This is a genomic window from Methanoculleus nereidis, assembly GCF_032944295.1.
Classification (GTDB): domain Archaea; phylum Halobacteriota; class Methanomicrobia; order Methanomicrobiales; family Methanoculleaceae; genus Methanoculleus; species Methanoculleus nereidis.
The window spans coordinates 1-55520 of sequence record NZ_JABFFQ010000012.1 but is presented as its reverse complement, the minus strand read 5'-3'; the positions used below and the strand labels follow the sequence as shown (position 1 = coordinate 55520).

General features: G+C 63.6%; 60 protein-coding genes and 1 tRNA gene. 26 read left to right on the top strand and 35 right to left on the bottom strand.

Annotated features, from left to right (window positions below):
• Nucleotides 1–190: 190 nt before the first annotated feature.
• The 3 genes from HL657_RS12245 to iorA form a co-directional block, all read right to left on the bottom strand.
• Nucleotides 191–1531 carry a small ribosomal subunit Rsm22 family protein gene (locus HL657_RS12245; RefSeq protein ID WP_317297097.1) on the bottom strand — a complete coding sequence of 447 codons (1341 nt, stop codon included), beginning with the start codon at nt 1529–1531 and terminating at the stop codon, nt 191–193.
• A 92-nt stretch (nt 1532–1623) separates the two neighbouring features.
• A complete protein-coding gene (locus HL657_RS12240) occupies nt 1624–2211 on the bottom strand; it encodes an indolepyruvate oxidoreductase subunit beta (protein WP_317297096.1) in 588 nt (195 codons plus the stop codon).
• Entirely contained in the window at nt 2208–3977 is a 1770-nt protein-coding gene (gene iorA / locus HL657_RS12235) for an indolepyruvate ferredoxin oxidoreductase subunit alpha (RefSeq protein WP_317297095.1), read from the bottom strand. Before iorA ends, HL657_RS12240 begins: the two co-directional genes overlap by 4 nt.
• Before the next feature lie 439 nt (nt 3978–4416).
• Between iorA and HL657_RS12230 the strand changes: the two genes are divergently transcribed.
• Nucleotides 4417–4489: transfer RNA gene (locus HL657_RS12230), tRNA-Ile, on the top strand.
• Between the two features lie 170 nt (nt 4490–4659).
• Entirely contained in the window at nt 4660–5844 is a 1185-nt protein-coding gene (locus tag HL657_RS12225; RefSeq protein WP_317297094.1) for an RNA-guided endonuclease InsQ/TnpB family protein, read from the top strand.
• Between the two features lie 129 nt (nt 5845–5973).
• Here the strand turns inward: HL657_RS12225 and HL657_RS12220 are convergent, their stop codons facing one another.
• Nucleotides 5974–7260: a uracil-xanthine permease family protein gene (locus HL657_RS12220; RefSeq protein WP_317297093.1), complete on the bottom strand. Its 1287-nt coding sequence runs from the start codon at nt 7258–7260 to the stop codon at nt 5974–5976.
• Between the two features lie 252 nt (nt 7261–7512).
• On the opposite strand from HL657_RS12220, the gene HL657_RS12215 reads away from it, so the two are divergent.
• The 3 genes from HL657_RS12215 (at nt 7513) to HL657_RS12205 (ending at nt 10730) form a co-directional block, all read left to right on the top strand.
• Complete coding sequence (locus HL657_RS12215) at nt 7513–8439, top strand: ABC transporter ATP-binding protein (protein ID WP_317297092.1); 927 nt, start codon at nt 7513–7515, stop codon at nt 8437–8439.
• Nucleotides 8436–9137 carry an ABC transporter permease gene (locus HL657_RS12210; protein ID WP_301676820.1) on the top strand — a complete coding sequence of 234 codons (702 nt, stop codon included), beginning with the start codon at nt 8436–8438 and terminating at the stop codon, nt 9135–9137. The genes HL657_RS12215 and HL657_RS12210 overlap by 4 nt, the downstream gene beginning before the upstream one ends.
• Nucleotides 9138–9203: 66 nt before the next feature.
• The gene (locus HL657_RS12205; protein ID WP_317297091.1) at nt 9204–10730 is read left to right on the top strand and encodes a PAS domain S-box protein; all 1527 of its coding nucleotides are present in this window, start codon (nt 9204–9206) and stop codon (nt 10728–10730) included.
• Nucleotides 10731–10795: 65 nt separating this feature from the next.
• On the opposite strand, the gene serS is transcribed toward HL657_RS12205, so the two are convergent.
• Nucleotides 10796–12073 (bottom strand): serine--tRNA ligase, encoded by a 1278-nt coding sequence (gene serS, locus HL657_RS12200; RefSeq protein ID WP_317297090.1) that lies wholly within the window; start codon nt 12071–12073, stop codon nt 10796–10798.
• A gap of 152 nt (nt 12074–12225) precedes the next feature.
• Here serS and HL657_RS12195 point away from each other — a divergent pair, with 152 nt between their 5' ends.
• The gene (locus HL657_RS12195; RefSeq protein ID WP_317297089.1) at nt 12226–12678 is read left to right on the top strand and encodes a hypothetical protein; all 453 of its coding nucleotides are present in this window, start codon (nt 12226–12228) and stop codon (nt 12676–12678) included.
• Nucleotides 12679–12830: 152 nt separating this feature from the next.
• Here the strand turns inward: HL657_RS12195 and HL657_RS12190 are convergent, their stop codons facing one another.
• The 6 genes from HL657_RS12190 to HL657_RS12165 form a co-directional block, all read right to left on the bottom strand.
• Complete coding sequence (locus tag HL657_RS12190) at nt 12831–13358, bottom strand: hypothetical protein (protein WP_317297088.1); 528 nt, start codon at nt 13356–13358, stop codon at nt 12831–12833.
• A gap of 50 nt (nt 13359–13408) precedes the next feature.
• Nucleotides 13409–14218 (bottom strand): metal ABC transporter permease, encoded by an 810-nt coding sequence (locus HL657_RS12185; protein WP_317297087.1) that lies wholly within the window; start codon nt 14216–14218, stop codon nt 13409–13411.
• A gap of 2 nt (nt 14219–14220) precedes the next feature.
• Nucleotides 14221–14988, bottom strand: coding sequence for a metal ABC transporter ATP-binding protein (locus HL657_RS12180; RefSeq protein ID WP_317297086.1), 768 nt, complete (start codon nt 14986–14988; stop codon nt 14221–14223).
• Complete coding sequence (locus HL657_RS12175; protein WP_317297085.1) at nt 14985–15818, bottom strand: metal ABC transporter solute-binding protein, Zn/Mn family; 834 nt, start codon at nt 15816–15818, stop codon at nt 14985–14987. Before HL657_RS12175 ends, HL657_RS12180 begins: the two co-directional genes overlap by 4 nt.
• 136 nt (nt 15819–15954) lie before the next feature.
• The gene (locus HL657_RS12170) at nt 15955–16395 is read right to left on the bottom strand and encodes a metal-dependent transcriptional regulator (RefSeq protein WP_317297084.1); all 441 of its coding nucleotides are present in this window, start codon (nt 16393–16395) and stop codon (nt 15955–15957) included.
• 43 nt (nt 16396–16438) lie between these two features.
• Nucleotides 16439–17641 (bottom strand): MiaB/RimO family radical SAM methylthiotransferase, encoded by a 1203-nt coding sequence (locus HL657_RS12165; RefSeq protein ID WP_394804661.1) that lies wholly within the window; start codon nt 17639–17641, stop codon nt 16439–16441.
• Nucleotides 17642–17822: 181 nt separating this feature from the next.
• On the opposite strand from HL657_RS12165, the gene nadX reads away from it, so the two are divergent.
• Genes nadX through nadC form a run of 3 tightly spaced genes read left to right on the top strand, consistent with a single transcriptional unit; the run spans nt 17823 to nt 20338 of the window.
• A complete protein-coding gene (nadX, locus tag HL657_RS12160) occupies nt 17823–18581 on the top strand; it encodes an aspartate dehydrogenase (protein ID WP_317297083.1) in 759 nt (252 codons plus the stop codon).
• 2 nt (nt 18582–18583) lie between these two features.
• Entirely contained in the window at nt 18584–19477 is an 894-nt protein-coding gene (gene nadA, locus HL657_RS12155) for a quinolinate synthase NadA (protein WP_317297082.1), read from the top strand.
• 6 nt (nt 19478–19483) lie between these two features.
• A complete protein-coding gene (gene nadC / locus HL657_RS12150) occupies nt 19484–20338 on the top strand; it encodes a carboxylating nicotinate-nucleotide diphosphorylase (RefSeq protein WP_317297081.1) in 855 nt (284 codons plus the stop codon).
• Here the strand turns inward: nadC and HL657_RS12145 are convergent.
• Nucleotides 20277–21206: an MEDS domain-containing protein gene (locus tag HL657_RS12145; protein WP_317297080.1), complete on the bottom strand. Its 930-nt coding sequence runs from the start codon at nt 21204–21206 to the stop codon at nt 20277–20279. The genes nadC and HL657_RS12145 overlap by 62 nt on opposite strands.
• A gap of 252 nt (nt 21207–21458) precedes the next feature.
• Nucleotides 21459–21884, bottom strand: a complete 426-nt coding sequence (locus HL657_RS12140) for a hypothetical protein (RefSeq protein WP_317297079.1) — start codon at nt 21882–21884, stop codon at nt 21459–21461.
• A gap of 103 nt (nt 21885–21987) precedes the next feature.
• On the opposite strand from HL657_RS12140, the gene HL657_RS12135 reads away from it, so the two are divergent.
• From HL657_RS12135 to budA, 3 genes are all read left to right on the top strand, one after another.
• Nucleotides 21988–22530, top strand: a complete 543-nt coding sequence (locus HL657_RS12135; protein WP_317297078.1) for a HEAT repeat domain-containing protein — start codon at nt 21988–21990, stop codon at nt 22528–22530.
• Between the two features lie 197 nt (nt 22531–22727).
• The gene (locus HL657_RS12130) at nt 22728–23162 is read left to right on the top strand and encodes a nucleoside deaminase (protein ID WP_317297077.1); all 435 of its coding nucleotides are present in this window, start codon (nt 22728–22730) and stop codon (nt 23160–23162) included.
• Nucleotides 23163–23172: 10 nt separating this feature from the next.
• A complete protein-coding gene (budA, locus tag HL657_RS12125) occupies nt 23173–24000 on the top strand; it encodes an acetolactate decarboxylase (RefSeq protein ID WP_317297076.1) in 828 nt (275 codons plus the stop codon).
• A gap of 53 nt (nt 24001–24053) precedes the next feature.
• On the opposite strand, the gene HL657_RS12120 is transcribed toward budA, so the two are convergent.
• Both HL657_RS12120 and HL657_RS12115 read right to left on the bottom strand, forming a co-directional pair.
• Nucleotides 24054–24230, bottom strand: a complete 177-nt coding sequence (locus HL657_RS12120; RefSeq protein WP_317297075.1) for a hypothetical protein — start codon at nt 24228–24230, stop codon at nt 24054–24056.
• A 27-nt stretch (nt 24231–24257) separates the two neighbouring features.
• Complete coding sequence (locus HL657_RS12115; RefSeq protein WP_317297074.1) at nt 24258–24797, bottom strand: archaemetzincin family Zn-dependent metalloprotease; 540 nt, start codon at nt 24795–24797, stop codon at nt 24258–24260.
• Nucleotides 24798–24814: 17 nt separating this feature from the next.
• Between HL657_RS12115 and HL657_RS12110 the strand changes: the two genes are divergently transcribed.
• Nucleotides 24815–25222, top strand: a complete 408-nt coding sequence (locus HL657_RS12110) for a UPF0146 family protein (protein ID WP_317297073.1) — start codon at nt 24815–24817, stop codon at nt 25220–25222.
• Here HL657_RS12110 and HL657_RS12105 read toward each other — a convergent pair.
• Nucleotides 25219–26577, bottom strand: a complete 1359-nt coding sequence (locus HL657_RS12105) for a replication factor C large subunit (RefSeq protein WP_317297072.1) — start codon at nt 26575–26577, stop codon at nt 25219–25221. The two genes, HL657_RS12110 and HL657_RS12105, sit on opposite strands and share 4 nt — an antisense overlap.
• A gap of 253 nt (nt 26578–26830) precedes the next feature.
• On the opposite strand from HL657_RS12105, the gene HL657_RS12100 reads away from it, so the two are divergent.
• From HL657_RS12100 to HL657_RS12090, 3 genes are all read left to right on the top strand, one after another.
• A complete protein-coding gene (locus HL657_RS12100; RefSeq protein WP_317297071.1) occupies nt 26831–27841 on the top strand; it encodes a methanogenesis marker 2 protein in 1011 nt (336 codons plus the stop codon).
• A complete protein-coding gene (gene mtxX / locus HL657_RS12095; RefSeq protein ID WP_317297070.1) occupies nt 27832–28593 on the top strand; it encodes a methanogenesis marker protein Mmp4/MtxX in 762 nt (253 codons plus the stop codon). Before HL657_RS12100 ends, mtxX begins: the two co-directional genes overlap by 10 nt.
• Nucleotides 28594–28779: 186 nt before the next feature.
• A complete protein-coding gene (locus tag HL657_RS12090) occupies nt 28780–28986 on the top strand; it encodes a histone family protein (RefSeq protein WP_011843678.1) in 207 nt (68 codons plus the stop codon).
• Between the two features lie 448 nt (nt 28987–29434).
• Here the strand turns inward: HL657_RS12090 and hisB are convergent, their stop codons facing one another.
• From hisB to HL657_RS12005, 17 genes are all read right to left on the bottom strand, one after another.
• The gene (gene hisB / locus HL657_RS12085) at nt 29435–30016 is read right to left on the bottom strand and encodes an imidazoleglycerol-phosphate dehydratase HisB (RefSeq protein WP_317297069.1); all 582 of its coding nucleotides are present in this window, start codon (nt 30014–30016) and stop codon (nt 29435–29437) included.
• Nucleotides 30003–30722 carry a 1-(5-phosphoribosyl)-5-[(5-phosphoribosylamino)methylideneamino]imidazole-4-carboxamide isomerase gene (hisA, locus tag HL657_RS12080; RefSeq protein ID WP_317297068.1) on the bottom strand — a complete coding sequence of 240 codons (720 nt, stop codon included), beginning with the start codon at nt 30720–30722 and terminating at the stop codon, nt 30003–30005. The genes hisB and hisA overlap by 14 nt, the downstream gene beginning before the upstream one ends.
• Nucleotides 30723–30726: 4 nt before the next feature.
• Complete coding sequence (hisG, locus tag HL657_RS12075) at nt 30727–31626, bottom strand: ATP phosphoribosyltransferase (protein WP_317297067.1); 900 nt, start codon at nt 31624–31626, stop codon at nt 30727–30729.
• Nucleotides 31627–31657: 31 nt separating this feature from the next.
• The gene (locus HL657_RS12070) at nt 31658–32860 is read right to left on the bottom strand and encodes a methionine adenosyltransferase (protein ID WP_317297066.1); all 1203 of its coding nucleotides are present in this window, start codon (nt 32858–32860) and stop codon (nt 31658–31660) included.
• Between the two features lie 60 nt (nt 32861–32920).
• Nucleotides 32921–33733, bottom strand: coding sequence for a DNA integrity scanning protein DisA nucleotide-binding domain protein (locus HL657_RS12065; RefSeq protein ID WP_317297065.1), 813 nt, complete (start codon nt 33731–33733; stop codon nt 32921–32923).
• Nucleotides 33730–34596 carry a succinate--CoA ligase subunit alpha gene (gene sucD, locus HL657_RS12060; RefSeq protein WP_317297064.1) on the bottom strand — a complete coding sequence of 289 codons (867 nt, stop codon included), beginning with the start codon at nt 34594–34596 and terminating at the stop codon, nt 33730–33732. The genes HL657_RS12065 and sucD overlap by 4 nt, the downstream gene beginning before the upstream one ends.
• Nucleotides 34593–35678, bottom strand: a complete 1086-nt coding sequence (locus tag HL657_RS12055; RefSeq protein ID WP_317297063.1) for a succinate--CoA ligase subunit beta — start codon at nt 35676–35678, stop codon at nt 34593–34595. The genes sucD and HL657_RS12055 overlap by 4 nt, the downstream gene beginning before the upstream one ends.
• 4 nt (nt 35679–35682) lie before the next feature.
• On the bottom strand, nt 35683–36213 hold the full coding sequence (locus HL657_RS12050; RefSeq protein ID WP_317297062.1) for a 2-oxoacid:ferredoxin oxidoreductase subunit gamma: 531 nt from the start codon (nt 36211–36213) through the stop codon (nt 35683–35685).
• Nucleotides 36210–36998 (bottom strand): thiamine pyrophosphate-dependent enzyme, encoded by a 789-nt coding sequence (locus HL657_RS12045; protein ID WP_317297061.1) that lies wholly within the window; start codon nt 36996–36998, stop codon nt 36210–36212. The genes HL657_RS12050 and HL657_RS12045 overlap by 4 nt, the downstream gene beginning before the upstream one ends.
• A complete protein-coding gene (locus HL657_RS12040) occupies nt 36995–38095 on the bottom strand; it encodes a 2-oxoacid:acceptor oxidoreductase subunit alpha (RefSeq protein WP_317297060.1) in 1101 nt (366 codons plus the stop codon). The genes HL657_RS12045 and HL657_RS12040 overlap by 4 nt, the downstream gene beginning before the upstream one ends.
• Nucleotides 38092–38364, bottom strand: coding sequence for a 4Fe-4S dicluster domain-containing protein (locus HL657_RS12035; protein WP_317297059.1), 273 nt, complete (start codon nt 38362–38364; stop codon nt 38092–38094). The genes HL657_RS12040 and HL657_RS12035 overlap by 4 nt, the downstream gene beginning before the upstream one ends.
• Nucleotides 38361–38918 carry a FumA C-terminus/TtdB family hydratase beta subunit gene (locus HL657_RS12030; RefSeq protein WP_317297058.1) on the bottom strand — a complete coding sequence of 186 codons (558 nt, stop codon included), beginning with the start codon at nt 38916–38918 and terminating at the stop codon, nt 38361–38363. Before HL657_RS12030 ends, HL657_RS12035 begins: the two co-directional genes overlap by 4 nt.
• Nucleotides 38915–39754 carry a fumarate hydratase gene (locus HL657_RS12025; RefSeq protein WP_317297057.1) on the bottom strand — a complete coding sequence of 280 codons (840 nt, stop codon included), beginning with the start codon at nt 39752–39754 and terminating at the stop codon, nt 38915–38917. Before HL657_RS12025 ends, HL657_RS12030 begins: the two co-directional genes overlap by 4 nt.
• 102 nt (nt 39755–39856) lie before the next feature.
• Nucleotides 39857–40369 carry a 50S ribosomal protein L16 gene (locus tag HL657_RS12020; RefSeq protein WP_317297056.1) on the bottom strand — a complete coding sequence of 171 codons (513 nt, stop codon included), beginning with the start codon at nt 40367–40369 and terminating at the stop codon, nt 39857–39859.
• A gap of 61 nt (nt 40370–40430) precedes the next feature.
• Nucleotides 40431–41192 carry an ABC transporter ATP-binding protein gene (locus HL657_RS12015; RefSeq protein ID WP_317297055.1) on the bottom strand — a complete coding sequence of 254 codons (762 nt, stop codon included), beginning with the start codon at nt 41190–41192 and terminating at the stop codon, nt 40431–40433.
• Between the two features lies 1 nt (nt 41193).
• Nucleotides 41194–41970, bottom strand: coding sequence for an ABC transporter permease (locus HL657_RS12010; protein ID WP_317297054.1), 777 nt, complete (start codon nt 41968–41970; stop codon nt 41194–41196).
• A gap of 131 nt (nt 41971–42101) precedes the next feature.
• Nucleotides 42102–43082 (bottom strand): ABC transporter substrate-binding protein, encoded by a 981-nt coding sequence (locus tag HL657_RS12005; protein ID WP_317297053.1) that lies wholly within the window; start codon nt 43080–43082, stop codon nt 42102–42104.
• A 781-nt stretch (nt 43083–43863) separates the two neighbouring features.
• Between HL657_RS12005 and argH the strand changes: the two genes are divergently transcribed.
• The 10 genes from argH to HL657_RS11955 all read left to right on the top strand — a co-directional run bounded on the left by argH (nt 43864) and on the right by HL657_RS11955 (nt 54032).
• Entirely contained in the window at nt 43864–45342 is a 1479-nt protein-coding gene (argH, locus tag HL657_RS12000; RefSeq protein ID WP_317297052.1) for an argininosuccinate lyase, read from the top strand.
• Nucleotides 45342–46574, top strand: coding sequence for a Glu-tRNA(Gln) amidotransferase subunit GatD (gene gatD / locus HL657_RS11995; protein ID WP_317297051.1), 1233 nt, complete (start codon nt 45342–45344; stop codon nt 46572–46574). Before argH ends, gatD begins: the two co-directional genes overlap by 1 nt.
• A complete protein-coding gene (gene gatE, locus HL657_RS11990) occupies nt 46574–48430 on the top strand; it encodes a Glu-tRNA(Gln) amidotransferase subunit GatE (protein ID WP_317297098.1) in 1857 nt (618 codons plus the stop codon). The genes gatD and gatE overlap by 1 nt, the downstream gene beginning before the upstream one ends.
• Before the next feature lie 86 nt (nt 48431–48516).
• Complete coding sequence (locus tag HL657_RS11985) at nt 48517–48819, top strand: DUF5350 domain-containing protein (protein ID WP_317297050.1); 303 nt, start codon at nt 48517–48519, stop codon at nt 48817–48819.
• Between the two features lie 55 nt (nt 48820–48874).
• Nucleotides 48875–49231, top strand: a complete 357-nt coding sequence (locus tag HL657_RS11980) for a hypothetical protein (RefSeq protein WP_317297049.1) — start codon at nt 48875–48877, stop codon at nt 49229–49231.
• A complete protein-coding gene (locus HL657_RS11975; protein WP_317297048.1) occupies nt 49218–49745 on the top strand; it encodes a nitroreductase family protein in 528 nt (175 codons plus the stop codon). The genes HL657_RS11980 and HL657_RS11975 overlap by 14 nt, the downstream gene beginning before the upstream one ends.
• Nucleotides 49746–49760: 15 nt before the next feature.
• Complete coding sequence (locus tag HL657_RS11970; RefSeq protein WP_317297047.1) at nt 49761–50099, top strand: DUF555 domain-containing protein; 339 nt, start codon at nt 49761–49763, stop codon at nt 50097–50099.
• A complete protein-coding gene (locus tag HL657_RS11965) occupies nt 50096–50986 on the top strand; it encodes a carbohydrate kinase family protein (protein WP_317297046.1) in 891 nt (296 codons plus the stop codon). The genes HL657_RS11970 and HL657_RS11965 overlap by 4 nt, the downstream gene beginning before the upstream one ends.
• 83 nt (nt 50987–51069) lie before the next feature.
• Complete coding sequence (locus tag HL657_RS11960; protein WP_317297045.1) at nt 51070–52809, top strand: DUF2070 family protein; 1740 nt, start codon at nt 51070–51072, stop codon at nt 52807–52809.
• A gap of 44 nt (nt 52810–52853) precedes the next feature.
• Nucleotides 52854–54032 (top strand): aminotransferase-like domain-containing protein, encoded by a 1179-nt coding sequence (locus tag HL657_RS11955; RefSeq protein ID WP_317297044.1) that lies wholly within the window; start codon nt 52854–52856, stop codon nt 54030–54032.
• A 6-nt stretch (nt 54033–54038) separates the two neighbouring features.
• Here HL657_RS11955 and HL657_RS11950 read toward each other — a convergent pair whose 3' ends face one another.
• Nucleotides 54039–54668: a hypothetical protein gene (locus tag HL657_RS11950; protein ID WP_317297043.1), complete on the bottom strand. Its 630-nt coding sequence runs from the start codon at nt 54666–54668 to the stop codon at nt 54039–54041.
• Between the two features lie 30 nt (nt 54669–54698).
• A complete protein-coding gene (locus tag HL657_RS11945) occupies nt 54699–55175 on the bottom strand; it encodes a cupin domain-containing protein (RefSeq protein ID WP_317297042.1) in 477 nt (158 codons plus the stop codon).
• Nucleotides 55176–55520: the final 345 nt, after the last annotated feature.

Below are 55520 nucleotides of genomic sequence, written 5' to 3'. Positions count from 1 at the left end.
CCCTCCCCTGAAACCCCTCCCCCAGTCGCGATAGCCACCACGGTCCAGTAGATCGGGTTTTCCCAAGTTTTTACTGTTCTGAGGTGCTATCGAAGAGCCCGATCTGCAATCTGCTCCCGTTTTTCCCTCTCATATATGGTAAGATGACGGGAACTATACCTGAATGCCGGCAGGAGGAACAACTCCAGCCTTACACCCTCTCCGTCCCGCTCCCTTCTCCCCCCGAACACCCAACCGGCTCGATCCGGGTCCCCGGGAGGATGACCAGATTGTACGCACCATGGTCGCGGTTGAAGCGGACGAGAACCCCGTAGAGCCGGACGATGTCGCTGTAGGGGAGACCTTCGAGCGCGTCGCGGTTCGTGCCGCGGAGGGTCGCCGGGACGACGGCGTAGGTGGGGTCCGTGGGCGTCCCGTCGCAGACCTTGTAGACCTTCGTCCGGTTATCCCCGAGGTTCCTGGACATCAGCGCGGCGACGACATTGATCTTTTTGTCGCGGTGACGGCGGAGGTGGGAGAGGGGAGCGAACTTCGCCCCCGGCGGGACGCGGTAGGCGTGCTGTGTCTTTGTGTCTTTGCGCAGGAGCGCTGACGAGTATTTGATATCGACGTTCATGAACCGGTAGCCGTCTTTCCCCGCCGCGAGACGCTCCATCAGCCGGGTCGGGCGGATGTCGCCTTTCTGCTCGAACGTCCAGCACCGGGCGGGGTTGCAGGCGGTTCCCCGGATGAACGAGCAGGGGCTGTAGACGGTAAGGCCCCGGTCCGCGATCGCCCGCACGGTCTGCCGCATGGCGGTGGAGTTCGCGAGGTCGGCGGGCTCCACGACGATTATCGTCCCGTCGGGCGCGAGCCGTTCGGCGAGAGAGGCGACGAGGTCGGCCCGCCGGTCGATATCGAGGTGGCGGAGTTCGTTCAAGACGTTCGAGAAGACCATGAGGTCTATCCGGTCGGGCAGGTCCCCGGCCTCGAGCGCCCCGATGTCGGCGCGGATGGGTTTATGCACCCGCACGGCGTTTCCTCGCGCCGCGGCGGCGGCCGGGACGAGGGCGTTGTAGGCCTCGAGGTGCTCCTCTGATCGTTCGACGGCGTAGACCTCCGCGGAGCCGCTCCCTATCCGCCCGAGGAGATCGATGACGGCGAGCGGCACGACTCCCGGCCCGGTGCCGAGATCGAGGATGCGCATCCGGGGTTTTGCGAGCCTCTGGTGGATGACCTGCCAGAGGATGTGCTCGAACTGCACCAGATAGACCGGCGCATGGTAGGCCAGGTAGCCAAGAACCTGGTAGGCCTTCCGGTAACTCACCCGTTTCTCTTTCCAGTAGCGGCTCTTCTGGGCGAGGATGGCGTTACGCATCCGGTCGAGCACGACCGGATCGTCCCGGGACTTGGCGGTCTTCTTCTCGATGTAGGACTCGACGATTTGCTGGATATAGTCCGGAACCTCCGGCTTCTCGAAGAACGCGAGCTGCCGCTCGCGTCCGGCATCGTCGACTGTTAACGGCCCTTCAACGCTACCCCGCTCACTCATGGCATACCAGCTCGGCAGGATGGGTAATACAGGTTGCGGGCGCCCCGTTCTGCGGTAAAATAAGGATGTATGGGGAGGCCGGCGGATCTCGCTCAGGGCGTGCCGGCGCCCTTCTCCCGGCCGAGCCGGAAGGCCGCGGTGTTGACCTCGACGGTCTTTGGCGGCACGCACCGCCGCACCGCCTCTTCGAGGGTCTCGGGCCGGAGCGAGATATCGCCCGACGCCGCGCCGAGCATCACGATGTTCTGCGAGAGGATGCTCCCCGCCTCCTCTGCGAGGGCCGCGGCGTCGATGCAGGTGACGTCGAGGTCGGCGAGCGCGGCGAGGATGCTCTCCTCGTCGGGGACGTCCAGATCCTGCTGGTAAACCGACGTCGGGACGACCAGGTGCCGGTTCACGACAAGCCTCCCTCCTGCCGGGAGGTAGTGCCGGTAGCGAAGGGCCTCGAGGAGGTCGAAGGCGACGAGGAGATCGGCCGTCCCCGGCACGATCAGGGAGCCGTGCTTTCCGTCAATGCGGATGTGGCTCTCCACCGACCCGCCGCGCTGCGCCATCCCGTGGGTCTCGGCGCTCCGGACGGTGCGGTTCTCGATGATGCAGGCCTCGCCGAGGACGTTCGAGGCGAGAACGGTTCCCTGGCCGCCGATACCGACGATCAGGATATCGAACGAGGGTCTCATCGCCGTCCCTCCATGACGATCGCGCCCGACGGACAGATGTCCGCGCAGACGCCGCAACCGGCGCAGAGTTCGGTTATCGTTGCGTTCTTATCGACGAACGCGATCGCCGGGCAGCCGAACGACCGGCAGGCGCCGCAGCCCGTGCACCGTTCGGGGTCGACCGTGTAGGGTTTGCGTTTGATCCCGCTCCGGCGGGCGGTGATGACGCAGGGCTGCTTCGCGATGATCACGCGGACGCCCTTGCGCTCCTTTGCCCTCCGGAAGGTGTCGAGGAGCACCGGCAGATCGTAGGGGTCGACTGTCTCGACCCAGGAGACCCCGCACGACCGGCAGATCGCGTCGAGCGATATCGGGGTGCTCTCCTCGCCCGTGGCCGTCACTCCCGTATTGGGGTTTGGCTGGTGCCCGGTCATGGCTGTGATCCGGTTGTCCAGGATGACGACGACCATGTCCGCGCCGTTGTAGACGGCGTTTAAGAGCCCCGGTATTCCCGTATGCAGGAACGTCGAGTCGCCGATGGTCGAGATCACGGGCCGTTCCTCCCCCGACCGGGCGATCCCGCTCCCGACGGTGATCGAGGCGCCCATGCAGATGGTGGTGTCCACCGCCCCGAGCTGGAGACCGAGGGTGTAGCACCCGATGTCGCTCGGGAAGATGCCGTCGCGGAAGACCTTCCGCATCGCGTAAAACGTCGGCCGGTGCATGCACCCTGCGCAGAGGATCGGCGGACGGGGCGGCACACCCTGGGCCGGGGCGGCCGCCGGGAAGGTCGTCGTGGGACTCATACCCGCCTTCTGGAGCGCGGCGGCGACTGTCGCCGGGGTGAACTCTCCTTCGTAAGGAACCGTGCCGGTCATCTTACCGACGACCTCGGTCTTCGTCGCCGCCTGACGCACCGCCTCCTCGACGACCGGGTCGAGTTCTTCGACGACGAGAACCTTCTCGTGCCGGTCGACGAAGTCTGCCAGCCACTCCTCGTCGATCGGGTAGGCGCCGACGATCGCGAGCGAGACGTCGTCGGGGAGCACTTCCTGGACGTAGGCGGCCGAGACGCCGCTCGCGACGACGGCGGTCCTGCCCCGGACGGTGTGACGGTTGTAGCCGAGTTCGACCAGCCGCTTTTTCAACGTCGGCTGCTTCTCGTTCAGTTTTTTGTGCAGCACCCGGGTATGCGCGGGGATGACCACGTACTGTTTCGGGTCGCGCCGGAACTCGGCGGTCCGGTATTCGGTGCCGATCTTCCCGAGGTCGACGTCACCCTTCGAGTGGCAGATCCGGGTGGTGGGGCGGAAGATGACCGGCAGACCGAACTCCTCGGAGAGGGCAAAGGCGTCCCGCATCATATCGTGCGCCTCCTGGACCGACGCCGGGTCGAGGCAGGGGAGCCGGGCGAAGTGCGCGTAGCGCCGGGTGTCCTGCTCGTTCTGGGAGCTGTGCGCGAAGGGGTCGTCGGCGGAGAGGACGACGAACCCGCCGGTCACCCCGGTGTATGCGCTCGTCATCAGGGGATCGGCCGCCACGTTCAGCCCGACGTGCTTCATGGTGCAGAGTGCGCGGACCCCGCACCAGGCGGCGGCAAGCGCGTTCTCGAAGGCGACTTTCTCGTTCGTGGACCATTCCACGGTGAAGGGCCGCTCCTTCTGCACCCGGAGGATATCGATCACTTCGGATGACGGCGTTCCCGGGTAGCCGCTGGCAAAATCGATGTTTGCCTCCAGGCATGCGTGAGCGATGCCCTCGTTTCCGAGTAGGTATCGTATTGCCATTGTTCCACTCAACTATACTTCTATCATCAGTTTTCAACATAGCGCTTTGGATGCCCTGTCCGGAACGGTCCGGTGCTGAAATGCCAGGTATTGCAGGGTAGTCCTGACGGCCCGTACCCTTTGCGTATCATTGTTCTCCGGTGAGCCTTGCGTACCAGCAGGGTGCAGGTGCGTCTTCGGCACCGCGGGGGATGCCGCACGCCTCTCTCCCCATTGATAAGCCGGGGGGTTGACGATCGCGAAACCGATGCTTGCCTCGATGCGGCCCTGCGCGTCGGTTCCGTTTCCGGGAGGGTACCTATCTGCGGGGTTCGTCCCATGCTGTCGTCCTGGTCTGTTCTTCGCTGGTGTCATTTTCCGACGATTCAGGAGTAGAGTCCTTGCAAAACCTTTAAATTGAAGATTGTACAATATTTGTAGGCACTAATACAGGTGTATCGGGCCCGTAGCATAGCTGGTGGTGCACCCGGCTGATAACCGGGAGGTCGTGCGTTCGAATCGCATCGGGCCCATCGTTCCTCATTTTATGTAATTTCCAGGGGTTTTTGAACAGGTGGTGCACCCGGCAGATTACAGATCCGGGGTTCAAGGGGTGCAAGAAAGCCCCCGGCTTTAGCCGTGGGGATGAATTGCCCCCCTTGGTCCGTTCACTTTCACCCCGCCCGGGACAGATTATAGCCTGATGAGCGCCAATGGCTCCCTGGAGTTCGCAATGCGCTACGTCACCCGGTACCGGATCTACCCTTCGCAGAAGGTAGAGGGGCGGCTGTTCACCAGCTTTGTGAGGTGTGCCTTTGTCCGGAACTGGTGCCTTGAGAACAAAGTGTATCAGGACTCCTGTCTCCCGAAGTTGAAAGCCGAGTATCCCGAGCTGAAGGAAGTCCACAGCAAGGTTCTACAGAACGTCGTCCAGCAGATCGTCCACAACCTCCGTGCTCTCAGAAAGCTGAAGGAACAGGGGAGAAAGGTCGGCAAGCTGCGGAAGAAGTGGGTCCACTCGATGATCTACGAGCAGACGGGGTTCAAGCTCACGGGCAACCGCCTCTGGCTGAGCAAGATCGGGGAGATGCGAATCGAGCTCAGCCGCCCGGTACCGGGAAGGATCAAGCAGATCGTGATCAAGCACACCAAGGCTCACAAGTGGTTCGTGGCGATCATCTCCGAGACCCCAGATACCCCTGAGCCGACGACCGGCACCCGGGCGGTCGGGATCGACCTGAACCTGGAGAACTTCTCCACCGACACCGATGGCACGGTCTTCCCGCACCCCTATAACGTCAGGAAGGCCGCAAAACGGCTCGGCCGAGCTCAGAGAAGACTCTCCCGGGCCGTGGACGGGAGCCGGAACCGCCGGAAGCAGCGGGTCCGGGTTGCCCGGATCCACGAGCAGGTGGAGAACCGGAGAAACGATTTCCTGCACAAGTGGAGCCGGTACTATGTTGACCACTACGATCTCATCGCTCTGGAACACCTGAACATCAAACCGATGGTCGAATCGCTGGATGCAAAACTTCGCGGCAGATCCCAGTCTATTCTCGATGCCGCGTGGTACAAAGCAAGAGAGTTCATACGCTACAAAGCTGCGAATGCTGGTAAGTATGTGCATCTGATCGATCCGGCCTATACGACGCAGGACTGTTTCCTCTGCGGGCACCGGGAAAAGAAGGATCTCTGGCAGCGAACCCATTTCTGTCCGGTCTGCGGCTACACCGTCCCCCGGGATCTGAACGCTGCACAAAATATCCTGAAACGAGCATCCGTAGGGTGGGGCACACCCGAATCTACGCTTGTGGAGATCAGGACCTCTACACCGCCAAGCCCGGCGGTGCACGTCCCGGTCAACGAAACAAGAATCTCCCGGCTTTAGCCGTGGAGAGTGTCAAACTATGCCTTTCTCCAGGTCGTCTGTTCTAAATTCATGCCGCATTTGCGGTTACCCGGCAACTCTCTCGTTTCGGATTGCGGGAAACGGGAGGCGATCCAAGAGCGCACCCGTTCAGCTCCGATCCTGCGGTCGCCGCCGGTAAACGATGTGCTCAAGCCCGAGGACCGTGACGATGCCCACCACAAAGCCGTTTGCGATCAGGGGACGGATCACCGCCGGGAGTCCTGCGGCGACCTCCGGGGGCAGGAACGCCACCAGTGTCCCGAGGAGAAGAGGGATGCCGACGATCAGCCCTCCGTCGAACGTTTCTACCGCCTTGCTCTCCTGCCCGAGCATAAGCCCCGCTGCGATCTGGGCAGCCATGACGTAGGTGAGGACGACGCCGATGACGGGGCCCGGGATGCTACTCAGGTAACCGATGGCAAGCGGCGATGCAGCCATAAGCCCGATCGCTACGGCGGCCGGGACCAGGGCGAACCGGGACGCGCACCCGGTGGCGGCGATGACGCCCGGGGAGAGCGAGAAGTTCACCGGGCCGATCACCCCCGTAAGGCCCGCGAGAGCGTTCCCGAGGCCGGTGACGATCACCCCCCGGTTCACCCGCTCGCCCATTCCGTCGGCCTTGAGAAGACCGCCCACCGACTGGATCGACCCGAGGTCGTTCGTGGCGAGTGCGAGGTAGCAGATCAGGAACGCTGCGAGCACCCCGACGTCGGGCACGGCGAGCGGTGCGAGCAGGTTTCCAGGCAGCGCGACGAGGGCGGTATCCGCGGGAGGAGGGGCGACTGCGCCGAAAAGAGCGATGTAGGCCGGCGTGCCGAGGAGGATCGCCCAGAGCGCCAGGGTTGACTTCCAGATCCCTTGCAGGAACCCGCCGGCGATGAAGAGGGCAAGCGCAAACACGACGGCAAAGAGGAAGGTCCGGGTCGCCGAGACTATGCCGCCCCCATCCGTAGCCAGGTTGAGGATGGTGGGTGCGAGGGTGAATGCGATGAGCATGAGGACGACCACGATCACCCGGGGTGTGAAGAGGCGTTTGAGGTATCCGATGAGCCCGGTCGCCGCGAGTCCGGTGAGGAAGAGCCCGCCGATCACCAGCGACGCATTGATGGCCGGAAATCCCGCATCGAGGCTTGCCAGGATCCCGACCAGGAGCACAGTCGCCGGGCCGAGCACCAGGGGGAGCCTGTGCCCGAGGTATACCTGCAGGAGCAGCATCAGGGCGACGAGGAGGAAGAGTCTCTGGAGGTACGGGATGGCCGACCCGTCCGTCTGGAGGTCGGCAACCACCCTGCCGATGATGAGGACGAGGGGGACACTCACCGCCAGCCACTGCAGGCCGAAGATGAGCAGCGATGCCAGCCCCGGCCGGTCGTCGATGCCGTAAGAGAACTCCATCGTAGTGGCTCCAGGTTGATGTGCCGGACCGGACAGCGGGTCTTGCGGCGCACAGGGAAGAGTTTCGTTCCCTGTATGATAGGCTTTCTCTTTCCCGCCCTTCACGCAAAAGTCACTCTTTTTACGTCGTGCGAGGAGATCTATCCCTATGTTCTTCACCGTATATGCGGCAAAAACCTCCCGCATAACCCCCGATACCCATCACGCACTCTCCCGGCCCTGCACCACCCGGTGCGGGAGGAGGAGGCAGGCGTGAACGCCGTCGAGGTCAGCGCCCTCTCGAGGTCGTTCGACGGCCGCGAAATCCTCCGCGACGTCTCGTTCACCGTCGGGCACGGCGAGATATTCGGCTACCTCGGGCCGAACGGCGCCGGGAAGACCACGACCATCCGGATCCTGCTCGGCCTGCTCGCCCCCGGCGAGGGCGAGGTCCGGGTCCTCGGGAGGGACCTCGCCGCCGACGACGAAGCACGCGCGAGAGTCGGAGTGCTCTTCGAGAACAATGGTCTTGCCGACCGGATGAGTGCCGCGGACAACCTGGCCTACTACGCCGGGCTCTATGGCGTCGAAGACCCTGTAGTGAGGATCGACGAACTCCTCGCGCTCGTCGATCTCGCCGACCGGCGGGACGACCCGGTCGGGACGTTCTCGACCGGCATGAAGCGGAAACTCGGGATCGCCCGGGCGATCCTCCACCGGCCCGAGGTGGTCTTCCTCGATGAACCCTCTTCCGGCCTCGACCCCGGCGCGCAGAGGATGGTCCGCGACCTCATCATCGAACTCTCCCGCCGGGAGGAGATGACCGTGTTCTTAAACTCCCACCACCTCGACGAGGTTCAGCGGATCTGCTCCACGGTCGCGATCCTTGCGGGAGGGAGGATCCGGGCCTTCGATTCGGTAGAAAACCTCACCACGGCCTCCGGCCGCCCCTCCGTGACGGTCACCCTCGCCGGTGCCGGCGAGGGCGCGTGCGAGGTCGTGGGGAACCTGCCGTATGTCACGGAATGCGACGTGGACGGCGACGCCCTCCACTGCACCCTCGCCGACCCGACCGCGACCCCCGACCTCATCACGGTCCTCGTCGGGGCAGGGTTCCGTATCGAGGAGGTTCGCCGGTCGTCGCGGTCGCTTGAGGAGATCTATCTCGAGCACGTCGGCCGAGCGGAGGATGAGGCATGAACACGTTTCGCGTCATCGCCGGCCGCGAGATGCGGCTCGCCCTCCGGAACCGGAGCGTCCTCATCTCGGCGCTCATCTTTGCAGTATGGTTCCCGGTCATGTCGGCTCTCAGTATCGCTGTGGGTGCCGAGGGAGATGCTGCCGCCGTCGCCGGCGGGATCGCTGGGATCACCCTCCCGGTCGGGGTCTTCATGGGCTACATCTTCTGCGCCGACGCTTTCCTCCGCGAGAAGCGGGACGGCACCATCGAGACACTCCTCTGCGCCCCGGTCTCGCTCCGCCGCCTCTGGGAGGGGAAGGCTATCGGGGTCACCGTCCCGGCTTATGTGATGATGCTTCTCTCGGCCGCAGTAAGCGTCGCGGCGATCACCGCCCTCACCGGCGTCTCCATCGCCGCTGAACCCCTGCTCATCCTTCACTTCGTAGCCGTCGTCCCGGTCTGGATCGCCGCCTCGGCCGGTCTCATCGGCGCGGCCCAACTCGCGCTCGGGATGCGGGAGAACCAGATCCTCGGTTTCGTCTTCATCTTCGGGTTCATCTTCCTCATCGTCGTGCTCCAGGGCGTCGCACCGGGTGGCGGGGGCCTCTCGGTGACGACGGAGGGTATCTTCGCGGCAGCAGGGCTCGCGCTCCTCGCTCTCGCCCGATTCATTGCCGGGAAGGTGACGAAGGAGCGGATCGTCCGGACGATCCCGTGACATCCTGACCCCCCACCTTCCCCGAGCCAAGGTATGATATACCGGTGCAGCAAGGATGCACCTGTTATGCAGGAGGAGCACGATCTCCCGAACCGCATCCTTCGTGCTCTCCGGTTCCGGCCGAAGGGCATGACTATCACCGAGGTGGCAAAGCAGCTCGGCGTCACCCGGAATTCGGTCTCGAAACACCTCGAGATCCTCCAGATCGCCGGTAAAGTCGACATCCGCAACATCGGCAACGCAAAACTCTTCTCTCTCGCCCAGCGCGTCCCGATCTCAGCCTTCCTCTGCTTCACGAAGAACCTGATCCTCATCCTCGATGCCGACCAGCGGATCGTCCAGGTCAACGACCAGTGCCTGAAGCACCTCCGGCAGTCGAAGGACGACCTTCTCGGCCGCACCATCCGCGAGGCCGCCCTCCCTGTCGTCTCCACCCCCGAGGCGCTTGCGGTGATCGATGAGCTTGAGCGGGAGCAGGTGATCGCCGATATCCGCTACGCGCGGGAGGACGGGGAGTTCTTCTACCAGATGCAGGCAATCCCGACGACGTTCGAGGATGGGGAGAAGGGGTGCACCCTCGTCCTTGAGGAGATCACCGAGCGGAAACGCTACGTTCGGAACATGGAATTTCTCGCCCGGACCGCGATGGAACTCGTTGACCTGCAACCAGTGGAGGACATCTACCGGTATGTCGTCGACGGGCTCATGGAACTCGTGCCGGGAGCGTATGCCTACATCTTCTCCTACGATGAGGCCGACCGGCAGTTCGTCATCCGGGCGGTCGCGGGCGAGGGGTTCCGGGAGGAACTCACGGAACTCCTGGGACGGGACCCTGTCGGCCTGGAACTCCCGATCGCCCGGGCCTTCGACGCCCCATATCACCAGACCCCGCTCTCGCTGCGCGGCCTCCAGGAGTTCGTCCTTCGTCCCGAACCATCTTCGTTGTCGTTCTATGGCCTCTGTTTTGAGGCGATCCCGGAGGAGGTCTGCGAGGCAATCCTCTCCCGCTTCGATATCGCAAAGATATGCATCATGGGGCTGGTCTGGCGGGAGGAGATCTTCGGCCTCACAGGCATCTTCCTCCCTCCGGGAAGGGAACTTGAGAACCGGGAGACAATTGAGTCGTTCGTCCGCCAGGCCTCGATCGCGCTTGCCCGGCGCGAGACCGCCGAGCGGCTTCGCCGCAGCGAATCCCGTTTCCGGGACCTGGTCGACTCCTCCCCCGTCGCGGCCGCCGTCATCGAGAGCGACGGCCGCTACGCCTACCTCAACCGGGCGTTCATCGACCTCTTCGGGTACACGCTTGCGGATATCCCCACCGGGAAGGACTGGTTCCGGCTGGCGTTCCCCGATCCCGTCCGCCGCCGTAAGGCGATCGCCGCCTGGCAGGCGGATCGGGAAGAGGCCGGCCCATGCCACTCCCGGCCGCGAACGTTCTCCGTCAGGTGCAAGGATGGGAAGGAAAAGACAATTCGCTTCTCGCCGGTCGAGCTCTCCGACGGGACACAGTACATTACCTACGAGGACGTCACCGAGGAGCGCCGGGTCTACGGGATGCTGGTAGGCGAGATTGCAGGGCTGCGACGGAAGTAACCCTGTTCCCGGCGTCCTACGGATAGGAAAAAAGGTATTGTCGGCCTCGTGCAGGCCCGGTGCGCCTACAGCGTCTCCTCGCCGTAGAGGTAGGGCCTGAGGGCCCCGGGAATCGTGACCGAGCCGTCCTCGTTCTGGTTGTTCTCGAGGATCGCCCGGATCGCGCGCGAGGTCGCGATCGCGGTGCTGTTTAAGGTATGCACATAGCGCTTCTCGGTGAACTCGGTCGGGTCGCGCACCTTGATGTTCAGCCGAACCGCCTGGTAGGCCGTGCAGTTCGAGCAGGATACCGCTTCGCGGTAGCGCTCCTCGCGCGGCATCCAGACCTCGAGGTCATACTTCTTTGCGGCGACCGTCCCGATGTCCCCCGTGCAGATCGAGACGACCCGGTAGGGAAGTTCGAGTTGCTGGAATACCTCCTCGGCGTTCGCCATCAGCTCCTCGTGGAGGTCCCAGGACTGCTCGGGGGTGGCGTAGATAAACTGCTCCACCTTGTGGAACTGGTGGACGCGGAAGAGCCCCTTCGTATCGAGCCCGTGCGCCCCAATCTCGCGCCGGAAACACGGGCTCAGCCCCGCAAGCCGGAGCGGCAGATCCTTCTCCTCGAAGATCTCGTCGCTGTACATCGCGGCCATCGGGTGCTCGCTCGTCGCGATGAGGTACTCGTCCTCGCCGTCGAGCTTGTACATGACGTTCTCGAAGTCGGCGAGGTCGGTCACGCCCTCGTATGCAGCCCGGTTCATCATGTAGGGAGGGATGATCGGGGTGTATCCGCGCTCAACAAGGATATCCATCGCAAACCGCTGGAGCGCCATATCGAGCAGGGCGAGCCTCCCCTTCAAGAAGTAAAACCCGGATCCGGCAATCTTCGCTGCGCGTTCGAAGTCCGCCCAGTCGTGCTCGACGGCGAGCGCGCCGTGGTTCTTCAGGTCGAACGCGGGAAGTTTCGGTTCACCCCACCGCCGGATCTCGACGTTTTCGGAGTCGTCCTTGCCGACGGGCACGCTCTCGTGGAGGATGTTCGGGAGCCGCATCAGGCGGTACCGTACCGCTTCGGTGAGCGTCTCACGCTCTGCCTCCGCCTCCTTGACCCGCGCGGGGAGGTCCGCCGCCTCGGCAAGAAGTCTCGTGATATCATTTCCTGCCTTTCTCGCCTGGCTGATCTCGCGGGATATGACGTTTCTTCGGTTGCGCAGGTTTCCGATCTCCACGGTGAGTTCCCGTGCTCTCCGGTCCATCTCCAGCACCTCGTCGACCCAGGCCAGTTTCTCGGTGTCTCCTCTCTTCGTGAGGTCTGCCCGGACGATCTCGGGGTGTGCACGAACGAACTTCAACTCAAGCATACTGTCTCGTATGTACTTCGCCATGACGGTATATGGTCATGTTGCCCTTCTGCGGGGTGAGTACAGGCGATCCCCTGGCTGTGCCCGGATCACACCCTGCCTTCGCCACCCGAAGCCTATCCTTATAATTTCCGACGAACCAACTCATCTACATGGAAAAGAACCAGAAGATCGTCCTGGTGACGGGCACCCTCATCACGCTCGCGCTGCTCTTCATCGAGCCCTTCTTCGCCCTCATCGCGCTGGTCTTCATGCTCGCTATCCTGATGAGTTTCAGTATCATGAGAGATACGGAGAACTACCCGCTGATCACCGCGGATCTCTCGGAAGATGCACGGGAGGTCATCCTCACCAACACGGGCACCGCGAGGGCGCAGAAGATTCGGGTTGCCCTCGTCCCGCTCAACATCGATTTCGAGGTCGCCTCACTCGACCCTGACGAGGAATCCGGATTCAGCCTGGCATCGATGATCTCGGAGGCAAAAGCGGTCGTCACGTACGAGAATGCCGAAGGCCGGCAATTTCAGCGCTCGTATCCGCTCTCGGCGCTCGGTGCCGGGCGCGATCCCACCGAACCGATGTTCCCTATCTTCGGGAGCCGGTGAGGGAGGCAGGCCGGAGGCCGGCGTGTTGACCACGGTGTCCTGGCCCTGCCGGTCGCTCTACCATGTCCTGCGAATGCCGAAGCCTGGCGGCTTCTCGTGCTCCGTTCCTCGCACCTACCGGTGCTCAAACTCCCGCCCTCCGGAAAAAACGTTTATCTGGACCCAAGATACTCGAGCGTCCGCGCGAGCGCGGCCATCAGTTCTTCTTCCTTCTGTGCGTACTCGTAGAGCGCCCGGTAGAGCATGAAGACGAGGTCGTAGCCGTAGACGTTGAACGCTTCCTCCGGTGTCAGGGGAGCGAGATACGACTCAGTCCTGATCTCGGTGTTGGTGTACATCAACTCGTGGAAAGCCCCGTCTTCGTCGAGAACGCATACCTGGACATCGACGGGCTTGCTCGGGTCATCCGGACGGTACGGGAGCGGGTCGCCCTTCCCGAGGACGATCATCTTCTTCTCGTAGAACTCCTGGTCGTAGAGCTCCCCGGATGCCTCCCTCTTCGCGCGCCGGAGCATCTCAAGCCCGATCTGCTTCACGACCGGCGCCGTATCGGCACCCATCCGTGCAAGGAGGGTTTCTACGTTGCCCCGGAGTTCCGAGGCCGACTCTTCCTTCTTCGCCTGCAGGTCCTCGAGCTCCTTGAGGAGCCGGGTGTATCCCTCTTCGATGATCGGATCCATTGTTCACCTAACTCTCGCGCCGTCCGGCATAAGCGCACCGGTTTGTCCTGCTAGTCGCCCTGCCGGAGGTGTTCGACCCCGAGGGCGCCCGCATACGCGAGCGTGCTCACCAGGATGATCGTCGCGCCTGAGGGGACGTTTGCGAGGTAGGAGAGCCAGATCCCCGCGACGGTGAAGATGATGCCGAGGGCGACGGCAAGAAGCATCATACTTCGGATGCGGAAGGTGTAAAGACGGCTGATCGCTGCCGGGAGCGTGAGAAGCGCTATAACCAGGATGATCCCCACCACCCGGATCAGCATCACCACCGTGAGCGCAATCAGCACGAGGAGGAGGAGCGAGAGCCGCTCGACCGGGAGGTCCATGACCGTTGCGTAATCCGGATCGAAGGTGACCGCCTGGAGCTCCCGGTAGAAGTAGGCCACGACGGCGATGATAATGACCACGAGGACCGCCATCAGCAGGATGTCACCGCGTGGTACAAGGAGGATGTTCCCGAAGAGGTAGGAGAAGAGGTCGGGAGCAAACCCCGGCGTCAGGTAGACAAAGAGGATGCCTATGGCCATCCCGGCGGCCCAGACCGCGCCGATGAGGGTATCCATCTGCTGCCGGGCCCGGAGCTGGAGCGTGCCCATCCCGAGCGCCGTCGCCACGGTGAACCCGGTTGCCCCGATGAGCGGGTCTATCCCGAGGAAGTAGCCGAGGCCGATCCCCCCAAAGGCCGCATGGGAGATGCCGCCGCTGACCGAGACCATCCGCCGGACCACGACATAGGTGCCGATGATCCCGCAGGCGACGCTTGCGAGCACCCCGGCGGCGAGCGCGTTCCTGAAGAACTCGTACCCGAGCACCTCGAACATACTCACTCCTCCCCCGAGTGTTCCGAAAAGACCCGGTGCGGGACACCGTGAGCAATCAGGTCCACCGGGCAGTGGTACGCGGCCTCGAGCATATCCGCCGTGACCTCGTTTGTGCCGTGCGTGTAGAGGCGTCGGTTTAAGCAGGCGACCCGGGTCACGTGCTCCGGGATCACCCCGATGTCGTGGGTCACGAGGACGATCGCCATCCGGTCGCGGAGCGCATCAAGGATCTCGTAGAACTGCGCCGTCGTCGGGGCGTCCACGTAGACCGTCGGTTCGTCGAGGAGCAGCACCTTCGGGTCGCCGACGAGCGCCCGGGCGATGATCGCCCGCTGCTGCTCCCCGCCCGAGAGGTCCCGGATCTGCCGGTCGGCGAGATCGGCGATGCGCATCGTCTCGAGCGCCTCCTCCGTCCGGGCGTGGTCTTCTTCCCCGTAGCGCCGGGGCCTGCGGGTGACGCGGCCGAGGCGGCCGGAGAGGACCATCTCCCGCACGGTGATGGGATACTCGAAGTCGAACGTCCGGAACTGGGGGACGTAGCCGAGATTCTTACGCATCCGGGCTTCTGTGCTGCCGAGGATCCTGACGACGCCGCGGGAGGGGACGAGGAGGCCGAGGACCACCTTAAGAAGTGTCGTCTTGCCGCCGCCGTTCGGCCCGATGATCGCGTAAAACTCGTCAGGGTAGACGGCAAGGGTCACCTCTTCGAGCACGGTATGGCCGTGCAGCCTGACCCAGACGTCCTCGACCTCGATTACAGGGGCGATCATGGTCTGCCGCTCTCTGCGAATGCCCGGGCCATGTGCCGCATGTTCGTGAGGTAGTCCTTCGCGAGCGGGCTTACCGTCACCACGGTGCCGCCGATCTCGTCCGCGATAACCTCGGCGCTCCGGGTGGAGTGTTCAGACGACACGAATATCACCCGGATTCCTTCCTCTTCCGCCTGCCTGATGAGGTGCTCTATCCTCTGCGGGGAGGGCTCCTTTCCCTCGCTCTCGATCGGGACCTCGACAAAACCGTAGTCCCGGGCCAGGTAAGCCCACGACGAGTGGTAGACCATGACCTTTTTCACCCCCGATTCGGCGAGCGCCCCGGCGATCTCCGCGTCCAGGGCGTCGAGTTCCTCCAGGTAGACATCGGCGTTCCGGCGATAATCTTCGGCGTTTGCCGGGTCGACCTCTGAGAGACCTTCGCGGATGTTTTCGACCATGATCTTCGCGTTCCGCGGAGAGACCCAGATATGCGGGTCGGTCCCCGCGTGACCCCCCTCGCCGGTCGAGATCAGGTCGACGCCGCGCGAGCAGTCGACGACCAGCATCTCGGGGTTCAGGGCGGCGATTTTATCCTGCCAGGCGAGTTCGAACTCTATCCCCGAACCCACCACGGCGTACATATCCGCCTCCGCGACGTCGGCGAGGACTCCCGGCGGAGGTTCGTAGGTGTGCGGGTCGGCCCCCGGTGGCACCAGCAGGACAACACGGACGTGGTCGCCCCCCACCCTTTCTACGAACTCCTGCTCGGGCGGTATGGTGACCGCGACTACGACTCGTCCGTCATCCTGCCGCTCGGTCCCGGTGCATCCAGCAATAGTCGCTGTCAACAGGACGGCTGATAATACGACTGCGATGAGCGATAAATTGGCGATATTGCTTTTATCCTGCGATCTCATCGTTCTCCGCTCCAGATTTGGTATGGGTCTAAATTTTCCTCCGCCCAGAGATAAAAACGTTGCGCCGTCACTCCTGGCGCTCGCAGGAAGGGCAGCAGCCATGGTCGTGCTCGATCTCCCCGCAGACGCTCATCATCGGGTGCCCGAGCGACGTGCACATCCTGTTGGTGAGGTCCTTTGAGAAGCACTGCTCGATCTTCTTCGCCTCCGTGCAGGCCTCGCCGGGCTCGAGCCCGTAATGGCTGAGCATCAGGGCGACGATCCGGTGACGCCGGATCAGGAACCGGGCGTAGTCGGTGCCGAGAGTTGTGACCCTCACCCCGTGGTAGGGGGTATGCTCGAGATATCCTGCCTTTGCCATTTCCGTGAGCGCTTTTGTCACCGTCGAGGGCGCGACCGAAAAATGGACGGCGATCTCGGTCGTCTTCACGACATCGCCCTGCATATAGATGTATTTGAGGTATTCGGCCTTCTTCGAGGAGAGCTCGTCCCCGGTGATCCCCTGCATGGAAGGGGATATGCAACGCCTGGAAGAAAAAGTTTCGGGGTGGCTAAACTTTCTGCCCGACATCGGACGGGATCAGCTCGCCGATGACATAGTGCCGTCGGTTCTCCGTTATCACTGCTCTCCCTGAGAACCCGAACGGCAGATCCTCTTCAACGACGACGTTGAGGTAGCAGGGGTTGCGGCAGACGGTCGACCCCGGCACGTTCTTCTCGGTCGCAACGACCGGTGTCTCCCGCCCGATCCAGCGTTCGTTGTAACGATCGTAGATCCGGTTCGCTTCGGCGAGCAGCACCCGGGACCGGTCTTTGCGTATCCTCTCGGGGAGATCCTTTAAGGCGGCGGCGGGGGTGCCGGGCCGCCGGGAGTAGCGGGTGATGTTCACCTTAACGAACGCCGCACGTTGCAGGAGTTCGAGCGTCCGGCGGAACTCTTCGTCCGTCTCTCCAGGAAACCCGGTGATGAAGTCCGACGAGATCATCATATCCGGGAACGCTGACCGGAAGGTATCGACGATCCGGACGACATCGGCCGCAGAGTAGCCGCGCTGCATCCGCTCGAGAACGGCATCGGAACCGGACTGGACGGGGAGGTGGAGGAACCGGAAGACCCTGTCGCTCCTGCAGGCATCCACGAGCGGCTCGAGGATCCCGAGCACCGAGGCCGGGTTCATCATCCCCAGCCGGACGGCGAACCTCCCCGGGACTTCACCTATCGTCTGCAGGAGGTCGGGGAGCGACTCGCCCCTCTCAAGCCCCCAGGCAGCCACGTCCTGCCCGGTCAGCTGGATCTCACAGGCGCCCGCCGCTGCAAGGTGCCGGACGGCATCGAGAATGTCCTGTGCAGGTGCGCTCTTAAGCCGCCCCCGCGCGAGCCGGGTGATGCAGTAACTGCACCGGCCGACGCACCCGCTCGCCACCTGCACCACGCCGACCGCTCCTGCTCCGGGGGTGCCGACGCCGTCGGAGCGTTCATGGATCTCGTCCGGGTGGATGACGTGCGGCGTGCAGACCGAGCGGATCTCATCCATCTGGACGAGTGGCATGCATCCGGTCACGTAGAGATCCCTGTCGGCAAACGCCGCAAGGCGCCGGAGCATCTTCCGCTCGGTCGCGCCGATCACTGTACAGGTGTTGATGATCACAGCGTCCGCCTCCTCCGGCCCGGTCAGCCTGCAGCCGAGCCCCTCCAGTATCGCTTCAAGCCTCCGGGTGTCGGCATGGTTGTAGGTGCACCCGTAACTCTCAATGTAGATTCGCCTTCCCTGCAGATCTTCGAAGGTGATGACGATCGACTCCCTGCGCGGTCTGCGGCCGGCCCGGTCCCCGGGGTGCGACTACCTCCATTGTTCGAGGAATTTTCGCCCCTTTCCGGGCTGGTTTCGTGCCGAGCACAATACTTAACCGCTGCTATTACAACTTCTTTATTCGATGATTAAAATAGGGTTGCTGGGATGCGGCAACGTCGGGCGTATTATCGCCACGCACGCCGAGAGCATCCAGGTTGTCGCGGTCTTCGATATCATCCAGAGCCGGGCGGAAGAACTGGCAGCGCTCTGCCATGCCCGGCCGTATACTGACTTCGACGCCTTCATGCGGGAGGACTTCTCGATCGTCGTGGAAGCCGCTTCGGTCGATGCTGTCAGGCATTACGCAGAGACAGTCCTTCGGTCGGGACGGGACATCATCCTTCTCTCCGGAGGGGCGCTCGCGGACGAAGAGTTCCGCGAGCATCTCATCGAGGCTGCGCGTGAGGCCGGAAGAAAGATCCGGATCCCGAGCGGCGCCATCGTCGGACTCGATAATTTTAAGATCGGCCAGGTCTCGCCGCCGAGAAAACTCCTCCTTCGGACGACAAAGCCCCCCGTATCGCTCGGGATACCTGTTGCGACCCGAATGGAGATATTTAAGGGGCTGGCTCACGACTGTATTAAACAGTACCCTAAGAATATTAACGTCGCGGTAGCGTTGGGACTCGCTGCCGGCAGGGACGCTGATGTGGAACTCTGGGTCGACCCTGCAGCAGAGAGAAACATCCACGAGATATTCGTCGAGGGTGACTTCGGGGATATTTATGTCCGGGTAAGGAACGTTCCGAGCCCTGAGAATCCCGCCACGAGTTATATGGCGGCTCTCTCCATCCTGACGCTCTTAAAGAACCTCGAGAACCCTCTGGTGGTGGGGACATAGCAATGGAAAAGGAGATTCGTGCACTCAAAGCCAGAAAGAACGCAGTTATCCTGGCGCATAACTACCAGCCCATGGAGATCCAGGCGCTTGCCGATGTGGTGGGCGACAGCCTCGAGCTCTCCGTGAAGGCGAAGGAGACCGATGCGGACCTGATTGTTGTATGCGGTGTCCGGTTCATGGCCGAGACGGCAAAGATCCTCAATCCCGAACGGAAGGTGATCATCCCGGTAGAGGACGCAGGGTGCCCCCTCGCCGACTTCCTGACCCCGGAGGTGATCCGGGAGGCAAAGGAACGGCATCCCGATGCAGCCGTGGTGGTCTACGTCAACAGTACAGCGGAGAGCAAGGCGCTCGCCGACATCACCTGCACCTCGGCAAACGCAGTTCAGGTCGCTCGGTCCCTCCCAAATGACACGATCCTCTTCGGGCCGGATGCAAACCTTGCAGCATACGTCCAGCGGGAGCTCCCCGAGAAGACGATCATTCCCCTGCCGCCCGGCGGCCACTGCTACGTCCACGCGGGGTTCACCCTTGCCGACATAGAAGCGGCCAGGGAGTTGGGCGGCACGATCGTCTGTCACCCCGAATGCCCGCCGGAGATCCAGGAACAGGCCGATCGGATCGCATCCACCGGGGGCATGGTCCGGGATGCCGCCACCGGCGATGAGCCCTGGTGGGTCTTCACCGAACGGGAGATGGCCTTCCGCCTCCGGGTGCTCTACCCGGGGAGGGTCTTTTACGAGAAACCGGAGGCTGTCTGCGCGGATATGAAGAAGATCTCCCTCACCGACCTTCAGCGGGCGCTCGAGCGTGAGGAGCACGAGATCGTTCTCTCTCCTGAGGTCATGGACCGGGCACGGCGGGCCATCGAGCGGATGCTCGCCGTCGGGACGTGATCGCGGATGATCCCGATCGAAGATCTCCTCCGGTTCATCCGGGAGGATGCGCCATGGGGCGACGTCACCTCTGAAACGGTCGTTCCCGACGCCACCTGCCTGGCGGTGATCCGGGCGAAGGATTCGGGAACCGTCGCGGGCCTCGCAGAGGCACGGGCGCTCTTCGAGTACTTTGGGGTCACGGCCCGCCAGCATTCCGTCGACGGCAGGGCGGTTGCCGTGGGAACGACCCTCCTCGAGCTCGACGGTCCCGCGAGAGCGATTCTCCTCGTGGAGCGGACGGCGCTCAACATCATCGGGCGCATGAGCGGGATTGCAACCCGGACCCGGGAGTCTGTCGATGCGATCCGGGCGGTCTCGCCGGACGTCCGGGTTGCCGCGACCCGGAAGACTGCGCCGGGACTCCGGATGCTCGATAAAAAGGCAGTGGTTCTCGGCGGGGGCGACCCGCACCGCTACTGCCTCTCAGACATGGTCCTGATCAAGGACAACCACCTTGCCCTGGTGCCGCTCCCGGAAGCGATACGGAAGGCAAAGGAGCAGAGCCTCTACCGGAAGGTCGAGGTGGAGGTCGAGACTGCGGAAGATGCGATCACGGCTGCAGCTGCCGGTGCCGATATTATCCTGCTCGACAATATGCCGCCGGACGCGGTCCGGGAAGCCGTCCGGGCACTTAACGAGCAGGGGCTCCGGGAGCGGGTGACCCTTGAGGTCTCGGGAGGCGTTGCCGGTGACGACGTCGCCGGGTATGCCGCGACCGGGGTCGATGTCATCAGCATGGGCGCGCTCACCCATACGGTCAGGAACTTCGATGTGAGTCTGGATGTTCTGAAGGGTGCGGGCACGGTCCGGGTTCCGTGACCGATGCCGTGCCGCATCCGGCAAGGTCGTGTTTCATGAGGTACTCCCTGACCGCCCTCGATCCCGCCCAGCCGGAGTCGAGCTGCCTGACGACCGCATCGATCTCACCTGCCTGCTGCCGGATCGTGTCCGACTGTTCGTTCTCAATCAGATCCGCGATCGCCATGAGCACCTGAAGAGGGTGGCGGATCCGGTCGGCAAGGGTCGCGAACTGTTCGATGTTCGCTTCGATCTGGCCGATAGCCCACCTCTTCTCCTCATCGGGGGGTGCCGCCTTGTCTGCCAGGGCGATCCGCCGCCATACCCCGTCCTGCCGGATGACGGCCAGCTGGTGCATGGAGGCGATCTCCAGCAGTTCGCGTGCCCCGCAGACATCAAGCGGGTAGGCACAGACGGCGGCGATCCGGCTGTTCTCGATGGCCTGGTTGACCATCGTCTCGTACTCCATGAAAGCGTCCCATTCCGATCCTCCCAGCCAGGAGGTGTTCCCGGAGACGAACAGGCCTTCATAACCCCTCTCCTGTGCCTCGAGTCCTTTCCTGACGCAGCGGTGCAGCGCAGCGGAGCACGAAAAGCCGCCGTTAAGGCGGTACCAGTCGCGTGCGTCCAGGATCTCGATCCGGCCCCGCTTCAAGTGCCGGTCCAGGCTTTTGATATTTCTTGCGAGGACCTTCTTTGCTGCACCTGCCTGCAGGGGCTCTGCAGTGAGCCATACGCAGCAGGCATTCTGCTCCAGTCCTGACTGGAAATAAGGCACCAGAGTGTCGATGAGGTCGTGCCGGCTCCGGTAGACGAGGCAGGCATGGGTGCCCCAGGATGGCCTGGAGAGGACTGTCGTTTCGTCCGTGAAGCAGTCACTATCTGTCAATGCGGCAACATTCCCGTGGATATAAGGTTTCGTTCCCGGGTTCGGCCCGCTGTACACCCCACCCGTCGGGGCGAGCGGATCGGTGTTCCCGGTTACCAGCGATAGGGGGGAGTGGAACGCCAGGGTAAAATAGGGTTTCGATCTGTTCTGGTGCAGAACTATACCGTATCCTGCGTGTATCCGGGTGATACACGGCTTCGGCCTATACAGCCTCCCGTAACACCCGGATAAATAGCCCATATGGGAGGATCATCAAGAGATGCCGGCCGTGTCCTCCATCGGGAGTTCATCCAGGAACGGCATAACCCCTTTGACATACGGCACGAGTTCCCCTTCCTGTGTCCTGAGTTCTCCGTAGGCTACGACTTCAATGACCAGCGGGAGCTCGTCCAGGCGTTTGGTGAAGAGGGGATCCTGTTCGGTCGCGAACCGGAGGAACGCACCCAGGTTGATGAACGGGCGTTCAAGGTCCGGGACGTCGCTGTACTCCTGCAGGTCTTTCTGGAGCGTGGAAGATCTTGCCAGGTCTTCCTCAAAGTAGAGGAAGACATGGAAATTGTGGCGCTCACCCATCATATCGAGGTCCCTGATATCGATCTTTGCTCCCGGGATGATGCCGAGGCGTTCCAGTTCCGGGGGGAACGCTATACCCTCCAGTATGCCGGTCGGACTCTCCATAGTATGGTAAAGGGAGGGAGAGTAGAAAAATGCACCTCACGGAGGCGTCTGGCCCGGGCAAAACCTTATACTCGGGTGCCCCAAAGTGGGCCTGGGGTGGCCAATGGCAGGAGAAGATTCGTCGGTACCGGGAAGAGAGGTTGAAGGCCTCGAAAGGGAGAAGAAACTCCATCAGTATCTCACGATGCTGGAGTCGGGGGACCTGAATGCCCGGTGGCGCGCCGCGGATGCACTCGGGGAGCTGGGTGACAGTCGTGCGGTGCAGCCACTCATCGGAGCGCTGGACGACGAGTACGTTGACGTCCGGTGGAAGGCAGCGAAAGCGCTCGGGCTCATCGATGGACGTGAACCGGTCCTTCCGCTGATACAGGGCCTGGAGGACGACAGTCCCTGGGTCCGGGCAGGCGCAGCATGGGCGCTCGGGAAGATCGGCGATCCCCGGGCCGTCGAACCGCTGATCCGGTTACTCGACGATACAAAACCCAGGGTCCGGAGGATGGCGGCATGGGCGCTCGGGAAGATTGGCAACCCGCGTGCCAGGGAACCCCTGGTGCGCCTCCTCGGCGATGCCGACCGTGACGTCAGGCTTGCCGGCCGGCAGGCGCTCGATGAGATCGGAACCGAACGGGAGATCCCGAGCATCTGATGGGATACTGGTTCCTGTTGCCCTGACGCCCTTTTTTTTGAGTATTGCAACCCTACTCGCCTCATTCTGGCAGGTATCTGCGGGGTCCGCGGCTGCTGCCTCATGATGTATGCGTTTATAATCCAGGAAAGACTTCATATATCTGACTGAGTGTTGCGATCAGTTTATACTCTAAATTGAGCGTTCGGGAGGATGATATGGATTTATTCATGAAATGCGCCATCGAGGAGGCGGAGGCGGCCCTCCAGGAAGGCGGAATCCCCATTGGATCGGTGCTGGTGCGCGGTGGCCGCATCATCGGGCGGGGTCGGAACCGCCGTGTGCAGTGCGACGATCCCGTACTCCACGCCGAGATTGACTGCCTGAGAAACGCTGGAAGGATCCGCAACTACGCGGAGTGTGCCCTCTACTCCACGCTGATGCCCTGCTACCTCTGCGCGGGAGCGGTGGTCCAGTTCGGGATCGGGAAGGTCGTGGCGGGGGAGTCGGCAAACTTTCCGGGAGCACGGGAGTTTCTTGAGTCGCACGGTGTCGAGGTGATCGACCTGGACCTCGATATCTGTAAAACGATGATGCACGCATTCATCGAGCAGCATCCTGACCTCTGGTATGAGGATATCGGGGCGCTGTGAAGGAGGATCTGTGTCCGATAGCACGGTGCTTCGTTACGCCCTCGTTGCCGTCGCCTTCTTCTGCATCGGCGCCCTGGTCGCCCTTGCGGCCGCACCCCTGCTTGCCGGTTCTCCTCCCGGCGAGGAGGATACCTGTCGCGAGACACTCTACCAGGTCTCGACCATCGACGCGCTCCTCCAGGGAGTCTACGATGGCAGCATGACATTCGATGAACTTGCTGAGCACGGAGACTTCGGGATCGGGTGCGGCGACAGGCTTGACGGGGAACTGATCGGCGTCGACGGCGATTGGTACCTGATCCGGGTCGACGGGCGGGTCTATCCGGTTGACGGAGACGCGACGACGCCCTTCGCGGCTGCGACCTTCTTCGATACGGACATCACGGTCGCGGTCGAAGAGCCCATGAACCTGACCGCCCTCCAGAGCCGCGTGGAGTCGGAGCTTCCTTCCGAGAACCTCTTCTACGCGCTCAGGGTGGACGGCACCTTCCCGCGTGTGGTGACCCGGAGCGTGCCCGCCCAGGAGAAACCCTACCCGCGGCTCGTCGACGTGACGGCAAACCAGACGGTCTTTACGCTCGAGAACGTCACCGGCACCGCCGTCGGGTTCTGGACGCCGGAACTCGCAGAGGGGGTCAACGTTCCGGGTTACCACCTCCACTTCATCACCGCCGACCGCACCGCCGGCGGCCACGTGCTTGACATTGTGGTGCCCGCGGACAGCATTGTGCAGGTCGACACCACGGCGAACTTTACCATGGTGCTCCCGACGAGCGGCGACTTCTTAACGGTTGATCTCTCGGGGGACCTCTCACAAGATCTGGAAGCGGTCGAATAGGCTGGCAATCCTGCCCGGAGGCTTATCCCTTCTTCCGGGCGAAAAAAGGTTTTTCACCGGGCGACGGGCAGCGGCGGGTTGACCGCGCCGCCTATCTCTTCGAGCAGGGAGCTGTTCCGGGCCTTCCCGCTCCTGCCGAAAGCTCTCATGACGACCGGCCCGTATGCACCGGAGTTTGCCTCTTTAAGGACCTCGTCTTTGATGCGGCCCTCGACGATCGCTGATGGCATCGAGGAAGGACGCTTCGGGATTTTCCGTCACCCCTCTCTCCGCGACGCGAGCGCCTCCCTGCAGACCGGACAGAGCATCTTTTTCTTCCGGTCCAGTTCGTCATATGTCCGCGGCTGGAACATGACGCACTCCGGGTTTTCACAGTGGGCGAGCCTGAGGAGGTGCCCGAGTTCGTGTGCTCCTTCTTTTGCGGTCCGGTCGATAAGGTCTGCGTCGTCCGGCATCCTGCCGTAGTAGTCGTTCCCGAGACGGGCGGTCGAGACGACGGCGACGCCGCACGCTGGTCTCGCAAGACCGAAGACGAAGTCGCACCCGTTGACGTAGAGGTCGCGAGAGGTGACGAGCAGCAGGGGGCCACTGATAGTGTACCTGCGCGTGATGGTGTCCTGCAGGCGGTCCAGAATCTTTTGAGCATCGTGCTGGTTGCGGTTCCGGTCGTAGCCGTCGATGAGGAACGGATATTCGACGAGCCCGGGCTCCTGCCCGAGGATCATCGCGATCATCCGGACGACCGGGAGTTCGATACCTCCCGGTGCCTGCTGGTCCCAAAGGATATTGATGCCCATTACCTAATCTCTGGGTAATGTGTCGGTATAAACATATTGAACGGAGTATCGGGGAGTATATCGCCGGCCGCTACCGCCGGGCCGTGGAAGTGGGTATCGGCAACAATCCCGAGGCTGCAAGGCTGCTCAAGGCTGCCGGGATTCTCATGCTCTGCACCGACATCAGACCCGGCATCCGGCACGACGGGCTTACTGTGGTTACTGATGACGTCTTCGAGCCGGATCTCCGGCTTTATGCGGGTGCGGACCTGATCTACGCTGTGCGCCCCGGTGTGGAGATGGTCCCGCCGCTGATCGCGCTTGCCGGCCGGGTCAACAGCGACCTCCTGGTCTATCACCTGGGATGCGAGATCTACGGGGACGGCGGCGAGGTCGTGGACTGCGGCCCGGTACTCCTCCACCGCTACCGCCGCCGCCGTCCTTAAAAGAGCGTCGCCTGGCCCGGGGGCGGGTCCCGCCGCGATTCTCCGGTGTCGGCGGGCGGGTCGTCTTTGGATTTTTTGCCCTTGCCGGGGCCCTTCTCTTTGCCGGAAGCCTTCTTTGCCTTCGCCTTCTCCTCCTTTGCCACGTCTTTGACCACCTTCGCGGCACGGGCTTTGTCGTGGATGAAGAGGTTCAGTTCGTCGGCGTCGAGCTCGAACTCACGGACGTACCTTGCAGGGTCCTGCTCGACGAGGATGCTGATCGCGGTGAAGAAGTCTTCTCGCAGCGCATCCTGCGGGATATGCGTCATCGCGCTGAGTTTTCGGGCGAGGCCTGCCCTGACCGCCTTCTGCTTCTTTGACGCCCCCATTTTCTGCCAGCGCGACGGCGGCATGATGCGGCCGTGGACGCCGTGCCCGCCGGCGGCGTCGGCGACGCCGAGGAGCATGACCGCGTTCGCGTAGCGCCAGAGGGTGTAGTACTGCCGCCGGTAGGTCCGGCCGATGTACTCGTCCGCTCTCGCTATGCAGGCGTAGCCCTTCGCCCGGGAAGCGGGATCGGGCATATTCAGGTTCCCCTCGAGCCACTGCTCGATGGTGTCGGGGGTATCCTCGACTTCCACCGCCATGCGGAGCAGGTCGGCGTCCCTCTTCCCCTTAAAGACCCCGCCGACGAGTTCGAAGATGGTGGACCGCTCGTCTTTTGCGGAGGTATGGACATCACCGGCGAGAAGACGCTCCTTCCCGATCGCCGCGGCGTAGAGTGTGTTCACTGCTGCCCGCATATCACCGCCGGCACGTTCGGCAATCGCATCGAGCGCGGCAGGATCGCATGCTACATCCTCTGCGGCACAGATCTGGCGGAGGCGGGGGACGATCGAGCGGGCCTGAAGCGCCCGGAACTGTACCGGCTCCGTGACCGCCTTGAGTTCTCTTGAGAGAGAATAGTAGTCGTTTGCGATCAAGATGATCGGCTGCCTGGACGCCGCGATGATCTCCACGATCGCCTTCGCCCCGCCCCGGTCGGCCTGCCCGTGCAGGTTGTCGGCCTCGTCAAGCAGGATGAGCTTGCGCTTCGCGCCGGAGAGACTGGCCGTGGTGGAGCCCGCGCCTGCCACCCTCTCAAGGGCCGATTTGGTCCGCTGGTCGGAGGCGTTCAGTTCCACGACCTCCCAGCTCATTTCGTTTGCAAGGGCGTACGCGCTCGAGGTCTTGCCGGTGCCGGGTTTGCCGTACAGGATCAGCGGTTTTTTCTGCCGTGACCAGTCCCGCGCCCACTCGTACATCTGCCTGACGGCGCCGGAGTTCCCCACGACGTCCTGGAGACGCTGTGGCCTGTACTTCTCCACCCAGTCCATACCGATCTATTCGACGCGGCGCATCAAAAATACCACCCCGATGCGGATGCAGGGACTGTTCCCTGGACACGCCGGGAGAGAGCCGTTCCCGCCCCGGCAGGGTGCCTGCATAAGCCCGCTTCCCGATCGGGACAGGCCGGCTCTCTTCCGCCGTGATCGGTTCCCGGAACAGAGTGCATAATACCGGTGAATCAAATACATTATCTTTGATGAGGCAGAATACCATAAAGAAACGTAGAGTGTTGGTGTTCTTGTGGTGAGGGATTGCTCCACCGATACGGTAGCACAGGCCGTCAGGGAATATGAGGGTGTCACCCGTAAGAAGGTGATCGGGAATATGATCCGGTCTCTCCGGATAGAGGACCCCGACGTTGTCGCTTCGTTCGGTGAGGATGCCGCGGTAATCCGGCATAATGCAGAAGACGCGCTGCTGCTTGCGGCGGATGGTATCTGGAGCAAGCTGATGGAGGCGGACCCGTTCTGGGCAGGGTACTGTGCCGTGCTCGTGAACGTTCACGACATCGCTGCCATGGGGGGGAGGCCTGTTGCAATGGTCGATATCCTCTCCGTCACGAACGACCTGATCCGCGACGAGGTGACCCGGGGCATGGTCACCGCATCCGCGCAGTTCGGTGTCCCGATCGTGGGCGGGCACCTGCACCCGGATACGCCCTACAGCGTTGTGGATGTGGCGATCCTCGGGACGGCCCGGATGGACCAGCTCATCTTCTCGGATACGGCGGAGGAGGGCGACCGGGTGATTGCGGCGATAGACCTGGACGGCCGGGTACACCCGTCATGCTGCTTCAACTGGGACTCGGTCACGATGAAGTCGGCAGAGGAGGTTCGGGCCCAGATACGGGTGATGGAGGGTCTCGGAAAGGAGCACCTGGTGACGGCCGGCAAGGACATCAGCAACCCGGGCGTTATCGGGACCCTCGGTATGCTCCTTGAGGTGAGCGGCAAGGGCGCGGTGATCGACCTTGAGGCGATACCCCGGCCGGACCTTTCGGCGAATGAGCTCCCCTTCGAGCAATGGGTGCGCATGTATCCCGGCATGGGATTCATCCTGACTGCAAAAGAGGAGAACGTGGAAGAGGTCTGCCGCCGGTTTGCCGATGTCGGCATCACCGCCGCTCTCATCGGGGAGGTTAACGGGAGCAGGCGCCTCTCCATCAGATACCTGGGCCGGGAGACGCAGGTCTTCGATCTCGACCAGAACGGCATCATGCGGATCTTTTCCGAAGGAGGGGCATGCCGGTAACGATCGGGCTTGGTGCGGCGTCCCCCGACGCGAAGATCCTCTCAACCATCCGGGCGGTCGGCCGGGCGGTTGATCTTACCCTTTTTTCCCACCCGGGAACCGCCGGAACGTTCGGTGATGCGGTTACGGTCTTCGAGGCCGGGGAACCGGATGCCGCCCTTATCGAGGCTCTCTATACCGGCAGGATAGACGCCGCCGTCAGGGGCACCCTGCCTGCGTCCGCCACCTTAAAAGCCCTCAAGCGGGCTGCGAATGTCGACCACCTGGAACGGATCGCCCTCCTCGAGACTGCCGATGGGCACCTTTTTCTCCTGGCCCCGGTCGGGGTCGACGAGGGCTGGACGGTCGAGGAGAAAGTTCGGTTTGTCAGAGCCGGCAGGGATATCGCCCGGCGTTTCGGTCTCCCGGAGGGGGTAGCGGTCCTCTCGGGGGGGCGGCTCGGGGATCTCGGGCGGCACCCGGTCGTAGATCGGACGATGGCGGATGCCGAGCTTGTTGCCCGCCTGACCGGTGCGGAGCACACCGAGATCCTGATCGAGGAGGCAGCGAGACGGTATGGGATGGTCGTCGCCCCCGACGGGGTCTCCGGGAACCTGATCTTCCGTACGCTCACGCTCCTCGGAGCCGGGGCCGGGCATGGTGCTCCGGTGGTAAATATCGATAAAATTTTCGTGGATACGTCGCGCGCCTCAGCAGATTATACCAATGCAATAATGCTCGCGAAATCACTGGCGGAGTCAAAAAAACCGTGAATTAGGTCCCCATCGTCAAAATGGGTCGATATCTGACGTTTTCCAATCGGCCTGATTCTCTGCCGGGTATCGCGGTGACCTGTCCGGATGCCCCCTCAATGGGGAAGAGAAACGCAAATTTCCGAGATAATCCCGAAACGTTTAAATATTAACTCATACACCTCTTTTTAGAGGTGGAATTAGATTATGGCAGATCTACCTATTGCTGCGGTTGTTCGTATCGCAAAGAAGAATGGTGCTGAGAGAGTGGGCAGCGACGCTGCTGCTGCACTGGTTACCAAGGCTGAGGCGTACATCGCCGAGCTGACCAAGGAAGCCAACCGGCTTGCCCAGCACGCAGGACGCAAGACGATCAAGGCGGAAGACGTCGACCTCGCGGTAAAGTCCGCGTAGGCCGACTGTCCTCCCTTATTCTTACCGGGGGCCCCTCCGAGCCCCCTTCTCTGATCCATCTCCGGCGGGATGCATCATGGTCGCCGGACGTTTTCGTTGATCTTGTTGTGGACGGTATCGTAACCGTTCGGCAGTCTGTGTTCCTGTAGATGAGAGTCCTGGATAAGCGGCTGCTGTGGGGTAGCGAGAAGTGCATGCAGCGAGAGCAGAGCAGAGCATCGTCAGGTATCTCACGAGCATCCCGTGCTGTATCCCCCGTATCCACCCCGGCAATGGGTGTCAGACACTCATATCCGCGATTCCAGCCCGGTTATGCTTCGACCCGGGGAATCCAGCATCCGTTGCATAACACAGGTCTTAAAGGCCGATACGTCGTTGCTGGGATGAGGTCTTTCTCCCGGAGAAACCGGGCCGACCACCCGGTCGAAAAAAGTTGCCTCCGCCGGGCTCACAGCGTGCCTTTGGTGCTCGGCACGTCGCCTATAGAGGGGTCGATCGCCACGGCCGCCCGGAGCGCCCGGGCAAACGCCTTGAACGCCGCCTCGCAGATGTGGTGGTCGTTCCTGCCCGTGACCGTGATGTGGGCGGTGATCCCGGCGTGGTTGCAGAGGCTGTAGAAGAAGTGCTCGATGAGATCGCCGGGGATGCCCCCCGGGCCCGCCGGCGAGAAACCGCCCTCGAAGACCAGGTAGCCCCGGCCGCCCAGATCGAGCGCCACCCGGGCGAGCGCCTCGTCCATCGGGACAGCGGCGTCGGCGAACCGGGTGATCCCCCTCCCGTCGCCGACCGCCCCGGCGAGAGCCGTCCCGAGGACGATCCCGATATCCTCGATGGTGTGGTGGGCGTCCACCGCGAGGTCGCCGGCCGCGTGGATGGTGAGGTCCATCCGACCGTGCCGGGCAAACGATGTCAGCATGTGGTCGAAGAACGGTATCCCTGTCTCGATGGTCCCGGCCCCGGTCCCGTCGAGGTCGAGGGAGAGGCTGATATCGGTCTCCCGTGTTGTGCGGTGAATCTCACTCGTTCGCATGCGCCGCCTCCATGGCCTCAGAGAGCCGTACTTTCCCGGCGTAGAGCGCCGACCCGAGGACTGCTCCTGCCGCTCCTGCCTCCCGAAGCGCCGCGACGTCCCCGGGACTCGATATCCCGCCCGAGATGACGACCGGAATACTCACCCGGCGGAGGAGTTCCGTCACGGGTCCGATGGCGATCCCCTGCTGGAGCCCCTCCACGTCCACGTTCGTGTAGAGGAGGGATCCTGCGCCGAGGCTCTCGAACCGCTCCGCCCAGGAGAGGTAACTGCCCGCCGGGCGCTCCCATCCCTCGATCATCACCTCGCCGGCCCGGGCGTCGATGCCCGCCATCACCCGCTCGCCGCCAAACTCTTCGGCAAGCGTTCGGATCATCTCCGGCTCCCGGACGGCCAGGGTCGAGAGGATCACCCGGTCGACGCCGGCGTCAAGCCATCCCGCGGCATCTTCCACGCTCCTGATACCGCCGCCGAGTTCGATGAACGTCTCCGTCTCCCGGGTGAAGGCCCGGATCAGGTCGGCGTTTTTGCGCGCCCGGCCGAACGCCCCGTCGAGGTTGACGACGTGGAGGCCGTCCGCTCCCTCATCAAGCCACCGGCGCGCCCAGGCGGCCGGATCGCCATAGACCGTTGCCGCCTCCGGCCGCCCCTGCACGAGCTGCACGCACCGCCCGTCCAGGATATCAACTGCAGGATAGATCTCCATGCTCTCAGCGTATGATCCGTTCGATAGGCATGACTAATATGTCTTTTGCGCCGGCCCGTTTTAACTGGTTGATCAACTGGTAGACCCGCTCCTCGTTCACGACAGCGTGAACGGCGACCAGATTCTCGTCGGACGCCACCTCCATCACTGTCGGGCCGGAGAGGCCGGGCAGCACCTCTCTCACGTCCGCAAGAGCGCTCCGGTGGACGTTCATCATCAGGTAGCACTGCCCCTTTGCCCGGATAACGCTCTCGAGGGCGAGGACAAGCTCGTCAATCTTCTCGCGCTTGGCCGTGAGCGAGGCGGGGTTCGCCACCAGAACCGTCGTGGAGGTGAGGACCTCGTCGATGACACGAAGGTGGTTTGTGCGGAGCGTCGTCCCCGACGAGGAGAGGTCGACGATGGCGTCGGCGATCCCGAGATGCGGCGTCGCCTCGCATGCCCCCCCGACGGTCACGATCGTGACGGCGACCCCGTGCTCCGCAAAGAACGAGCGGGTGATCGCGGGGAACTCAGTCGCCACCGTTGCTCCCGCGAGATCGGCGACGGTCTCGATGTCGGACTCCTCCGGCACGGCGACGACGAGCGTGGCCCTGCCGGTCTGCAGGTCGAGTACCTGCTCGACCAGTGAACCCCGCTCCATGACCATGTCCCTCCCGGTAATGCCGAGGTCGGCGACGCCGCTCGCCACGTACTCCGGTATGTCGATCGGGCGGGCGAAGAGGATCTCCACGTTCGGGTCGCGGGTCCGGGTGATGAGCCTTCGCTCCCCCCCGTCGGCCAGGTGGAGGCCGCTCTTCTCGATCAACTCGTTGATGGGCTGGGCGATTCTCCCTTTGTTCGGGATGGCGAGACGAATGAGCCCGGGTCCGGGCCCGGGCTGCCGGGATGACGGTTTACTCATGGGTTACAACAACTCCAAAAAGCCGGGAAGGTTAGAAGGTTGAGAGTTCTCCCCTGATAACCTTCTCGGTGACGGTGGGGGTCTTCTCCAGCCACTCGTCGATAATTGCCTCGATGTCGGGTTTGATGGAATTGATATTGACGCCCGGTTTCGTAAGAATCTGGGCACTTGCCACATGCGGCTGGTCGATCGGGTAACCAATCTGGGAGAGCATACGGACGTACATCTCCTCGATGCCGTCGACCTTCGCGACACAGTCCTGCGCGATCTGGGTCGCGAGGAGGTTGTAGATCTTGCCGATGTGGTTGATCGGGTTCTTGCCGCTCGTTGCCTCCATGCTCATGGGGCGGTTCGGGGTGATCAGCCCGTTCGCGCGGTTGCCGCGGCCGACGGATCCGTCGTCGCCCATCTCGGCTGAGGTTCCCGAGACCGTCAGGAAGACGCTGCTGCACTCGAGGTCGTCGGCGGTGTTGATGGCGACGTTGACCGATCTCGTGGTGAACTGTTTGGCGACCGCCGTGATCTGCTCGGTCAGAATGTTCTTCTGCTCGATGTATTCGGCGATGCTCGAGCAGTAGCGGTCGACGAACGCCATCGCGATGGTGAGGGTGATGATATCGCCGTCACGCAGGCACATGATCTTGCAGTCCTGGCCGATGACGGGATACTTCGGGCGGAGCGTATTGTCGATGTATGCGGCAACGCCCCGAACAATGCTCTCCGCCTCGCTAAACGGCGCGTGCCCGACACCGAACGAGGTGTCGTTCGCCCGTGGGACTTTCCCCTCGCAGGACCGGAAGACGTCCTGCAGGTCGGTCGACCCCTTTCCCATCCGGCAGTCGACGATGACGTCGCGGTCCATGTTGATGGCGGGAAGGATGCTCTTGATGTAGTCCCGTGCCGCCTCGACGGCGATCGCATCTGCGGGGATGTTCACGCCGTTGAAGCTCTTCGTGGCCCGTCCTGATATGAGGAAGTAGATTGGCTTTGTGATCGTGCCGCCGCCGAACTTCGGGAGCGATTCGCCTGCAACGACCTCGCCCTGGTCGGTGTTGTGGTGCAGTACGCTGCCGCACTCTTCCAGGTACGACCTGCTGAGTGCGCGGCTGATCGACTCCGCGATACCGTCTGCAAGGCTGTCCGGGTGCCCGAGGCACTTGCGCTCCACCAGTTCAACCCGCTGCTTCTCGATCGGGATCTGGTCAAGCCCTTCTACGCTGATATTCCTGGTCATCAAATCCACCGTAGTTCTAAAGTACGATAAGAGAAATGATTGCAATTCATATAACCATTTCTAACCGTCACTGCGGAGGCGGATGTCGGAACGGATGCTGATTTTGCAGTTTCCGTCCCTGAAGATGCGCACCATCCCCCCGCTCTCGGAGACCGTGATGCCGATAGCCGGGATCTCGTACGTGATGGACGCGGTTGCACGATGCCTCCCGCCAAGGCCCCCGGGAAGAGAGATGCCCCGCCCGGTGACGTCCAGGTAGCGGCCCGCCGCCCGCACCTCGCCGTTCTTATCGATGACGAAGACGCCGTCCAGCTGGGCGAACTCTTTGATGCTCTCCCAGTTGTCCCGGTTCTTGATGTCCCGGAGAGCTGCAGGCTGCCCCTGGTAGGGGTTGAGGATCGCCTGGTGGGAGTGCCGGAAGATCTCCTCCGGGTCTCCTATGATGAACGCAGTGCCGATGGCCCTTCCTTCCCGCCCCTCGACCGCGATCTCGAGGGCCAGCGTGAGGGCCGCATGAAGCACCTCGCGGGGAACGATGTCGGAGAAGTCCTTGAGGTTGATGAAGTTCTTCCCCTCCTCGATGTCGTAGATGATGACTGCGTAGGGAAAGACCCCGACGACAAGGCCGCTTTCCAGGTTGCGCCGGAGGTAGAGGTGGACGGCGGCGTCAAGCATATGCCGTTCGCTCACCTCCAGGATGTCGTGCATGGTGAGGTCCTTTAAGACGTCGAGCTGGAGTTCCTGCACCCGGATGATCGGGATATCCGGCACTTCCGCGAGGACCGGGGCCGGCTCGACGAACGAGACGACCGCCCGCGCCCCGATCTTTACCGCCACTTCGCAGGCGGTTGCAAGCATCAGGTCGCCGTTCATAGCACCTCGCGGATCAGTCCCGGTATCTCCGAGGGCCGGGACGCGACGGGGATGTTCTGGGCGTGAAGCCGCCGGACCTTGGATCGTGCGTCGCCCTCGCCGCCCTCGATGATCGCACCCGCGTGGCCCATCCGCTTTTCGGGCGGGGCGCTCACGCCGGCGATATAGGTGACGACCGGAAGATCGGTCGATCGGACCCCCTCCTCTTCGAGGTTGCCTCCCACCTCGCCGATGACGACGACCGCCTTCGTGTGGGGATCCTCCTCGAACCGCGCGAGGACGTCCACGAACGTCTGGCCGATCACCGGGTCGCCGCCGATCCCGACCACCGTGCTCTGGCCGATGCCGGCGCGGGTGAGTTCGTCGACCACCTCGTAGGTGAGGGTGCCGCTCCGGGAGACGATGCCGACCTCTCCCCGGGTGGCGAGGTGGGCCGGCATGATCCCGAGTTTGCACTCTCCCGGCGAAAGAAGCCCCGGGCAGTTCGGGCCGATGACCGTGCAGTCGTGGAGTTTCGCGTAGGCGATGGCTTTCATCGCGTCATGAACCGGGATGTGCTCCGTGATGACGACGGCAAGCTCGATCCCCGCGTGTGCCGCCTCCATGACTGCGTCGCCGGCAGCGCCTGCCGGGACGAAGACGACGCTTGCGGTCGCGTCGTGCTCGCGGAGCGCCTCCTTCACCGTGTTGTAGACCGGGACGCCGTGAACCTCCCGCCCGGCCTTCCCGGGCGCGACCCCCGCGACGACGCCCCGCCCCCCGGCCTCACGGGCGTAGGCGTTCATCAGTTCGGTGTGGAACGTGCCCTGCCTGCCGGTGATGTTCTGCACGATCACGCCGAGATTCTTATCGCCGTAGATCATAGTGAGACCTCCATCGCCGCTTTCACGGCCGTATCCATACTCTCGAGCATTCGGTAGCCGCATTCGGCGAGCAGCCGCCGGCCTTCCTCCTCGTTCGTTCCGGCCATCCGGACGATGACCGTCGGCGCGACGCCGGCGGCGATGATCCCCTTCGCCACCTCGTCGCACCGGGTGATGCCCCCGAGGAGGTTGACGACGATCACGTTCACCCCGGGCATGCTCGCGACGAGTTTGACGGCGTGCATCACACGCTCCTGGTCGGCGCCGCCCCCGACGTCGAGGAAGTTCGCCGCCCGGCCGTTGTAAAACTCGATCAGGTCGAGCGTCGACATCGTGAGCCCGGCGCCGTTGCCGATCACCCCAATGGTCCCGTCCAGTTCCACGTAGGAGAAGCCGTGCTTCTCGGCCTCGCGCTCGCGTTCCGAGAGGTCGCGGTTGACCGCTATCCCCTGGCGGGCGAGGGCGTTGTCGTCGACGACCAGTTTCGCGTCCGCCGCATAGACTCCCTGCAGCGTTGTCACGAGCGGGTTTATCTCCGCGAGCATGGCGTCCTTTTCCTGGAACACGTGGTAGAGGCTGTTGATTACGGGGGCGAGTTCCTTCGGCGCGCCGCCGAGGATCTCCCGCATCAGAAACGGCGGGATGTCGCGGAGGAGGGGGGATACAACGACCTTCCTCACGGCGGACTCGTCCTCCAACGCTTTGTTCTCGATCTCCACCCCACCGGCATCCGCGAAGAGTACCACCGGCTGCCTGCTCGACCGGTCGACGGCGATGCTGACGTAGTACTCGTGGTCGATCGGGAGTCGCTCCTCAACAAGGATCTCCCTGACCGGGACGCCCTTGATCTCCCGGGAGAAGAGCTCCCGGGCGGTCTCGATAGCCGATGCATCATCGGCCATCAGGACTCCGCCGGCCTTACCACGCCCGCCGACGTCCACCTGTGCCTTCAGGACCACGCCGTCGCCGAGCTCCGGCAGGCGTGCCGTGACCTCTTCAGGTTCCCGTATGAGAACCCCCTTCGGGACCGGAATGCCGTATCCCGAAAACACCCGTTTTGCCTCGTATTCCAGTAGTTTCATAGGTTCACGCTCGTTCTCCGAGTTCGAATCCCCTCTTTAACGCCTTCAGATTCAGTTCCTCGGTGCCTTTCGGGACGCTGTCGAGCACCGCACGCTCGATCGCCTCCCTGCTCACGACCCCGGTTGCGGTCACGAGAGCGCCGATCATCACGATGTTTGCCACGATCTCCCGCCCGAGAGTGCTTTTCGCCTCCGATGTCGCCGGGATCTCGTAGTAGCGGCATTCCGGCCGCGACCGGACCAGGTCGGAGTCGACGAGCATGACTGCGTCCTCCCGGGCCTGAACTCCGTACTTCTCGAACCCCTGCTGGGACATGATGACGAAGATATCCGGTTCGGTCACCTCGGGGTAGAGGATCGGCTCATCGTCGATCACCACCTGCCCCATCGAGGCACCGCCCCGTGCCTCCGGGCCGTAGACCTGGGTCTGGACGGCGTATTTGTCGTCGTAGAGCGCCGCCGCCCGCCCGAGGATGACCGCGGAGAGAAGGACCCCCTGCCCGCCGTATCCCGAGAACCTGACTTCGTGTCTCATGGGCGCACCCCCATCGCCGGCCGGTTCCGCCGGACCAGTTCCCCGACGGTGAAGGCCCCTTCGGGGATTGGTCTCCCTTCCGCGACCAACCGGTCGTGCTTCTGAATGAGCATCGCGTGGCTCCGGAGATGTTCGATCATGTCCGAAACCCGCCGGAGTTTGTTGTGGCGGCCGTAGTTGGTTGGGCACTGGGTTCTCACCTCGATGAAGGAGAGCCCCGGCGTCTGCAGCCCGGCGGCGACGGCCTTCGTGAGTTCCTTGACGTGGTAGGACGTCCAGCGCGCGACGTAGTTCGCGCCTGCGGCGACGGCAAGCTCCGCGAGGTCGAAGGCCGGTTCGCTCATCCCGTAGGGCGTCGTCGTCGAGATGGCTCCTGGTGGGGTCGTCGGGCTTCCCTGCCCGCCGGTCATGCCGTAGATGTGGTTGTTCATGCAGACCACGGTCATGTCCACGTTCCGGCGGCAGGCGTGGATGAAGTGGTTCCCGCCGATGGCGGCAAGGTCGCCGTCTCCCGTGAAGACGACGACGTGCAGGTCCGACCGCGCCATCTTCACCCCGGTGGCGAACGCGAGCGCCCGGCCGTGGGTGGTGTGGAGCGAGTCGGTGAGGATGTAGCCGGGAGCCCGGGAGGAGCACCCGATCCCGGAGATGAAGACCGTCTCGTTCCGTTTCCAGCCCATCTCCTCGACTGCTGCAAGGGTGCAGTTGATGACCGTCCCGTTCCCGCACCCCGTGCAGTAGATGTGCGGCAGACGGTCTTCCCGGAACCAGTCGGGCGCGATCATCGGTACACCCCCAGCGCCCGCACGAGTTCGGCGGGGGTGTGCAGTTCGCCGCCGATCTTCGGGATGGAGATGACCGGTTGGTCCACGTGGCGCTGGACCTCCCGCACCATCTGGCCCATGTTCAGTTCCGGCATCAGGAAGGTTTTGGCGTTTGAAAACTCCTGCAGGGCGAACTCCGGGAACGGCCAGACCACCCGGAGGCGCAGATGGCCGATCGAGTCGTCGGGACGGTCGCGCATCACCTGCTCCACCGTCCGCGACGGCGGGCCGTAGGTGACAAAGACCGTCTCGGCGTCGGGGTTTACGACTTCATAGTCGGCGATCTCGCGGCGTGCCGACTCAACCTTGGCGACCAGCCGCCGCACGAGCCGGTCGTGTGCTTCGGGGTCGGTCGTGTCAGGGTAGCCGCGCTCGTCGTGGGTGAGGCCGGTCACGTGGACGGCCCTTCCCGACCCGAATGGTGCGAACCCGGGTATCCCGTTGTCGCCGGCCTCGAACGGAAGGCTCCCATCCGCGAGCGGGCTTGAGCGTTCGGCCTCGACCGCATCGGGAATGGTCACCCGCTCCCGCATGTGGCCGACGATCTCGTCGGACATCACGAAGGTGGGAACCCGGAACCGGTCGGCGAGGTCGAACGCCTTTGCGGTCAGGTCGAACATCTCCTGGACGGAGTTCGGGGTGACCGCGATGATGCTGTAGTCGCCGTGCGACCCGAACCGGCACTGGAGCATGTCCCCCTGCGCGGCCCGCGTCGGTTGCCCGGTGCTCGGGCCGCCCCGCTGGATGTTGACGATGACGCACGGCGTCTCGGTCATGGCCGCGTAACCGATGTTCTCCATCATCAGGGAGAACCCCGGGCCGCTCGTCGCGGTCATCGCCCGGACCCCTGTCCATGCGGCGCCGATCACCGCGGCGATGCTCGCGAGTTCGTCCTCCATGGAGATGAAGACCCCGCCGGCCTTTGGGAGTTTCCGGGCCATGGCCTCGGCTATCTCAGTCGACGGCGTGATCGGGTAGCCGCCGAAGAACCGGCATCCGGCGGCGAGCGCCCCCTCTGCGCAGGCGGCGTTCCCCTGCATGAACTCAACCCTGCTCAAAACTCCACCTCCACCCGGTGAGGCTCGAACGGCTTCTCCTCGATCCAGGTGATCGCCTGGTCGGGGCAGATCATATGGCAGACCCCGCAGAGCAGCCGGCCGTAGAGGGCCTGCAGCCTGCAGTTCGTGCACCGTTCGGGGCGGTCGAGGACCGGTGCGACGATCCCCCGGCTGTTGAGTTCCGTCCCTTCCTGAAAGATCCCATAGGGACAGACAAGCACGCAGAGATTGCATCCTTTGCAGCGGCTTTCATCGATGACGAGTTTCATGAGACGGTATCCTGTTTGATATTGAATCGCTGGTGAAATTGTGTTTTCGCTTTCTCGCGTACGGCGCGGAAGAGATCGCCGCCGTGGGCATCGATCCCGACCGTCAACGGCAGGTGATCGGCTTCGATAATCCAGACCGCTTCAGCCATGCCGAGGTCTTCGAAATAGACGCCGGATAGATGCATTCGGTCGGCGGCGAGCGCCGCGCACCCCCCCGTGAGCGCGAGGTAGACGGCGCGCCCCCGGAGCTGCTCGACCACTTCCTGCCCCATCCCGCCTTTGCCGATGAGGGCGCGGACGCCCGCGTCGATGAGGAACCCCGAGAGCCTATTCATCCGGGCGGATGTGGTGGGGCCGGCGACGACGAGCCGGCCGTCCTGCACCACCGGGCCGCAGTGGTAGACCGCGGCGCCCCGGGGCTCGAAGGGAATCCCCTCCTCCATCATGCGGAGATGCGCCTCGTCCCGCGCGGTGTAGATCGTCCCGGAGAGGGTGACCCGGTCGCCCGCCCGGAGGTCGAGCACCTCGTCGCCGAGCGGTGTTTTGAGATTCAACGCTTCACCTCCACCGTCGCCCGGCGGGATGCCCAGCACTGCACGTTCACCGCCACCGGAAGGGACGCGGTGTGGCAACCGGCGCGCTTCACCTTCACGCTGAGCGCCGTCGTGTCACCGCCGAGCCCCATCGGCCCGATCCCGAGAGCGTTGACCGCGTCGCAGAGTTCCTGCTCGTAGTCGTCCATGGTATCGACCGGGAGGAGGAGGGCTTCTTTTGCAAGCGCCGCTGCCACATCGAACGTCCCGCCGATCCCGACGCCGAGGATCACGGGTGGGCACGGTTTCCCTCCCGCAAGGAGCATCGTCTCGGCGACGAAGCGGGGGATCTCCGCCGCCTGCGAGGGGAGGAGCATCCCGATTCTCGAAACGTTCTCCGAACCCGCGCCTTTCGGGAGCACGGTTACGGTGAGCCGGTCCCCGGGCGTCACGTGGACCGCAGGCATCCCGGCACCGGTGTTGTCGTTGGTATTCTCCCGGGTAAGGGGGTCGACGACGTTCGGGCGGAGGGGGATCGCGGCCGTCGCCCGGCGCACCCCTTCCCGCACCCCTTCGAAGAGACCGGGCGAGAGCCCGATATCGGGGGGCAGGGTGAGGTAGACCACCGGCACGCCGGTATCCTGGCAGATCGGCACCTGCCGTTCTTCTGCAAGCGCGATGTTCTCGAGAATATTGCCGAGTTCCTGCCGCGCGATCGCGTCCCTCTCGGCTGCCGTCGCCCTCCGGAGCACCGCAAGCACGTCGGGAGGGAGCCGGATTTCGGCCTCTCGAAGAGCCCTCTCGGTAGCGTCTGCCAACGCTCCCGAAATCGTCGTGTCTGCCGGGTTAACCATCATTTATACTGGTGGGAAGGGACTATAAAAACCTATATTCCCACAGGTATCGGATCTGCCGCCCGTGAAATGCTCCTCGCAAAAAAGATGGGAGATGATGTGAATTTACGCTGCCGGTGCCCGCTCTTCAACGATTCTGGCGGGAGTGGGGAGTTTATATGTGCCGCGCTTGAGGGAAGCCTTGGCCTTTTCGGCGTACTGCGGGTTCGTCCAGACGGAGAAGACTTTCTGGCCTTTCTCCACCCGTGCCGCGGTGCCGACGGCTTTCCCGAAGGCGAGACGCATACCTTCCGAGACACGGTCCGCTCCTGCGCCGGTCGCCTGCTTGTTCTCGCGCAGGACGTGGTGCGGGTAGGTCCGGAGTTTCAGGTGGAAGTTTGCTCTCCCTACCTCTTTGACGAGCCGCCTGTTGATCCCGATACGGGCGGCCTCAAGGGCCGTGTGGCGTATCTGGCAGGTCTCGTCGACGATGATGGAGAGTTCGACCGGGTAATTCTCGGTGAGGTTGCCCATATCAAACTGCACGATCTTGCTGCCCGGCACGCCGCCCATGTATTCCCTGCGTGTATATGCTTTCTTTGCGAGATTCCTGTACATCTTCGCTGGTTTTCGTACCATCTTTAAAAACTCCTGCCGATCTTTGAGTGCTTTATAAAATGGAGATTTCCTCTAATAAACCTTACTGGACGTTTTCTGTCTCGTCGATCATCTGGAGCACCCGTCGCCGGACCTCAGCGAAATCGGCGCTGGTGCGATCCCGGGGCCGGGACCAGGGGATCTCGACGACTTCCCGGACCGATCCCGGCCTATGAGAGAGGACGACAATCTTGTCGGAGAGGTAGACCGCCTCGTCGACGCTGTGCGTCACAAAGACGATCGTCTTCTTCGTCTGCTCCCAGAGAGAGAGGAGCTCCTTCTGCATCCGGTTCCGGGTCTGGGCGTCCAGCGCCCCGAACGGTTCGTCCATGAGGAGGACGTCGGGGTCGTTTGCGAGCGCTCGTGCGATCGCCACCCGCTGCCGCATCCCGCCGGAGAGCTCGTAAGGGTAGGCGTCCCGGAACTGGGAGAGGCCGACCATCTCGATGTAGCGGTCTGCGGTCTTCCGGCGCTCCTCCTTGCCGACACCCTTCATCTCGAGGCCGAAGGCGACATTGTCGACCACCCTCCGCCAGGGGAAGAGAGAGTACTCCTGAAAGACCATCCCGCGCTTTGGGTCAGGGCCGGTGACGGCGCGGCCTTCGACGGTGACGCTCCCGGTGGTCGCGGTCTCAAGCCCCGCGATGATCCGTAAGAGCGTCGTCTTCCCGCACCCCGACGGCCCGACGAGGCAGATGAACTCCTCGTCGCCGATCTCAAGGTTGACGTCCTCGAGCGCCTGCGTCACGGTGCCGTCCTCCTTGGGGAAGGCCTTGCCGAGGTTTCGTATCGATACGCCGCTCATATCAGGCCACCTCCCCTGCCCGCCACCGGAGGAGCTGCTTATCGACGTAGTTCCTGAAGATGCGGTCGATGATGAGGCCTGCGAGGCCGAGGATCAGCATGTAGACGACGACGTTGGGCATCTGGTGGAGGTAGTAGTTGTGCCAGAGCTGGTAGCCGAGGCCGTAGTTTGAGACGCCGAACATCTCGGCGGCCACGAGACACATCCACCCGACACCCATGGCGATCCTGATGCCGGAGACGATCCCCGGGATGGCGGCAGGAAGGGCGACGTAGCGGATCAGTTCTAACGAGGTGTCGCAGCCGAGCACCTTGCCCGCCTCGACAAAGACCTTCGGGACGTCCCGGAACGCGGAGTAGGTCGCGGTCAGGATCGGGAAGAAGGCTCCTGCAAATATGACGAAGCCCGCTGCCTGGGTGGTGAGCCCGAACCAGATGATGGCGAACGGGATCCAGGCGAGCGGCGGGATGGGACGGAGGATCTCGATGATCGGGTCAAGGAGGAAGTCCGCGACCCGGAACCATCCCATCAGGATCCCGATGGGGACGCCGAGGAGAAACGCCGCGATGAGCCCGATCCCGAAGTGCTCGAGACTGACCATGGTGTCGGCGAGGAGGGTGCCGGAGCCGAGGAGGTTGATGAATGCGCCGGCGACGTCGGTGACGCTCGGGAGGATGAAAGACCGCCCCACAACGTATTCGGCGATTATCTGCCAGATTACCGCCGTAATGGCGAGCGCTGCAACGCCGAGTAGCCGTTTCTGTGTCTGTCGGTTCATATCTCTATTTCCGCTGCTCGATGGTTACTGCCGGGGCGGATCGTTAGCCTGTCCGCTCCGGGATCTTCTCTCCTATTTCATCGGCATCGCCGTAAATGATACTTTTGGAGAAAAAACGGAGAGGTCCCGGGTTATGCCCGGGCCTTCTCGTAGAACGAGAGGTCGAAGAGGTCGTCCTGGGTCAGGGGTTTGCTGATGTAGCCGAGCTCGTACTGGAGCTCTGTGTACTCGACCACCGAGGTCGTGATGACGTTCGGGTCGGCGGTCCAGGTGCCGTCCCAGTCCTGGAAGGATGCCTTCACGGTCTCGACGTTCTGCCCGGTCTTTGCGGAGTAGATGGATGCAGCCTCGTCCTGGTGTTCGAGGTTGTACTCCGTCGCCCTGATGTGGGTCCGGACGACCTGCTCAACGAGATCGGGGTGGTCGCGGATCAGGGAGCCGCTCGCCACGAGGACGCAGCAGGCGTGGTCTTTCATCATCTCGCCCGACTGAGCCACGACCCTCCCTATGCCCTCCGCTACGATGACGGACGGGGACGGGTGGGGCAGGAAGACACCGTCGACATGGCCGGCGGAGATGGCGGTGGTGGCCTCGCCGGGGCCCATAACCTTGATATCGACGCTTGCTGGGTCGACGCCGTTCTCCTCAAGCCAGGTCCGGAGGACGGTGTCCTGGATGGACCCCGGCGGGAAGGTGGCGATCGTCTTGCCCGCGAGGTCGGCGGGGGTCGAGTATGCGACCCCGTTCCTCAGCACCAGGTCGGAGCCCTGGGTCTGGACCGCGGCGACGATCTTTGCGTCAAGGCCGCTGCTGACGGCCGCGATGAACGGGGCGGAGCCGACGTAGGCGATATCGAGTTCTCCGGCAAGCATCGCCTGCATCTCGGGCGGGCCGGTTTCGAACTGTTTGTCAGTCACCTGCGTGATGCCGAATGGCGCGAGGTCTTCCTGCCACCATCCCTTCTCCATCGCGGTGATGTGGGCGGTCTGGTGGGTGCTCGGCTGGTAGCCGATCCGAAGGTTCGAGACGTCGCCGGTGCCGGTGCACCCGGCGGCGAGGATGAATGCCGCGACGAGGGCCACGGCCAGAAGAGTTGCGGTTAGTGATCTCATCGGTGTCTCTCCATTGTATGTTAATGGTATATGGTTAGTCTTGACGTTGAGGGTATATAGTATTGTCGAAAAATGGGGGATATGTTATACTTTGGTATTACATTGTGCCGATTATTTTTCCTTATTGGATGATATGTGTGGGGTTGGGAGGATGGCCAGGGATTTACTCCCGATATCTGGGTGCCGGGGATGAAGGGCGCACAGCGGGCTGCCGAAGCACTGATGTGGGGAAAGAGCCCCGTGCAGTGGACCGTGGGGGACTGCGCACCTTTGTACCTGCGGTGCTCAAACTCCGTTCCTGAAGGAACGTCGTTCTTCGGTGCTCGAGCTCCTGCCCTTCGGCCAGTCGCCTATCGCCCTTGGGGGTGGGGCTGACGGGGAGGGGGGCTTGCCCCCCTCCCCTGTCTCTGACGCCAACAATGATGTCTTAGATCCGATTGAAGGACCGTTTCCTTCGCCCCCACCCCGCCCGGCCTTCGGCCTCCTCAGTCGCACCTGCGGTGCTCCAACTCCTGCCGTTCCGGCAGTCGTTCCCAGCCCCAAGGGGCGGGGGCAGTGCGTGGCGATATCTGGTGGAAATCCGTGGACGGGCGTTTGTGATCGAACTCAAGTTTGTTTTGTGCGGGCGAGAGCGAGTATGAAATCACCAAAGATCTCTGGATACGACTATCCACTGGGTAGAAGCAGATGCATACCCTCCCCCACTCGTCTCCCTCGCTCGCCCCGTGCGTGGTTTTAATCTCCCCCGCGGCCAAACGGTACAGACAGGACTGTTGATAGAATGCGTTCGGATCAGATTCGGCAGGGCCGTCTCTCCGGCGAGCGTTCCGGCGACCTCGAGCACTTTCTTGCATCGATGGAAGCCGACCGCTGGATTGCGGAGGCGGACCTCCTCGTGGATATGGCGCACCTCCTCGGCCTTCGCCGGCAGGGGATCATCGACGAGGCCCCGGCACGGGCGCTGATGGCGGCGCTCCTCGATCTCTACGACCACGGCCTCCCGGAGGAGGCGTTCGACGAGCGGTTCGAGGACGTCCATGCGGGCAAGGAAGCCTACCTCATCGACCGGGTGGGTGAGGACTTCGGCGGCCGCCTTCACATGGGCCGGTCCCGGAACGACGAGGTTGCCACCTGCATCAGAATTCGGTTAAAAGAGGAACTCATCGCCCTCGTGCGGTCGCTTACCGATCTCAGGGCGACGCTGCTCGAGACTGCCGCCGTGCACACGGAGACGGTGATGCCGGGCTTCACCCACCTCCAGCACGCCCAGCCCACGACGCTGGCCCACTACCTCCTCGCCTACGAGCAGGCCTTCTCCCGCGATACGGCCCGGCTGCGGGAGGCGTATGCCCGGGTGGACGCCTCACCCCTCGGTTCGGCGGCGTTCGCCTCGACCGGCTTCCCCCTTGACCGCGACTACACCGCCCGGCTCCTCGGCTTTTCCCGCCCGGCACCAAACAGCATGGACGCGGTCGCCGCCCGGGACTTCGCAATCGAGGTGCTTGCCGATGCCTCCATCTGCATGACGACAGCGAGCCGCCTCTGCGAGGAACTGGTCCTCTGGAGCACCTCGTTTGTCGGGTTCGTCCGGCTCAACGATGCCTACTGCTCCTCGTCCTCGATCATGCCCCAGAAGAAGAACCCGGATGTGGCGGAGATCATGCGGGCGAAGGCGGGGTCGGTGGCCGGGGAGCTCGCCGCGGCCGTCACGATCATAAAGGGCCTCCCCATGAGTTACAACCGCGACCTCCAGGAACTGACCCCGCATCTCTGGCGGGGCGTGGAGGCCGCACGGCAGAGCATCCCGCTTCTCGCCGGCATGATCGGTTCTGCGGCGTTCGATACGGAACGGATGGCCGCCGAGGCGGGGAGAGGGTTCTCCACCGCGACGGAACTCGCCGACGTCCTCGTCCGGGAGTATGGGCTCCCCTTCCGCACCGCCCACCGGATCGTCGGGCGGGCGGTCAGGCACGGGTCGCTCGACCTCGCCACGCTCGAGGCCGCCGCCCGCGAAGCGGCCGACCTCTCGGTCGTGGAACTCGGCATCACCCAGGAGAAGATCGATGCCGTCCTCGACCCGCGCCACGCCGTCGCGGTCAGGAACATCGTCGGCGGCCCGGCGCCCGCGGCGGTTGCCATTCAGATCGGCGAGCAGAAAGAGCGCCTCTCCCGCGATGCAGCGTGGGCGGAGGAGACGGAATCAGCACTATCGAGCGCATTCGAAGAACTTATCCTTGAAGCACGGAGGTTTGCAGCATAATGGAGAGACTCGAGACCGGTGACCTGGTACGGTACGCAAACGGCGGAACCGCGGTCACCGGCACTTACATCGCCGAACGGGACGGTATGGCCGTCGTCAAACTGGAGAGTGGCTACAACATCGGGACGTCGCTTGAGAAGATCGAGTTCGTCGAGCGTCCGGCCCGGCAGCCGCCGGCAGGTGCGGGTGTCGTCGTTCAAAACACCGACCTCCCGGAACTCGCCATTATATCCACCGGCGGGACGATCGCGAGCAGGGTGGACTACCGGACCGGTGCGGTGATGAGCCAGTTCTCGGCGAGCGACATCCTGCGGGCGATCCCGGAACTCGGGGATATCGCCCGCTACCGCGACCGCCAGATCGCAAGCATTCTCTCCGAGAATATGCAGCCGGCGCTCTGGCGGGAACTCGCCCGGGCGATTTACGACGAGATCCGGGCCGGCGTTGCCGGGGTGATCGTCACCCACGGCACCGACACGATGGCCTACTCGGCCGCGGCGGTCCGGTTCATGCTCAAGACGCCGGTGCCGGTCGTCTTCGTCGGGTCACAGCGGTCCGCCGACCGCCCGAGCTCCGACAACGCCATGAACGCCCTCTGCAGCGCCGCCGCCGCCACCGGCGATCTCGGCGAGGTGGCGGTGGTGATGCACGCGACGACGAACGACGACCGGTGCGCTATTCACCGGGCGACGAGGGTCCGCAAAATGCACACCTCCCGGCGCGATGCATTCCAGAGCATGGGGATGGCGCCGCTCGGCTACGTCGACTACCCCTCGCTCTCCGTCACCCTCTCGGACGAGGCGGTCCGGCGGGGCGCGGAGGAGCCCGAGCTCCATGATGCGCTCGAGGAGCGTTGCGCCCTCATCCACTTCTATCCCGGGATGCCTCCCGCGGTCCTCGACGCCTTCGAGGGCTGCGCGGGCCTGGTCATATCGGGGACTGGGCTCGGGCACGTGGCGACGGCGTGGATCCCGAAGATCCGGGAGATGGTCGAGGACGGGACGACCGTCGTCATGACGTCGCAGTGCCTGCACGGCCGGGTCTGCGACCGGGTCTACAATACGGGAAGGGACCTTCTTTCGGCCGGCGTCATCGAGGGCGAGGATATGCTGCCTGAAGCGGCGCTCGTGAAGCTGATGTGGGTGCTCGGGAACGAACCGGACCCCGAACGGGCAGGAGTGCTGATGCAGACCGATCTTCGAGGCGAGATCCGGCGGAGGTCGATCCCATGATGGATTACGAGAAACTCGGCCTCAAAGCTGGCATCGAGATCCACCAGCAGCTCGACACCGCCGAGAAGCTCTTCTGCCGGTGCCCGACCTGCCTCCGGGACACCAGCGAGCGGACCGGGGAGTTTTACCGCTACCTCCGGGCGACGGAGAGCGAGCTTGGAGAGATCGACCGTGCGGCGCGGGAGGAGATGAAACTCGTCCGGAAGTTCTGCTACTACACCTACGACACGGTCTGCCTGGTAGAGCACGACGAGGAGCCCCCGGCCCCGATGAACCCCGAAGCGCTCGAGGTCTGCCTCACGATAGCAAAGATGCTCGGCATGACCCCCGCCGAGCAGGTTCACACGATGAGGAAGCTTGTCATCGACGGCTCGAACACCAGCGGGTTCCAGCGGACGGCGCTCGTCGCGCTCTCCGGCGCCCTCCCCGACGGGTGCCGGATCGAGACGCTCTGCCTCGAGGAGGAGGCGGCGCAACGGATCGAAGACGAAACCTTCTCCCTCGACCGCCTGGGAATTCCGCTTATCGAGATCACCACCGCACCCTGCATGCACACCCCCGAGGCCGTCCAGGAGGTCGCGGCGCACATCGGGATGGTGCTGCGCTCGACCGGCCGGGTGAAACGCGGGCTCGGAACCATCCGGCAGGACATCAACGTCTCCATCGCCGACGGTGCCCGTGTGGAGATCAAGGGCGTCCAGGACCTCGACCTCATCGCTGAGGTGGTGCGGCGCGAGGTCGAGCGGCAGGTTAACCTCCTTGCCATCCGCGATGCCTTACGGGCGCGCGGCGCCCGGGTGGACCATACCGTGATCGACGTCACCGCCCTCTTTGCCGGGACGGCGTCCTCTATCCTGAAGAAGGCGAAATCCATCCTCGCGGTCCGGCTCTGCGGGTTTGCGGGGCTCGTCGGGCAGGAGATCCAGCCCGGCCGGCGTCTCGGGAGCGAGATGTCGGACTACGCGAAGAAGTGCGGCGTCGGCGGGATCTTCCATACCGACGAGCTCCCTGCCTACGGTGTCACGGCAGAAGAGGTGGCGCACCTGCGCGAGTTCGTCGGTGCCGCAGAAGAGGACTGCGTCGTTATCGTGGCTGCCGGGAGAGAGCGTGCCGGATGTGCGGCCGAGCAGGTGATGATCCGCGCGGAGATGGCCCTCTCCGGTGTTCCTGAAGAGACCCGGAAGATGCTCGAGGAAGGGAGCACGGCCTACATGCGTCCGCTCCCGGGAGCGGCCCGGATGTATCCCGAGACCGACGTCTTTGAGGTCACGATCGACGAGGCGCTCTGGGAGAGCATCAAGGTCCCCGAACTTCTCACCGGCCGGGCGGAGCGGTTCGTCCGGGAATTCGGGCTCGATGAAGGGCTGGCACGACAGGTGGCGTTCTCCGAGCGATTGGCGCTCTTCGAGAAGGCGGTTGCCGCCGGTGTCCGCCCCACCCTTGCGGCCCGGACGCTCCTTGCCACCTGCCGGGAGCTCGCCCGCGACGGTGTCGACGTCACCCGGGTGAGCGAGGAGGAGATCCTTGCCCTTCTCGCGGCGGTCGAGGCCGGCCGTGCCGCGAAGGAGGCGATCCCCGACCACCTCACCGAACTCGCGCGGACGGCGGGCGGCGCCGGGACGCCTGAAGAACGGGTGGACGCGGCCATCGAGAAGATGGGGCCTGCCGTCTCGCAGGCGGACGTGGAGGCGATCGTCCGGCGTATCGTGGCCGAGCGCGAGGCGTTCGCCCGCGAGAAGGGCATGGGCGCGCTCGGTCCCCTGATGGGCGTCGTCATGCAGGAACTCCGGGGGAGCGTGGACGGAAAGGTCATTAGCGAGACCCTCCGGCGCGAGCTCAAGCGGTTGCTCTCCTGATCGCGGGCACGCTCGCTCCCGGACCCGGGTATACCCCGGGTTACTTTTATCTCCGGATCGGTTCATAAATATAAAGGAGTTTTATCATGGGAAAGACAGGAAGTGTCCAGTGGGCCCAGGTTAAGGGCGTGAAGGGGCAGATACGGCTCGTCCCTGCAAGTGAAGGCGAAGTGAAGAAACCCGGCCCGAACCAGCGGTTCAAGTCTATGGCTGCTATCCAGAGGCGGGCGAGCAGGGAAGGCCAGGACCAGCGGCGCGGCGGACGCGGCGGACGCGGCGGTCGGGGTGGACGCAGAGGCGGAGGCGCTCCAACGATGGACGTTCGGGTACGCCGGAGTGTGCGGCGCTCCAAGGCGTCGGCTCTTGGGACCAAGCAGAAATCGAGATAAGCCGTCTCCCCTTCTCTTTCAATACTTTTTATACTAGCGAGTTCCAGTATGTGGTATGGATCTCAAATCCGCCATCAGGACCTATCAGTTTGCCGAAAGGGCGAAATCCGAACTGATCGTCGGGTCACAGCTGACGACAGCCCTGATCCAGTTCCCGCTCCAGGAGAAGCCCGGCGGAAAGCGGATGCTTGTGATGGTGCTCGAGTCAATCCGCTCGGAGCTTGAGTTTGCCTACGGCGATACGGAACTTCGTGAGTTCAAGACGGCCATTGATCATCTCAACGAGGCGATCAGCCTGACCGAGAGCATGGAACTGGGTGCCGCGTCGGAGCGAATGAGCAGAGCCGTCAGTGCCGTCACGACTGCGGCCCAGGCTGCATGGGATACGCTCAAAGAGCATGAACTCCTCTGACCTTCTTCGCTTTCTAAAAGCACGGTCGTCGGTTCGGGAGTACTCTGGAGAGCCGCTTGATCAGGAGGATATCGATTACATCCTTGCCTGCGCGAGCACGGCGCCGAGCGCCGGCAACCGTGAGGCCTGGGACGTCGTCATCGTCACCGACGACGATATCAGACTGGAACTTGCGTCCGCGGCCTTTGAGCAGGTGCATATCCGGGAGACGCCGGCGGTCTTCGTGGTCTGCGCGAACTACGTCCGGTCGATGTCGCATTACGGAGAGCGCGGTATCCTCTACGCGCTCGAGGACGCTACGATCGTCTGCACCTACATGATGCTCGCCGCCCATGTGCGGGGACTGCACTCGTGCTGGACCGGAGCGTTCGACGAAGACGAGGTCCGCGAGGTCCTCGGCCTCCCGCCGCATCTCCGTCCCGTCGCGCTTCTTGCGGTTGGGAAGGGGACGCCGTCGTTCGAGCCCATGGAGCGGATGCCTGTGGACGAGCATGTACACCGCGAGACCTGGTAGGATTTTGGAGAGATTATGCCGGATTATTTGGTTACGCTTGAATCAGCGTGGATAATTAAAGACGTCAAGTCGATGGATGACGCGGTGAGCATCGCGATCAGCGAGGCCGGGAAACGGCTCAACCCCTCGGCGAAGTTCGTGGAGATCGAGGCGGGTATGATCGCCTGCCCCTACTGCGAAGGCGAATTGAATACGGCCCTCGTCGTGGCGAACACCGCCCTCGTCGGGCTCGTGCTGCAGATGAAGGTCTTCCGTGCGGAGTCCAGCGAACACGCGGCCAGGATAGCGAAGTCGGTTGTCGGAAAGGCGCTGCACGACGTCCCGTTAAAGATCCAGGAAGTGCAGGAGTTATGATCGCCGTCGTCGGGCATACCGCCATCGATCACCTCTTCCGGGTGCCGAAGCTCCCGGGGAGGCACAACTCGACCTATATCACCGATCACGCGGTCTACTTCGGCGGCGGAGCGGCGAACATAGCGGCTGGGATTGCGACGCTCGGAGAGCGGTGCCGGCTGGTCTCTCTGGTCGGCGGCGATTTCCCGGGCAGCGACTACGACCTCTGGATGCACGACCTCGAGATCGTGCAGGACTTCACCCTGGTAAAAGATGCCCGCACCGCGACCGCGTACGTCTTCACGGACGACGACGGCGACCAGGAGACCTTCTTCGAGTGGGGTGCGTCCGCCGAGTTCTCCCGGGCGGAAGTTCCCGCTCTCGACTTCGTCCACATGGCGACGGCCGACCCCGACTTCAACGTCCGGGTGGCCCAGAAGAGCAAATTCGCTTCCTTCGACCCGGGGCAGGACCTCCTCCGCTACACCCGTGATCAACTCGAGATCATCCTCGCGAACATCGATATCCTCTTCTCGAACAACCACGAGATGGACCGGATGTGTGATATACTGGGGCTCGAACGCCCGGCGCTCGTCGCGTCGATCCCGATGACGGTCACGACCCGGGGGGCGGAGGGGAGCCTCCTCAGCATCGACGGCGAGGAGTACCCCGTCCCGGCCGTCACTGTCACGGCCGTCGATCCCACCGGCGCCGGCGACGGTTACCGTGCCGGGTTCCTCACCGCATTCCGAAAGGGCTACGCCCCGCTCGACTGCTGCCGTGTGGGGGCGGTGGTCTCGTCCTTCGTCGTAGAGAGGATGGGCACCCAGACGAACCTTCCCGACTGGGAACGGATGCTTGCACGCTACCGGAAGGTCTTTGGTGAGCCCGGGGAAATTATTGTCTGAATTATGGGGTGCACAGCGCTGACCGCCGGCCTGAAGGTGCCGGCTTCTGCTCCCGGCCCGAGAGCGGCACCCGGGAGCGCCTGATGGAGTCCGGCCCCGACGTCCGCGTTGAGCGGCTCACCCGGTACATCTTTTCCGCCCCGTCCTGGCCGCGGTCGCTTGCAATCCTTGTCGTGCTCGGGTTCTTCATCGATGCTGCTACCTACCGGGCCGGCAACGAACTCTTCCTCGCCGGTACTCTCGGGTTCTCGGTCCCGGCACTGATTGCCTTCCTGCTGACCGTACCGCTGGTGGGGATCTCCGGCCGGCATATCACCTGGAACCGATCGGCCCTCCTCGCCCTGACCTGCACGGTTCTCTCGGTGATCCTGAGCCTTTCGCCGATCCTGGTCTTCGGCCGTGACATCTTCCCCGCGCTCTATGCGGGTGCTCTCGGCCTGGTCTTCGGCCTCCGGCTGCTGGTCCTTGTAGCCGTCGCCGACTACCGGATCGGCCGAATGGTCCTCCCCGCGTTCCTCCAGAGCGCGGCCGGAATAGCGGTCGGTGCCTGGTACTTCACGCCCGGGTTCGTCCCCTACGCCCTCCTCCTCCAGGGGGTTTTCGGGCTGGGTTTCGTCTCCCTGATCTGGCTGATCGAGCGGCCGCTGAAGCGGGCGTTCCAGATCAGCGGGCTCAACTTCCTCAACACCTTCATCGCCCACCTGACTGACGGCTCGAAGAAGATGGAGGACTTCTTCCGCGAGATCGGCGAGGAGGTTTACGTCCCGCAGGTCTCGCTCTTCTTCTCCCGCGACTCGGGGGAGGATGTCCTCTTCACGGTCCCGAACGTCCATCCCGGGCCGATGGGCGACGTCGGCGGCGGGAATCTCCCCTGGCTCCTCCACGACACGTTTCCCGAGGAGACGCTGGTCGCCCACGGGTGCGCCACCCACGACTTCAACCTGGTCTCGGAGAGCGAGATAGGAAAGATCGCCTGTGCCGTCGAGGCGTCCCGGAAGGGGCTGACCTTCTCCGGCACGGCGAGCCGCCCGGTCCGGGTGGCCTCCGGTTCGGTCTCGATCCTCTGCCAGCGGTTCGGGGACGCCCTCCTGATGGTGAGCACCCGGTCTCCGGAGCGGACGGAGGACCTCGACTACTCGATCGGGATGGCGATCATGGCGGAGGGGCGGGGCTCTTTCTCGGAGGTCGCCTTCGTGGACGCCCATAACTGCATGACCAGCGTGGGTTCCCCGGTCCTCCCGGCGACGCGGATCGCGACGGAGTACATCGCCGCCGCACGGGAGGGGTTCCGGGCCGCTCGCGATCTCCCCGTGGAACCGCTCGCGGTCGGGGTCTCCCACGTCCGGGTCCCGTTCTCCCGCGAGCAGGGGTTCGGGTCGCTCGGGGTGCAGGTGCTGGCGACGGAGGTCGGCGGGAAGCGGGCGGCCTACGTCCTGATCGACGGTAACAACATGGCCCGGGGCGTCCGTGAGGACCTGCTCGCGGTGGTGCTCGACCACGTGGACGAGGCCGAGATCATGACCACCGACTCGCACACGGTGAACACCGTCAGCGGCAAGAACCCGGTCGGCTACGTGGTGCCGGTCAGGGAGATCGTCCCGTACGTCGAGCAGGCGGTCCGTGAGGCGGTCGCCGACCTCTCGGGGGCCCGGGTGGGGGCGGCGGCGGCCTCGTGCGACGGGATCGTCGTCTTCGGGTCGCAGCGGGTCTCGCAGCTCGCGAGCACCGTCAACGCGATGCTCGCGTTCATCGCCCCGATCAGTTTCATGATCCTCGTGCTCGCGTTCCTGCTCTCGGTCTTCGCCTACATCGCGCTCCAGTAGGGAGACACCCGGCATTTTTTCTTCCGGCGCGCTCAATACTCATCATGAACTACCGGTTTTCTTCCCGGATGAGGCGGGTCCCGGAGTCGTTCCTCAAAGAGCTCTTCCGCGTCTCGGCGGTCCCCGGGGTGATATCGTTTGCAGGAGGCCTGCCGGGCTCGGCTTACATCGATGTTACGGGGATCCAGGAAGCGGCCCGCGAGGTCTTCGCCGAAGAGGGGCAGACGGCGCTACAGTACACAACGACGGATGGCTACCTGCCGCTCCGGGAGTTCATCGCCGACCGTTACCGGAGAAGGCTCGGCCTCCCGGCGACCCCTGAGGAGATCCAGATCGTGAACGGTTCGCAGCAGTGCCTGGACCTCGTCGCGAAGATCTTCCTCGATCCCGGCGACGCCGTCGGGATGGAGCGGCCCGGCTACCTCGGCGCGATCGAGGCCTTCTCCCTCTACGAGCCCGACTTCTATTCGGTTCCGCTCGAGGAGGACGGGCCTGAGCTCGCGGTGTTTGCGACGCTCGTCCGGGACCATGATCTGAAGTTCTTCTACGGCATCCCGAACTCGCAGAACCCTTCGGGGAGGACCTACTCGCAGGAGAAGCGGCGGGCCGTCGCGGAGATCCTCGAGGGGACGGATACGGTCTTTTACGAGGACGATGCTTTTGGGGAACTCTTCTTCGACGGGAAGTCGCGACTGCCGGTGAAACGTTACCTCCCGGACCAGACGGTCATGTCGGGTTCGTTCTCGAAGATCGTCGCCCCGGGGATGCGGATCGGCTGGATATACGCGCCTGCGCCGGTCCTCCGTGAGTTCAACGTCGCGAAGCAGGCGGCCGACCTCCACTCGAACTTCCTCTGCCAGGTGATCCTGCACCGCTACCTCTCGACCCACGATCTCGACGCCCACGTCGCCCGGGTCTCTGCGATCTACGGCAGGCACTGCCGGCTGATCTGCGACCTCCTCGACGACCTGATGCCCCCGGGCACGACCCACACCAGCCCCGAGGGCGGGATGTTCATGACGGCGGCCCTGCCGGACGGCGTCTCGTCGATGGAGGTCTTTTGCGAGGGCGTCAAAGAAGGCGTCGCGGTCCTTCCCGGTGTGCCGTTCTACGTCGGCGGCGGCGGGGAGGATACGATCCGGCTGAACTTCTCGGCGGCGGGCGAGGAGGAGATCGCGGAGGGGATGCACCGGCTGGCGAGGGTGGTGCGGCGGCTGGCGTGAGAACGGCTACCGGCGTTTCGTCATACTCCACGCCACGAGCCAGCACCCGACCATGACGAGCAGCCCGTGGGCGATCCGGACCGCCGGAGGGGTGAAGAACTGCGGGAGGAAGAGCGCGAAGCCGAGCGCGAGCGGGATGCCGCTCCATCGGGGGAGGGTGCCCGAGCGCCAGATCGCGGCTGCGAAGAGGATGGCCCCGGCCGCAAGAGCGAGGAGGCCCGCACCGAAGAGCCAGACGCCTTCCCCGAACCGGATCGCGTCCGTGAGCGCGAGGAGGAGATCGACGCTGTTCTGCTCGATCGCCTCACGGCCTACGGCGGCGAGCGCAAAGGTCTCGGCCCCGTAGTAGGGCAGGGTCAGCCCGACGCCGGCCCAGGTCAGGACGAGCGCTGCGAGAGCCCGGGGTTCGGCCTTTGTCTCGCGCAGGATGCCGTAGAGGCTGAGCAGCCCGAGCACGAGCAGGATGAACCCCACTATGGCGAGCGTGTGCGAGAGGATCCAGGCGGGGGAGGCGAATGCCCCGGCGCCGGCGAGGGACGCTTCATCGGTGTACGGCCGGATCGCGGGGTACGCGAAGAAGCAGGCGCCTGCAACCGCGAGCGAGAGCGCCGCGAGATGGATTCTGGTTCGAGTCATCGGTCTCTCCGGGTTTGTATCGATATCCGGTTATCCGGGCAGGCAGGGCGAGCCGGAGTTTGAGCGCCGCTCAACCTGCACGAGCATCAGCACCGCGGGCCCGCCACCTACGGTTCCCGACCGGTGGCCCCTCTTCCCCTCTTCGTCGGGCCTGGTCTTCTGGTCGTTCCCGAATGAGAGTTCCCCCGGCCCCATCTCCACGCGCGTGCCGTCCATGGTCTCGACGAACCAGCGGCCCGAGAGCGGCACGATCCACTGCGGCTCCGGGTTCTCGTGCCACTCCCCCACCCAGCCCGCGGGGAGGACGAGGACGATGACGCGGGCTGCCGGGCCGCCGGGCCTCCCGATCCACGACGGGGCGGCACCGCTTGATACGCTTGCAAACTGAAAGTCGCTCATCCGGCAGCGGTCCTGGCGGCTCACGCCGTTCTCGTCGGTCCAGACATGCCAGTAGGGGACTTCGGGACTGTCCGGGCCGCTATTCTGCGATTTACGATCTGCTTCCATTCTGCCCTCTGTTATTTCGGGATCTCTCTGAACGCATAACGATATCGTGCGCAGATTCGGTCCCGGCCTCAAATATCTTTTGGCACCTGCATGCAAACCCGGGCGGCCGGATGCAGGACAGGCGCTGGTCGGGGAGTTCCGGCAGCTGCTTTGAAATAGTGCAGCGTTCGTGAAGGGTTGCCATGGAACCTGAGTCACGTCGAACGGCCGGCATACTCCGGTAACGTCTCAGATCTTCTGTAATTTGTCTGAGCCCTGTCTCCTTGCCTGATCATTCCCTCTCCATGGTCAAATACCTTCTGCCGGTAACCCACTCCTCGTTGATGTCCATCAGGATGGATCCGA

Coding starts and splice junctions, on each gene's coding strand:
- sucD (WP_317297064.1), bottom strand. CDS start 34,596: ATGATCTACGGCGATAAGAATCTCGGCGTGATCGTGCAGAACATCACC.
- HL657_RS12115 (WP_317297074.1), bottom strand. CDS start 24,797: ATGGGCATCAATATCCTTTGGGACCAGCAGGCACCGGGAGGTATCGAA.
- HL657_RS12135 (WP_317297078.1), top strand. CDS start 21,988: ATGGCAGGAGAAGATTCGTCGGTACCGGGAAGAGAGGTTGAAGGCCTC.
- HL657_RS12120 (WP_317297075.1), bottom strand. CDS start 24,230: ATGCCATCAGCGATCGTCGAGGGCCGCATCAAAGACGAGGTCCTTAAA.
- HL657_RS11960 (WP_317297045.1), top strand. CDS start 51,070: ATGGAGTCCGGCCCCGACGTCCGCGTTGAGCGGCTCACCCGGTACATC.
- HL657_RS12050 (WP_317297062.1), bottom strand. CDS start 36,213: ATGAGACACGAAGTCAGGTTCTCGGGATACGGCGGGCAGGGGGTCCTT.
- HL657_RS12180 (WP_317297086.1), bottom strand. CDS start 14,988: ATGATCGCCCCTGTAATCGAGGTCGAGGACGTCTGGGTCAGGCTGCAC.
- mtxX (WP_317297070.1), top strand. CDS start 27,832: ATGCCGGTAACGATCGGGCTTGGTGCGGCGTCCCCCGACGCGAAGATC.
- HL657_RS12130 (WP_317297077.1), top strand. CDS start 22,728: ATGGATTTATTCATGAAATGCGCCATCGAGGAGGCGGAGGCGGCCCTC.
- iorA (WP_317297095.1), bottom strand. CDS start 3,977: ATGGCAATACGATACCTACTCGGAAACGAGGGCATCGCTCACGCATGC.
- HL657_RS12015 (WP_317297055.1), bottom strand. CDS start 41,192: ATGAGCGGCGTATCGATACGAAACCTCGGCAAGGCCTTCCCCAAGGAG.
- HL657_RS12110 (WP_317297073.1), top strand. CDS start 24,815: ATGTGTCGGTATAAACATATTGAACGGAGTATCGGGGAGTATATCGCC.
- HL657_RS12140 (WP_317297079.1), bottom strand. CDS start 21,884: ATGGAGAGTCCGACCGGCATACTGGAGGGTATAGCGTTCCCCCCGGAA.
- HL657_RS11955 (WP_317297044.1), top strand. CDS start 52,854: ATGAACTACCGGTTTTCTTCCCGGATGAGGCGGGTCCCGGAGTCGTTC.
- HL657_RS12220 (WP_317297093.1), bottom strand. CDS start 7,260: ATGGAGTTCTCTTACGGCATCGACGACCGGCCGGGGCTGGCATCGCTG.
- HL657_RS12025 (WP_317297057.1), bottom strand. CDS start 39,754: ATGATGGTTAACCCGGCAGACACGACGATTTCGGGAGCGTTGGCAGAC.
- HL657_RS12245 (WP_317297097.1), bottom strand. CDS start 1,531: ATGAGTGAGCGGGGTAGCGTTGAAGGGCCGTTAACAGTCGACGATGCC.
- HL657_RS12240 (WP_317297096.1), bottom strand. CDS start 2,211: ATGAGACCCTCGTTCGATATCCTGATCGTCGGTATCGGCGGCCAGGGA.
- HL657_RS12070 (WP_317297066.1), bottom strand. CDS start 32,860: ATGACCAGGAATATCAGCGTAGAAGGGCTTGACCAGATCCCGATCGAG.
- HL657_RS12065 (WP_317297065.1), bottom strand. CDS start 33,733: ATGAACGGCGACCTGATGCTTGCAACCGCCTGCGAAGTGGCGGTAAAG.
- HL657_RS12190 (WP_317297088.1), bottom strand. CDS start 13,358: ATGGATCCGATCATCGAAGAGGGATACACCCGGCTCCTCAAGGAGCTC.
- gatE (WP_317297098.1), top strand. CDS start 46,574: ATGGATTACGAGAAACTCGGCCTCAAAGCTGGCATCGAGATCCACCAG.
- HL657_RS12090 (WP_011843678.1), top strand. CDS start 28,780: ATGGCAGATCTACCTATTGCTGCGGTTGTTCGTATCGCAAAGAAGAAT.
- HL657_RS12105 (WP_317297072.1), bottom strand. CDS start 26,577: ATGGACTGGGTGGAGAAGTACAGGCCACAGCGTCTCCAGGACGTCGTG.
- HL657_RS12210 (WP_301676820.1), top strand. CDS start 8,436: ATGAACACGTTTCGCGTCATCGCCGGCCGCGAGATGCGGCTCGCCCTC.
- HL657_RS11985 (WP_317297050.1), top strand. CDS start 48,517: ATGGGAAAGACAGGAAGTGTCCAGTGGGCCCAGGTTAAGGGCGTGAAG.
- HL657_RS11945 (WP_317297042.1), bottom strand. CDS start 55,175: ATGGAAGCAGATCGTAAATCGCAGAATAGCGGCCCGGACAGTCCCGAA.
- HL657_RS12225 (WP_317297094.1), top strand. CDS start 4,660: ATGAGCGCCAATGGCTCCCTGGAGTTCGCAATGCGCTACGTCACCCGG.
- hisA (WP_317297068.1), bottom strand. CDS start 30,722: ATGGAGATCTATCCTGCAGTTGATATCCTGGACGGGCGGTGCGTGCAG.
- HL657_RS12010 (WP_317297054.1), bottom strand. CDS start 41,970: ATGAACCGACAGACACAGAAACGGCTACTCGGCGTTGCAGCGCTCGCC.
- HL657_RS11980 (WP_317297049.1), top strand. CDS start 48,875: ATGGATCTCAAATCCGCCATCAGGACCTATCAGTTTGCCGAAAGGGCG.
- HL657_RS12020 (WP_317297056.1), bottom strand. CDS start 40,369: ATGGTACGAAAACCAGCGAAGATGTACAGGAATCTCGCAAAGAAAGCA.
- HL657_RS12195 (WP_317297089.1), top strand. CDS start 12,226: ATGGAAAAGAACCAGAAGATCGTCCTGGTGACGGGCACCCTCATCACG.
- argH (WP_317297052.1), top strand. CDS start 43,864: ATGCGTTCGGATCAGATTCGGCAGGGCCGTCTCTCCGGCGAGCGTTCC.
- HL657_RS12005 (WP_317297053.1), bottom strand. CDS start 43,082: ATGAGATCACTAACCGCAACTCTTCTGGCCGTGGCCCTCGTCGCGGCA.
- hisG (WP_317297067.1), bottom strand. CDS start 31,626: ATGAGTAAACCGTCATCCCGGCAGCCCGGGCCCGGACCCGGGCTCATT.
- HL657_RS12185 (WP_317297087.1), bottom strand. CDS start 14,218: ATGTTCGAGGTGCTCGGGTACGAGTTCTTCAGGAACGCGCTCGCCGCC.
- HL657_RS12205 (WP_317297091.1), top strand. CDS start 9,204: ATGCAGGAGGAGCACGATCTCCCGAACCGCATCCTTCGTGCTCTCCGG.
- HL657_RS12055 (WP_317297063.1), bottom strand. CDS start 35,678: ATGAAACTACTGGAATACGAGGCAAAACGGGTGTTTTCGGGATACGGC.
- HL657_RS12045 (WP_317297061.1), bottom strand. CDS start 36,998: ATGATCGCGCCCGACTGGTTCCGGGAAGACCGTCTGCCGCACATCTAC.
- nadA (WP_317297082.1), top strand. CDS start 18,584: ATGGAAAAGGAGATTCGTGCACTCAAAGCCAGAAAGAACGCAGTTATC.
- HL657_RS11950 (WP_317297043.1), bottom strand. CDS start 54,668: ATGACTCGAACCAGAATCCATCTCGCGGCGCTCTCGCTCGCGGTTGCA.
- hisB (WP_317297069.1), bottom strand. CDS start 30,016: ATGCGAACGAGTGAGATTCACCGCACAACACGGGAGACCGATATCAGC.
- gatD (WP_317297051.1), top strand. CDS start 45,342: ATGGAGAGACTCGAGACCGGTGACCTGGTACGGTACGCAAACGGCGGA.
- serS (WP_317297090.1), bottom strand. CDS start 12,073: ATGCTTGAGTTGAAGTTCGTTCGTGCACACCCCGAGATCGTCCGGGCA.
- HL657_RS11965 (WP_317297046.1), top strand. CDS start 50,096: ATGATCGCCGTCGTCGGGCATACCGCCATCGATCACCTCTTCCGGGTG.
- HL657_RS11975 (WP_317297048.1), top strand. CDS start 49,218: ATGAACTCCTCTGACCTTCTTCGCTTTCTAAAAGCACGGTCGTCGGTT.
- HL657_RS12170 (WP_317297084.1), bottom strand. CDS start 16,395: ATGCAGGGGATCACCGGGGACGAGCTCTCCTCGAAGAAGGCCGAATAC.
- nadC (WP_317297081.1), top strand. CDS start 19,484: ATGATCCCGATCGAAGATCTCCTCCGGTTCATCCGGGAGGATGCGCCA.
- HL657_RS11970 (WP_317297047.1), top strand. CDS start 49,761: ATGCCGGATTATTTGGTTACGCTTGAATCAGCGTGGATAATTAAAGAC.
- nadX (WP_317297083.1), top strand. CDS start 17,823: ATGATTAAAATAGGGTTGCTGGGATGCGGCAACGTCGGGCGTATTATC.
- HL657_RS12035 (WP_317297059.1), bottom strand. CDS start 38,364: ATGAAACTCGTCATCGATGAAAGCCGCTGCAAAGGATGCAATCTCTGC.